Raw genomic sequence first — 55,435 nt, 5'->3', positions numbered from 1 at the left:
GCAACGCCCTGCTCGCGGTCATGCTGATCCTGGTCGTCTCGGCCCTGCTGTCCGGTGTCATCGACAACATCCCGTACGTGGCCACGATGAGCCCGCTGGTGCTGGCGCTCACCAACGACATCCCGGACCCGGCGCACTCCGAGGCGTTGTGGTGGTCACTGGCGATCGGCGCCGACTTCGGCGGCAACATGACCGCCGTCGGCGCCAGCGCCAACGTCGTGATGCTCGGCATCGCGGCGCGGTCGGGCTCACCCATTTCGTTCTGGGAGTTCACCAAGAAGGGCGCGGTCGTCACCGTGATCACGGTGCTGGTGGCTGTGCCCTACCTGTGGCTGCGCTACTTCGTTTTCGCCTGAACTCGGCACCAGGAGGCCACCGATGGACGACCTCGTCACCGCAGTGACCCTGATCGGGGTGTTCTTGGCTGCCGTGCTGGCACTGCGCTGGGCTCGGCAGCGACAGGAACGGTAGCGAGCAGCTCGGAGGCTTCCATCGCTTCCTTGCTTGTGCTCGGCGGGTCGATGGCTTCGCTCTCGACGCGGTTGACCCGCGGCGCCGCCCTCGAGCGGACAGCCGGCCCGCCCCGGTTTCGGGTCGGCGAGGACGGAAGGACGATCGATAGGATGTCCCTGTCGAGGTGTTGCCTCGTGGGGTGCCGGGAAGCCTGGTCGGCGAACCGAGCCGAACGACACCCGGATGAACCCATGACCGCCGTCACCGTGCACGTCTCGGCGTCCCGTGCATAACGGCAAGGCACGTCCCGTCCGGCTGCTGGATCGAGGATCGTGGCCCGAGACCCAGCGCGTCACGGAAATCCTCCGCAAGGAGACCGTTGGCGGAGTCCTGCTCCTCGTCGGCGCCGTCCTGGCCCTCGGGTGGGCCAATCTGCCCTGGTCGGACTCGTACGAGGCTTTGCGCGAGGTCCGGATCGGACCCGCGGCCCTGCACCTGGATCTCACCCTGTCCGCCTGGGCCGAGGACGGATTGCTCGCGGTCTTCTTCTTCGTCGCCGGCCTGGAGGTCAAACGCGAGTTCGTCGCGGGCGATCTGCGCGACCCGCGCCGTGCTGCCGTTCCGGTCGCCGCCGCCGTCGGCGGGGTCGCCGTCCCGGCCCTGGTCTATACCGTGGTCAACCTCGGCGACTCCGCCGCGCTGGGCGGCTGGGCGATCCCGACCGCCACCGACATCGCGTTCGCGCTGGCCGTACTGGCCGTGATCGGCCACCACCTGCCCGCCGCGCTGCGCACGTTCCTGCTCACGCTGGCGGTGGTGGACGACCTGCTCGCCATCGTGATCATCGCTGTGTTCTACACCCGCGAATTGTCGGTCGGCCCGTTGCTGCTCGCGCTGTTGCCGTTGGCGGCGTTCACGCTGCTGGTGCAGCGCCGGGTGCGGTCATGGTGGCTGCTGCTGCCCCTGGCCGCGACGACGTGGGCGCTGGTGCACGCATCCGGGATCCACGCCACCGTGGCGGGAGTCCTGCTCGGCTTTGCGGTGCCGGTGATCCGCAAGCACGGCAACGGACCGGGCCTGGCGGAGCACTTCGAGCACCGGTTCCGGCCGATCTCCGCCGCGGTGGCGGTGCCGGTCTTCGCGTTCTTCGCCGCCGGCGTCACCATCGGCGGCTTCGGTGATCTGGCGACCTCGCTCGCCGATCCCGTCGCGCTGGGCATCGTGCTCGCGCTCGTGCTCGGCAAGACCATCGGCATCTCCGGCGCGACCTACCTCGTCGCCCGGTTCACCCACGCCGAGCTCCACGACGATCTCACCTGGACCGACGTCATCGGGCTGGCCGTGCTGGGAGGCATCGGGTTCACCGTCTCCTTGCTGATCGGCGACCTCGCTTTCGGCTCAGGCACCGAAAGCGACAAGCACGCCAAGATCGCGATTCTGGCGGGCTCTCTGCTCGCCGGGCTGATCGCCACCGCCATCCTCGGTGCCCGCAACCGGGCCCACCGGCGGATCTGTGCCGAAGAGTCGGTCGATTCCGATCAAGACGGTATGCCGGACGTGCACGAGCACGAGGACTGACATCGGCCTGCACGACAGTCACTCTCGCATCACATTGCAGCGGCTCGACACGACAGAGCAGCCTCGGGGGTTACCGCGAGGCACGTCGGGTAGCCGCGCCGGAGTCCGGTTGCGCGATCAATGGGAGTCGAGATGAAGGCAGTGGTGTACCAGGGCCCGCGTCAGGTGGAAGTGCGCGAGGTACCCGATCCGGTGATCGACCAGCCGACGGATGCGATCGTGAAGATCACGACGACGAACATCTGCGGTTCGGATCTGCACATGTACGAGGGCCGGACCGCAGTCGAGGAGGGCAAGATCCTCGGCCACGAGAACATGGGCGTCGTGGTCGAGATCGGTTCCGGCGTCACCCGGGTGAAGGTCGGGGACCGGGTGTCGGTGCCGTTCAACATCGCCTGCGGGACGTGCCGGAACTGCCTGGAGGGCTGGACGTCGTTCTGCCTGCGGGTGAACCCGGCCGAGGGGATGGACGGCGCCGCGTACGGCTACGCGAACATGGGACCGTACGACGGTGGCCAGGCTGAGTACCTGCGGGTGCCCTACGCCGATTTCAACCTGCTCGACCTGCCGGCGGGCACCGAGTACGAGAACGACTTCACGATGTTGTCGGACATCTTCCCGACTGGCTGGCACGGCACGGAGCTGGCCGGGATGCGCCCGGGGGACCGGGTGGTGGTGTTCGGGGCGGGGCCAGTGGGCTTGCTGGCCGCGCACAGTGCGGTGATCCGGGGCGCCGCCGAGGTCTACGTGGTCGACAAGGAACGCGACCGGCTGGCGATGGCCGAGAAGATCGGGGTGCTCCCGATCGACTTCGGCGAGGCGGACCCGGTCGAGCAGATTATGGCCGCCACCGGCGGGCAGGGCGCGGACTGCGGTGTCGAAGCGGTCGGCTACCAGGCGCACGACCACTCCGGTCAGGAGCACCCCGAGCTGGTACTGGACAACCTGGTCAAGTCGGTGCGGTCGACCGGCGGGATCGGTGTGGTCGGGGTCTACGTCCCGCAGGACCCGGGTGCGGCGACCGAAGGCGCCAAGGAAGGCCGGATCGGGTTCGACTACGGGACGCTCTTCATGAAGGGGCAGCGCATGGGCACAGGCCAGTGCCCGGTCAAGCGGTACAACCGGCGGCTGCGCGACCTGATCATCACCGGCCGGGCGAACCCGTCGTTCCTGGTTTCGCACGAGTTGCCGCTGGAGCAGGCGGCCGAGGGCTACGACCGGTTCGACCACCGCGAAGACGGCTGGACGAAGGTGCTGCTCCGGCCGTAGCCACGGAAAGCCGCCTCGCCGGCGACGTGGTGGCCGCGCCGGCGAGGCGATCCGTGCGGTCAGCTGGTCAGTGCGATGGCGGCGTCCGCTTCGACGACCCGGAAGCTGAAGCTCTCCTCAAGGTAGAGCGTGACGGTGCCGGCGTCGTGGTGGCTGTAGCCGACCGCGAGGTCCTGGCCGAGCTCGAGGGAGAAGGCGCCGGCGTCCAAGCTGACGATCAGGGCGCCGTCCAGCCCGGGCGCGCGGACCACGTTGCCACCGCCCAGCACCCGCCGGAGGTGGTCGAAAAGCAGGTGGCCGCCGTGCTCCGTGCTCTCCACGATGCGGGTGTAGCCCTCCGGAGCGATCGCGAGCCCGTACGGTCCCTTGATACCGGCCTGGCGCAGGGTGTCCACCGCGCGGGCGACGACGCCGGGGTAGGCGTCGGGGTCGTCGCCGAGCGACGGTGTGTCGTACGGGCTGCTCTCGGTGATCCCGGTGATGCCGGCCGCGGCCCAGCCGTGGAAGATGGCGCGATTCTCGATCATCGCGATTTGCTTCGCCGCGCGGTCGAGGTCGTCGAACTCGAGGTCGTCGGCGCCGCGCTCGGCGTCGTCCAGCTCCGCGCGCGACACGGTGAACGGCACGCGCACCTCGGTCAGCGGCAGGATCCGCCGTTGCCGGACCGCCGCGCCGGCGCCCAGGTCGGCCAGTGAGTCGGCGGGGAGGGTGGTGGTCCGTCCCAGGTCGGTGGCCGAGTGGCGCCAGCCGTGTGGGCCGGCGACGTCGACGAGGCGGCGGGCCGCGAGGTGCGCCTGCAGGCGCTCCTTGGCCTCGGCGTCGACCTCTTTCCAGCCCGCGTCGGTGATCGGGGCCAGGTCGCGCATCAGGTGGTTCATGTCAGTCCTGTTCCTTGAGGCTGCCGATGCCGAGCGAGGCGTCGGTGGGACGGTGACCGAGCTTGTCCTCGACGTACTCCTGCGGGTCGAGGTCGCTGACGTCGAGGTCGCGGGCGCCTTCGTGCTGCCGCTTGAACTCCACGAACCGGCGGCCGAGTTCTTCGCGCAGCCCAGGATCGGCGTGCCGGCGGAAGTCGGCGAGGCCTTCGTCCTCTTCTTCGGCCATGTGCTCGCTGTTGGCGAAGCGGGCCTTGCTCACCGCGGCGTGCCAGGCGGTGCTGCCGACGGGATGCAGGGCGGCTTCGTGAACGCCGTCACGGATGTCGTTGTGGTCACCGATCGCGTCGAGCGTTTCGTCTTCGGCGTCTTCACCGCGGCGCAGCAGGTGGGGGTAGAAGATCTCCTCCTCGGCGCGGGCGTGCACGTCGAGCAGGTCGGCCAGGGGCTGCCAGACCTCGGCGAGGTCGGACGGGTCGGTGAGGTCGTCGAGCCGGGCGAACTGGCGCCGGAACCAGTCGTGGTCGTCGAGGATGAGGCTGGTGATGTCGGCCATGCCGCATTCCTACCCCGGTGGCGCGTGATCGCAAACCCGAAGCACGCCGGCCGGGACTGGCCCGGAACGCTTGCGAAAGGAGTGGCTGCGCCACCAGCAGCTCGGGGCGTCGAGTGCCGCTCCGCAAGCCGTGGCCAGCGCGTAGCCGAGCTCGTCGCCTTCGGGGATCACGACCGGTACTTCCGGCGAGAGGTGCCTTGGGTGAGCCGCCGGGCCAGAAAGGAGGACATAACCGGCCAGGATGACGACGAAGAGCTTCCGATGGGGCCGCACCCCCGTCCATTAGATGTCAGGTCGGTCGAGAACAGGGCGGGGCAGGCGACGATCCGCACGCCGTGCGGCTGAGCAGGAACGGGTGCGTTGCGGTGAGCGCCGTCGAAGGCCACTGCGACGAAGTTGACGAGCACGAAGTGGGCGGGCAGCGTGACCGAGACGGCGGTGCGGCGTTCACGGTGCCGGAGGGCCGACCGGACCCGATGGCGGACTCAACGGTGGTGAACAGCAGTCCGGCGGGGGCGACGTGCTTCTTCGGGCGGGTGCCGTCGCCGGCGCCCAGATGCGCTGAGCACGTCGCCGCTCGGGACTCGGTGGCCGTCGTGTGGTCTCCTCTTGCCATCGGGACGGCGCGGCGGCGACCTGTATGCAGGCCAGGTATCCGTCCAGCTTGTACTCGTACGTCCAGTTGGCTCTTTGCGGAGACGGCCGCCGTCGGCCTTGACCAGCGTTGATGGGCTCGACCCAGTCCGGCACGCGAGAGGAGCAACGCGCAGCCATGGCCAGCCTCCCAGGGGCCCCGGGTGCGCGGGGAGGACGGTGACGGGCAGACCGTGAATCGGCCGGTTCGCCGCGTCGGAAGACTGGGCACCGCTTGTCTCCATCGGTGCTCATACTCGGAGTTAGAAGCGCTAGTGGTGCCGTACTAGGTACCAACCGCTGCTTTCGGAGATCGAGATGAGATTTTTCATGCTGGCTTCTTCGGTGTGCTGCTCATTGGTTGGCATCATTTGCTGTTCCTGGGTCGTCGCTTCTTTGCCGTTCCGGTCCGGGATTTCGGAGCGGTACTCGGGCTGTCGTCCAGGCGAGATGAGTGGTACGCCTCGACGACCGACTTCGCTATTCGCCCTTGGTCGGCTACCTCGTATCCGTTTTGTTGGGCCCAGGCGCGGATGTCATGAGTCGCCGCGTAGTCCGTGCTCGTCTTCGGTTCTTGCTTTGTGTCGTCAGTCGACTGGCCGACGGCCACTTTGATGCGGCGCCCTCCGGTGCGGCGAGCGACCGTCACGTACGGCTCCATCGCCGCGCGGAACGCGCCGGCGTTCGCGTTGGAAAGGTCAATCTCGTAGGTCACGCCGTCGAGTCCGAAAGGGACAGTCTGGTCGGCGTGGCTGCCGTCCGTGTCGTCGGATATCTCGATAGAGATTCGTTTGGTCATGTCGTCGATCCTTCTTCGGGTCGTTGGTGAATGTACTGGATGCGTCCAATAGTAGCGTCGTGCAATCGCCTGCGATCGCCGGGTACGTCTGTTGACGAGGCTCTTTGTATTTCTTTCGAGAGACCGTTGACTGCTCGTGCCCGTGTCGGCATGGATGGTTGTATGCGACGGCGAACACTTCCCTTGAGTTCGAGTTGATCGGCTATCGAAAGAGGCAAAGGAGAAAGTGATGGAAGCCGAGGCGAGGCTGGAGTACTTCGGTGACGTTGCGGCCGCGATTCAGGAACTCGCTGCGGCGGTTCGTGCTGCCGCGCCCGAACCGCCGGAAGACCCGGATGCGCTGCTCACCGCGGAGCAGGTGGGGGAGTTGCTGCAGCTGTCGCCGAGGACCTTGAAGGACCACGCTGCCACCGGTGCGGTGCCGCATCACCGGTTCGGCAAGCACTACCGGTTCACCCGTGGCGATGTCGCCGAGATCGTGCGGCTGGCCGCTGCGCCGGTGAAACCGCCGCGGCGGCGGGTGTCCGTTGCGGACGTTGCCCAGGACTTCCGCGCCGCGTAAGGCGGGCGGAGTACCAGAGAAGAAGAGGAGTGAAGGATGGCCCACGGCCAGGAAGAGCCCGGCACGGGTGAGTGGCGTGCCCGGTACAAGCGTCCCGACGGGACGTGGGGGAGCAGGTCAGGGTTCCCCGCCAAAAAGGCGGCCGAGGAGTGGGGGCTGGAGCAGGAAGCGCTGATCCGGCGGAACCTGTGGCTGGACCCACGCGACGGAGAAACCCGATTCGACGACTTCGCCGAGGAGTGGCTGGCGGCGGTGGCTCCACGGCTCGAGCTGAACACGGTCGCGAAGTATCGGTCATTCCTCGACACCCAGCTGCTCCCGCAGTGGAAGGCATGGCCACTGGTCGCGATCTTCAACGGGTACGTCGAGATCGAGCGGTGGCTCTCGGAGCTGCACGAGGACTACGCCGAGTCGTCGGTGTCGTCGTACTTCGCGTTGTTCTCGACCATCCTCAACGCCGCTGTCCGGGCGCGGATGATTCCGGCTAACCCGTGCAGCGGTGTCCGGGTGTCGAAGGGTGAGTTCGATGCCGAGCGGCTGGTGGCCACGCCGGCCCAGGCGCTGCGGGCCGCGATGCGGCTCTACGAGCTGGGTCTCGGGATGTCGGGGTTCGTGTTGTGCTTGATGGATTTCTATACCGGCGCCCGATGGGGTGAACTTGTCGGGCAGCAGCGCCATGAGTACGACTCGGAGCGGCGGGGGATCGAGATCCGGATGCCGCTGAAGGAGGTGAGCGGGAAGGTCTACAAAGGAGGCCGGAAGAGTGATGATCATCACTCGGAGGGCTGCAGCCGCCCGCCGACCCGGCGGGGGAACTCTCGCCCCAAGAAGGGCCGCACCAAAACTCCTGCGGGGACGCGGTTCGTGGCACTGCCACCCGGTATCGCCGTGCTGTACGAGGAGCTGATGGACAGCCATCGGGAACCCTTCGTGCTGTGTACGCCGGAGGGGCATCCGTGGAGGCGGTCGAACTTCCGTATCCGCTTCTGGCGGCCGGCGTGGGACGGCGTCGAACTCGACGACCCGGGCGCGGGAGAGCAGCGGCCACCGATCCTACCGACCTTCACCTTCCACGAAGGGCGGCACACGCACAGCACCTGGCTGACCGAGGACGGGATTCCGGAAGTCGCTCGGCGGGCGCGGCTGGGGCAGAAGATGAAGGGCATCGCCCGGGTCTACGACCATGTGACGCCGGCGATGGTGAATCAGATCCTGGACGTCCTGGAGGAACGCTGGCTGCGGTCTCTGGCGTCGTTGTACCCGGGGGAACGGGCGAAGCTGGTGTCGTGGTTCCCGCACCTGCGGTCCCGGCGGGCGATCGGGCCGGGCTCCGGGGCCATCGCCGGATCGTCGCCGACTGACGAGTAGAAGCCCCGCCCCTCCGGGGAGGGGCAGGGCTTCTGACCTGCGAAAACATGTGGTGCGCGATACTGGGATTGAACCAGTGACCTCTTCCGTGTCAGGGAAGCGCTCTCCCGCTGAGCTAATCGCGCGAGGTGGAGACGGGATTCGAACCCGTGTACACGGCTTTGCAGGCCGTTGCCTCGCCTCTCGGCCACTCCACCGTGCCAGGCTCGAGAGCCTACCGAGCGGATGACGGGATTCGAACCCGCGACCCTCACCTTGGCAAGGTGATGCGCTACCAGCTGCGCTACATCCGCACTTCCCGGCTGCGGTTCGGGAGGTCCGGAGCCTCGGCTTCGTCCCTCACCCCGTCGCCGTGGTGTGTCAAAACCATATCGGACCCGAAAACCGGCCCGACACCGGGGTGTCACTGTGCCGTTGCAAGCCGCCGTTGCAAGCCCGTCATCAGGCCAGATCGTGCGGGATGAGGTGGGTGAGCGCGTCGTCGACGTCGACCCACAGGTGCTCGTTGCCCGGCAGCACGACGTCGTAGGTCCGGTCGAGGAAGTCGGCCAGCTCCTGGGCGGACGCCTCGAACATGGCGTGCCCGGAGGGCGAGTTCAGCTCGATGAGGACGGCTTCGGGGTCTTCGACGGAGGGGCGGATGCGGACGTCCCCGTCACCCGCGTCGGCCAGGAGGCCGTCCGCGAGGAGGTCGCGCGCGTAGACCCATTCGACCCAGCCTGCGCGGCCGGTGCGGAAGGCGGCGACGACCGCGTACGGGTCGCGTGTGTCGTAGCGCAGTTCCACCTTCACCGGAACCGCGGGAGTCCGCGGCGCCAGCAGGTCGAAGACCGCCGTCGAGCGGAGCGTCACGTGATCGTTGCGCATCGTCCTACCCTTCGTCTCCCTTCCCGGCCCGGCCCGGCCGAGGGCATCACCACTGGGACGCATCAGGAGGCCGAATCCGTCGCGGGTGCGCCGCAGATCACCCGTCCGGGCTCATCGGCCCCCGTCTTCACCCGTGATCACCCACGGCGCGCAACTGACCGGCACGCCCCGTGGGACCCACGCCTCCATACTGCGCGGTTTAGCCGCCGGGCGATAGCACCGTCGCACGGGTGTCGAACGTGGTGTCGGGCGGCCCCCTGCCGGCACAACCCCGGCTAGCTCGGGGTTGTGCGTTCCGTACTCGCCGGTAAGCGGAGTGTGGTCGCCGAGGACCACCCGTTTGCATGCGCCCTAAAGTCGTAGGCTAGAGTCCTTCACAACACCGCGGGCGGGCGATTAGCTCAGCGGGAGAGCGCTTCGTTCACACCGAAGAGGTCACTGGTTCGATCCCAGTATCGCCCACTCCAGTCGTGAAGAGAGCCTTGCTTGCCGAGACGCAGGCAGGGCTCTTTTGCTGTGTCCGGTCGCGAGGCTTGCCTCCGCGCCCGCAGGCCGAGGCACATTTCGGCGCCGGACCTCCTCGTGCGGGCGTCGCCGCCCCAAAACGGAGTGAACGATCCGTTCGGATCATCCGTATGAGCTGGAGAGAGCAGTTCGCGCCTCCGCCGCCGGGCCCGCCGGAACTGCTTTCGAATCCTGCCGCTGCGGCAGTTTTCTGTCGAACGCCACCCTGCGGGAGGTCCGCTGTGATCCTCGGCACGTCACGTCCGCCCGAGCACGCGAGGACACGTGTGACAAAACCGCTGCGCGTGACGGTGTGGCGACGAATGTCACCGTCGGTCGCCACGAGCGGCCACGCGGGTCCGCGCGCCGGCTGACGCGGCCCCCTCTGGTCCATTATGGACGATTGCGGCCGTGCAATGTCCACAGTAGATTCCAGGCGGCCCGCTCGGCCGTTCGGCCCTGCTTGGTCCACCCGGGTGCGGGCATGGCCCTGTTGGTCACGGAAAGTAATTTTGACGGGGATACGCCCTACTACGCATCGTCATCACCTCGTTATCTTCCGGCGATTTTCTGGCGGGGAAGTCGCACAGCATGTGGCTGGAAATCCTTGTAACACTGCCGAGAGAGTCGCCGATAACCTGCCGTGTGAAGTCTCCGCGGGCTCTGCGCGACTACTGAGATGTAGTGACTCTCCGAAATCGTTTTCGGTGACGCTGCGTGCCCGCGGATCAACTCGGTCCAATTCCTGGGAGGTCAGATGGAAGAGTCGGTGCGGCCTTCGTACACGGTGAGCCAGCCACCGCCGCACATCGACCTCCAGGCCATCCCGCGTCCCGTCCGGCGGGACGGCCTCCGCGACGACGCCGGTGGCCCGTCGGCCAAGGCGTGGCCCGCGGCCTGGGAAGCGCGGTACAGAGCCTGGGTCATCGGCAGCGATGTGTTCATCACGCTGCTGGTGATCGCGATCAGCGCGTTCGTCATCGATCGCGTTGCCCCGCACGACATGCACGCCTTCGGCACGATGCTCGCGGTGTTCGTCTCGCTGCCCGCCAGCCGCGCCTGGAGTCCGCGAGTGCTCGGCGAAGGCGCGGAGGAGTACCGCACCCTCGGCCGTGGCTTCCTCACCGCCGCCGTCCTGGTCGCACTGGGCGGCCTGCTGTTCGGCGCGCTCGAGGTCCAGGTCTGGGTGTTCATCGTGGTCCCGGCCATCGCGCTCGTGGCCTTCCCGCAGCGGTACCTGCTGCGCCAGGTGCTGCACCGCAAGCGCGCCAAGGGACTCTGCCTGCTGCCGGTGATGGCGGCGGGCAGCCCGGAGACGGTAGCCGACCTGATCGCCCGCACCCGCTCGGAGGTGCACGTCGGCTGGCGTGTCGAGGCCGCCTGCACGTTCTCCGGCCACGGTGAGGACCGCGACAGCGGCGAGATCGACGGCGTCCCGGTGGTCGGGCGGCTGGAGGAGCTGTCCCGGCACGTCCGGCGCGGCGGCTACCGGGTCGTGGCGATCACCGCCGACCAGTACTGGACGCCGAAGCGGCTGCAGCGGCTGGCCTGGGACATGGAGGGCACCGGCGCGGAGATGGTCGTGGCGCCGGTGCTGATGGAGGTCGCCGGGCCCCGGCTCAACGTCACCGGCGTGCTCGGCATGCCGCTGCTGCGGGTCACCGCGCCGATGTTCACCGGGGGCCGCCGGGTGGTGAAGGAGATCGCCGACCGCTGCGGTTCGGCGCTGCTGCTGACGCTGCTGTCCCCGCTGCTGCTGGTGATCGCCGTCGCGATCAAGCTGAACGACCGCGGCCCGGTGATCTACCGGCAACGCCGCGTGGGCCGTGACGGCGCGACGTTCACCATGCTCAAGTTCCGGACGATGGTCACCAACGCCGACGCGATCAAGCAGACCCTGGCGGAGGACAACGAGGGCGCCGGCCCGCTGTTCAAGATGAAGCGCGACCCGCGTATCACCCGGGTGGGTGGTTTCCTGCGCCGGTACTCGCTCGACGAGGTGCCCCAGCTGTTCAACGTCGTGTCCGGGAAGATGTCGCTCGTCGGACCGCGGCCGCCCCTGCCCGAGGAGACCGCGCAGTACGCGCCCGACGCCCGGCGCCGGCTGCTCGTCAAGCCGGGCCTGACCGGGCTCTGGCAGGTCAGCGGGCGCAGCGACCTCACGTGGGCGGAGAGCATCCGGCTCGACCTGCGCTACGTCGAGGACTGGTCCCTCGCCCTGGACCTGGTGATCCTCTGGAAGACGTTCCGCGCGGTGATGGGCGGTCAGGGCGCCTACTGACCGCTTTCCGCCGCGCCCCACGGCCGCCGGCTCCCCGGCGGACACGGCCGCCGCGGGGAGCCGGCGGCCGTGACCTGCTTCACCGGGGCCAAACGGCCGAGCGCGAAATAGTTCAACGCTCAACTTGGTTGTGCTGGGTACCGACCCATGGAAGGAACCCCAGCCCCATGACCACCTTTGCCGAGCAGACCGAGGCCCTCCAGCTTCCCGCGGACGTGCAGAACCTGCTGTTCCGCGAGGCGCGGACGGCCAACAGTTTCAGCTCCGAGCCGGTGACCGAGGAACAGGTCCGCGCGATCTACGACCTCGTCAAGTGGGCCCCGACGTCGATGAACACCCAGCCGCTGCGCGCGCTGGTGCTCCGGACCGCCGAGGCGAAGGCCCGCCTGCTCCCGCACCTGTCCCCGGGCAACCGGGACAAGACCGAAGCCGCCCCGCTGACCGTGGTGCTCGCCGCCGACGTCGACTTCCACGAAAACATCCCCCAGGTGTTCCCGCACAAACCGGGGGTCAAGGACAACTTCGCCGACGAGCAGGGCCGCGTCGAGTTCTCGAAGCTGAACGCGCTGCTGCAGGTCGGCTACTTCATCATCGGCGTCCGCGCCGCCGGGCTGGCCGCCGGCCCGATGACCGGCTTCGACGCCCAGGGCGTCGACGACGAGTTCTTCGCGGGCAAGAAGTGGCGCTCGCTGGTCGTCGTCAACGTCGGCAAGCCGGGCGAGAACCCGTGGTTCGACCGCCTGCCGCGGCTGGACTTCGACCAGGTCGTCGAAACTCTCTGACCTCGATCGGACGGGCCGCTTCCGGGCACGGAGGCGGCCCGTCCGGCGTTCGCGGACGCGCGTGAGGCCCGCGCGGGCCGACGACTAGCATCGACGGCGTCGTCTTTGTCGCTGAAGTTCGAGGAGCCATCGTGTCCCAGTCGCCCCCCGTTTCCCCCGTGGCCGCCTTCCGTGTGGTGGTACCGGCGGGCACTACGGCGGGCGCGGCGGTCCGCGAGGCCGGCCTGCCGACCAAGGGCGAAGACACGATCGTCGTAGTCCGCGACGCCGACGGGAAGCTGCGCGACCTCGCCTGGGCTCCCGAAGCCGACGCCGAGGTCGAACCCGTCGCCGCCAACACCGAGGACGGGCGCAGCGTCATCCGCCATTCGGCGGCGCACGTGCTCGCCCAGGCCGTGCAACAGCAGTTCCCGGCCGCCAAGCTGGGCATCGGCCCGCCGGTCAAGGACGGCTTCTACTACGACTTCGCCGTCGACACTCCGTTCACCCCGGAGGACCTGCAGGCGCTCGAAAAGCGCATGAAGCAGATCGTGAAGGGCGCCCAGCAGTTCTCCCGCCGCGTTTTCGACTCCGTCGACGAGGCCAAGAAGGAACTGGCGGACGAGCCGTTCAAGCTCGAGCTCGTCGACCTCAAGTCCGAAGTGGACACTTCCGAGGTGATGGAGGTCGGCGAGGGCGAACTCACCATCTACGACAATCTCGACCCGCGCACGAAGGAACGTGTCTGGAGTGACCTCTGCCGCGGTCCGCACGTGCCGACCACGAAGTTCATCCCGGCGTTCAAGCTGACCCGCGTCGCCGCCGCGTACTGGCGGGGTAGCGAAAAGAACCCGCAGCTGCAGCGGATCTACGGCACGGCGTGGGAATCCACCGAGGCGCAGGACGCCTACCTCGAGCGCATCGCCGAGGCCGAGCGCCGCGACCACCGCAAGCTCGGCGCCGAGCTCGACCTCTTTTCCTTCCCCGAGGAGATCGGTTCCGGCCTGCCGGTGTTCCACCCGAAGGGCGGCATCATCCGCCGCGAGCTGGAGAACTACTCGCGCCGCCGCCACGAGGAGGCCGGCTACGAGTTCGTGAACACCCCGCACATCAGCAAGGGCGAGCTGTTCCACACCTCCGGCCACCTGCCCTACTACGCGGACACGATGTTCCCGCCGGTGCAGTTCGACGAGGAGAACTACTACCTCAAGGCCATGAACTGCCCGATGCACAACCTGATCTTCCGCTCGCGCGGGCGGTCCTACCGCGAGCTGCCGCTGCGGCTGTTCGAGTTCGGCACGGTGTACCGCTACGAGAAGTCGGGTGTGGTGCACGGCCTCACCCGCGTGCGCGGGCTGACGATGGACGACTCGCACATCTACTGCACCAAGGAGCAGATGCCGGGCGAGCTGCGGTCGCTGCTCAAGTTCGTCCTCGACCTGCTCGCCGACTACGGCCTCTCCGACTTCTACCTCGAGCTGTCCACCCGGGGGGACTCCGACAAGTTCATCGGCGAGGACTGGGAGTGGGAGGAGGCCACCGAAACGCTGCGGCAGGCCGCCGTCGACTCCGGCCTCGAGCTGGTCCCGGACCCGGGCGGCGCGGCGTTCTACGGCCCGAAGATCTCGGTGCAGGCCAAGGACGCGATCGGCCGCACCTGGCAGATGTCGACCATCCAGCTGGACTTCAACCAGAACAAGCGGTTCGAACTCGAGTACACGGCACCGGACGGCACCCGCCAGCGGCCGGTGATGATCCACCGCGCGCTGTTCGGCTCGATCGAGCGCTTCTTCGGCGTGCTGACCGAGCACTACGCGGGCGCGTTCCCGGCGTGGCTCGCGCCGGTGCAGGTGGTCGGCATCCCGATCACCGCCGACCAGGTCGAGCACCTGCAGGGCATCGAGAAGGCGTTGCGCGCCAAGGGTATCCGCGCCGAGGTCGACGCGAGCGACGACCGGATGCAGAAGAAGATCCGCACGCACACGACGCAGAAGGTGCCGTTCATGCTGCTGGCAGGCGCCAAGGACGTCGAGGCGGGCGCGGTGTCGTTCCGCTTCCGCGACGGCGGCCAGATCAACGGCGTGCCGGTGGACGCGGCGGTGAACGCGATCGCCGCGTGGATCGAGCGCCGCGAAAACGCTTCGCCGTCGGCGGAGGCGCTGGAGACGGTCGTTCAGTGAGTGACGGTCCCGAGCTCGTCGAGCAGCAGGGAGTCGGGGTCCAGGACGCGTTCCAGCGGCTCTGGACCCCGCACCGGATGGCCTACATCAAGGGCCAGGACAAGCCGGACGGCGACGAGGAGCCCGGCTGCCCGTTCTGCCGGATCCCGTCGCTCGACGACAAAACCGGCTTGATCGTCGCCCGCGGCGACGCCGTGTTCGCGGTCCTGAACCTGTACCCGTACAACCCGGGGCACCTGATGGTGGTGCCGTACCGGCACGTCGCGGACTACACCGAGCTGACGGTGGAAGAGACGCGCGAGGTCGCCGAGTTCACGCAGCACGCGATGAAGGTCGTCCGCGCGGTGTCCGGTGCGCACGGGTTCAACATCGGCCTGAACCAGGGCCACATCGCGGGCGCGGGCATCGCGGCGCACCTGCACCAGCACCTGGTGCCGCGGTGGGGTGGCGACGCGAACTTCATGCCGATCATCGGCCAGACGAAGGTGCTCCCGCAGCTGCTGGGGGAGACGCGGGACCTGCTGGCCGACGCCTGGTGAAGCACGGCCGCGGTCGTCTGGACCACCCGGCGAAAACTCCTGATTGAGGGTTCAACCGGGAGTATGCTGGAGTTATGTCCGGAACCCGATGGCTCAGCGACGACGAACAGCGCGTCTGGCGTGAGTTCAACCTGGCCACCCGCATGCTCAGCGCGCACCTCGAGGGCCAGCTGCAGCACGACTCGGGCATGCCGCACACCTACTACGAGGTTCTCGTCGCCCTGTCGGAAGCACCCGGTCGCCGCCTGCGGATGAGCGAGCTCGCCGACGCCCGGCAGGCGTCCCGCAGCCGCCTTTCCCACGCCGTCGCGCGGCTGGAGGCGAACGGGTGGGTGCGCCGCGAGGCGTGCCCGACCGACAAGCGCGGCGCCTGGGCGGTGCTGACCGATGCCGGCTTCGCCGCGCTCGAAGCGGCCGCGCCCGGGCACGTCGAAGCTGTCCGGGAGAGCCTGTTCGATCCGTTGACGCCGGAGCAGGTGACAGCGCTGGGGGAGATCAGCGCGGCCATCCGCCGTCAGCTGTCGCCGAAGTGCGCCGCCGCGGTGGCCGCCGAAGAGGCGAGGGAGCGCGAAGCCGACGTCGTCCGGCTCACGAAATCGGGCTGACCCGGGACGGCGCGTCGGGGGCGCGCACGTGGGTCGATAGGCTGCCAGTGCCCACCCGACCCTCGTAGCCAGGTGCCTCGACGAACCGATGCTCAATATCTTCGCGCGTGCCTCCGTTTCCCGCGTCACCGATCCGATCGGCCAGGCGCTGGTCCGCGCCGGGCTGACCCCCAACGTCATGACCGTGTTCGGCACCGCCGGCGCGGTGGTCTGCGCACTGGTCTTCTTCCCGACCGACCACCTCCTGTGGGGCACCTTCACGGTGTGGGGCTTCGCCATGCTCGACATCCTCGACGGCGCCATGGCCCGCGCCCGCGGCTACGGCACCCCGTTCGGGGCGGTGCTCGACGCGACCTGCGACAGGCTGGTGGACGGCGCCCTGTTCGCCGCCATCGCCTGGTGGTGCTTCGTCGTCGACGACAACCACCCGGCTGCCGCCGCGGCCCTGCTGTGCCTGGTGCTCGCCCAGGTGATCTCCTACGTCAAGGCCCGTGCCGACGCCTCCGGCCTGCCGGTCGACGGCGGGCTCGTCGAACGCGCCGAGCGGCTGATCATCGCTCTGGTCGGCACCGGCCTGCACGGCTTCGGCATCCCGTACACCGTGGACGTGACGCTCTGGCTGCTCGCCGCCGGATCGGTCGTCACCCTGATCCAGCGCTTCGCCGCCGTGGCGAAGGCGGCCCGGGAAGCCGCCGCCGGGGAGCAACCGGCATGACCAGGCTGAGCGAGCGGCTGAGCGCCTTCGGCTACGCGGCGGGCTGGCGGCTGGCCGGCTGGCTGCCCCCCGGGTTCGGCGGCACGGTCTTCTCGCTCGGCGCGGACCTCGCCGTCAGGCGGGACGGCGGGGGAGTGCGGCAGCTGCGCGCGAACCTCGCCCGCGTGGTCCCGCAGGCCGACCCGGTCGAGCTGGACGAGCTGACGCGGCGGGCGATGCGCTCGTACGCCCGCTACTGGCACGAGACGTTCCGGCTCCCGTCGATGGACCAGAAGGAGGTCAGCGCCAAGGTCGCGGCGTCGATCACCGGCGTGGAAAACCTCGACGCGGCGCTGGCCGAGGGCAACGGCGCGGTGATGGCGCTGCCGCACAGCGGGAACTGGGACGTCGCCGGCGTGTGGCTGGCCGACTACCTCGGCGGGTTCACGACCGTGGCGGAACGGCTCAAGCCCGAGTCGCTCTACCGCCGGTTCGTCGAGTACCGGGAGTCGCTCGGTTTCGAAATCGTCCCCCTCACGGGTGACAGCTCGGCGATGCGCGTGCTGCTGAAGCGGCTGCGCGAGAACAAGGCGGTCTGCCTGGTGGGCGACCGCGACCTCACCACCAGCGGCATCCCGGTGAAGTTCTTCGGCGAGCCGGCCCGGCTGCCCGGCGGCCCCGCGCGGCTGGCGGCGACGACCGGCGCCGCGCTGATCCCGGCGGGCTGCTGGTTCACCGAGGACGGCTGGCAGATCCGGCTGCACCCGCGCATCCGGGTCACCGCGCGGGCGGAGGTCCCGGCCGCGACCCAGGCACTGGCCGACATCTTCGCCGGCGACATCGCCGCGCACCCGGCCGACTGGCACATGGTGCAGAAGTTCTGGCCCGCCGACCTCGAGGCCGCCGAGCGGGTCAGCCTCGAAGAAGCGAGCTGAGCGGTGGCCGCGCGGCCGATGCGGGTCGGGATCGTCTGCCCCTACTCCTTCGACGTGCCCGGCGGGGTCCAGGGGCACGTGATCGACCTGACGAAGGCCCTGCTCGCGCGCGGGCACCACGTGTCCGTGCTGGCGCCCGCGGACGAGGACGCCGAGCTGCCGGAGTTCGTGCACCCGGCGGGCAAGGCGCTCGCGATCCGGTACAACGGCTCGGTCGCGCGGCTGCAGTTCGGCCCGGTCTCCTACGCGCGGGTGCGGCGCTGGATCCGCGAGGGCGACTTCGACGTCCTGCACCTGCACGAACCGGCCGCGCCCAGCCTTTCGCTGCTGGCGCTGCTCATCGCGGACGGCCCGATCGTGGCGACGTTCCACACCGCGACGACGCGGTCGCGCACGCTGTCGGCGTTCCAGCCGGTGCTCCGGCCGCTGCTGGAGAAGATCACGGCGCGGATCGCCGTCTCCGCGCTGGCCCGCCGCGTCCAGGTGGAGCACGCGGGTGGCGACGCCGTGGAGATCCCCAACGGCGTCGACGTCGAGTTCTTTTCCTCGGCGAAGCCGCTGCCCGGCTATCCGCGGGCCGGGGGCACGGTCGGGTTCGTCGGCCGGTTCGGGGAGCCCCGCAAGGGCATGGGTGTGCTGCTGGAGGCGCTGCGGCGGATCCTGCCGGAGTTCGAGGACCTGCGGCTGGTCGTGGTCGGCCGCGGCGATGAGGACCAGCTGCGCCGCGACGCCGGGCCGGAGCTGGCCCCGCACCTGGAACTGCTGGGCCAAGCCGACGACGGTGTGAAGGCCCAGGCGCTGCGCAGCGTCGACGTCTACTGCGCGCCGAACACCGGCGGCGAGAGCTTCGGGATGATCCTCACCGAGGCGATGGCGGCCGGAACGCCGGTGCTGGCCAGCGGGCTCGACTCGTTCCGGCGGGTGCTCGACGACGGGCACGCCGGGCAGCTCGTCGAAACCGGTGATCCGGCGGCGCTTGCGGACGGCCTGCGCGAGCTGCTCGGCGACCCGGCGCGCCGGGCGTCGCTGGCCGCGGCGGCGGGGGAGCGCGTCACGATGTACGACTGGTCGGTGGTGGCCACGCAGGTGCTGCGCGTCTACGAGACGGCCGTCGCCGCCGACCCGCGGCGGGTCGCGGCGCCGGAGCGGGAGTTCGCCCGGTGAGCGTGTTCGGCTGGCTGCTGCCGTCGCTCGCGCTGGTCGTCGTGCTGGGCGGGCTGTTCCTGGTGGCGACGGCGAACCGGCTCGACCGGCTGCACGTCCGGACGGACGCCGGCTGGGCCGCACTCGACGCGGCACTGGCGCGGCGCGCGGTGGTGGCGCGCGCGATCGCCCTGGTGTCGGGCGACACGGGCCTGCGGAAGTCGGCCGAGCGCGCCGAAGCGGCGTCGCGGGCGGACCGCGAACCCGCGGAGAACGAGCTGACGTGGCAGCTGAACCGCGTCGACCGCACGGGCCTGCCTGCCGAGCTGGCCGAGGAGCTGACCGACGCCGAGCACCGGGTGGTGATCGCCCGCCGCGTCCACAACGACGCCGTCCGCGACACGCTGCGGCTGCGGCGGCGGCGGAAGGTGCGGTACTTCCGCCTCGCGGGCACCGCGCCGCTGCCGGAGTACTTCGAGTTCGCGGAGCCGGAGGTCTGACATGTGGTGGGTGGTCGTCGAGGAGCAGCGCGGCTCGGAGCGGAACTGGTCGCTGTCGGAGACGTTCTCCTTCGCCGATCAGGAGACCGCCGAGACCGAGGCCCTGCGGCTGGCGCGGGAGTACCAGCCGGCCTACCCGTGGTCGCCGAAGTCGCGGAAGGTGCTGCGGGGCCCGGGTGGGTACCTGGTGATCGTCGAGGGCCGGACGACGACGTTCCACTTCCGGCTGAGCGTGCTCGAAGAGGTCTGAGGCTGCCAGACTGGGCGGCATGAGTGAGACCTGCGACGTCGCCCACGGCACGGCCCCGGCCGACCCGGGACTGCGGACGCTGGTGGCCGTGTTCGCGTCACCGGTGTCGCGGTCCCTGCTGAAGTTCGCGCGGGAGCTCGGCTACCACGTGGCGCTGTACGAACCGGACGCCGCGCGCGCGACGGACGTTCCGGCGGGCTTCGAGGCGGAGACGACGCTGCCGCCGCTCGACGCGTCGGCGGACGTGGTGGTGACCGACCACCACCGGCCCGAGCTGGGCGCGGTGCTGAAAGCGGCGCTCGAGGGGAAGCCGCGCTGGGTCGGCGTGCTCGGCAACCCGCGTCACCCGGGCCCGCACGTGGCCGCGCTGCGGGCGCTGGGCGTGCCGGACACCGAGATCGCGCGGGTGCACCGCCCGGTGGGGTTGAACATCGGTTCCCGCACCCCGCCGGAGATCGCCCTGGCCACGCTGGCGGGCCTGCTGGCCGACCGCAACGGCCGCCCCGGCGGCTTCGACTTCTGACCGGAGATTCCCGTAACCCGCGTGATCAAAGCCGTATCTCGCGTGATCAAGCCCGTAACTCGCGTGATTGAAGCCGGAACTCGCGTGATTGAAGCCGGACCGGCTCTGATCACGCGAGATCCGGCTCTGATCACGCGGGTTACGGTTCTGATCACGCGGGATCCGGTTAGTGGACCGCCACTCCCTCCGGCATCGGCTCGAAGCGGGCGTGGCGGCGGGTGAACGTCGCCGTGCCCGACGTCATCGAGCGCAGGTCGATCAGGTAGCGCAGCAGTTCAGTCGCCGGGACCTCCGCCCTGATCACCGTCCGGCCGCCGTCGCCCGCCTCGGTGCCCAGCACCCGGCCCCGGCGGGACGAGAGGTCGCCGAGCACGGTGCCCAGGTGCTCGTCCGGCAGCCGGACGGCCACCTCCTCCAGCGGCTCGAGCATCGTGATGTGCCCGTTCGCCGCGGCCTCGCGCAGGGCCAGCGCGCCCGCCATCTGGAACGCCGCGTCCGACGAGTCCACGCTGTGGGCCTTGCCGTCGACCAGCGTGACCTTGACGTCGACCACCGGGTGCCCGTCGGACAGCCCGCGCTGCAACTGGGCGCGCACGCCCTTCTCCACGCTCGGGATGAACTGGTGCGGGACCGAGCCGCCGACGACCCGGTCCACGAACTGGAACCCGCTGCCCCGCGGCAGCGGCTCGACCTCGATGTCGCACACGGCGAACTGGCCGTGCCCGCCGGACTGCTTCACGTGCCGCCCGTGGCCCTTGGCGGGCTTGGCGAACGTCGCCCGCAGGCTGATCTTCACCGGTTCCGTGTCGACGTCCGCGCCGCCCGCCCGCAGCCGCGACAGCACGACGTCCGCGTGCGCTTCGCCCATGCACCACAGCACCAGCTGGCCGGTCTCGGCGTTGCGGTCCAGCCGCAACGTCGGGTCGCCCGCGACCAGGCGGGAGAGGTTGCGGGCCAGGGTGTCCTCGTCGCTGCGGGTCTTCGCGACCACCGCCACCGGCAGCAGCGGTTCCGGCATCGCCCACGGCTCCATGAGCAGCGGATCGTCGGGGGAGGAGACGGTGTCGCCGGTCTCCGCCGAACCGACCTTCGTCAGCGCGCAGAGGTCGCCGGCGACGCAGTAGGGCACTTCGCGCAGGGCCGAGCCGAGCGGGGAGTAGAGGTGGGCGACCCGCTCGTCGGCGTCGTGGTCCTCGTGGCCGCGCTCGGTGAGGCCGTGCCCGGACACGTGCACCGGCCGCTCGGGCCGCAGCGTCCCGGAGAACACCCGGACGAGCGACACCCGGCCGACGTAGGAGTCCACGGCCGTCCGGACGACCTCCGCGGCGAGGGGCCCGGCGGGGTCGGCGGTGAGCGCGGCGTGCTCGCCGCCGTCCGGCGTGGTGACGTCGGGTGGCCGGTGCTCCAGCGGGGAGGGGAACGCGCGGACGATGCCGTCGAGCACCTCGGCCAGGCCGACCCCGCTGGTCGAGCACACCGGGATGACGGGGTGGAAGGACCCGCGCGCGACCGCGGTTTCGAGGTCGGCGATCAGGGTCGCCTCGGCGATCTCCTCGCCGGCGAGGTAGCGGTCCATCAGGGACTCGTCCTCGCTCTCCGCGATGACTCCCTCGATCAGGGCGTTCCGGGCCTCGGCCAGCCGTTCGAGATCGGCCGGGTCGGGCTCGCCGGCCTTCGGCGGGTGCCCGCCGGAGTAGTCGAAGTACCGCTGGGTGATCAGCCCGACCAGGCCGTCGCCCGCGGGCAGGTACAGCGGCAGCACGCCGGCGCCGAACGCGGCCTGGCAGGCGGCGATCTCGGCCGTCGCGTCGGCCCGGTGGTGGTCGAGGCGGGAGACGACGACCGCGCGCGGCATCCCGACCGCGGCGCACTCCTCCCACACCGCGACCGTCGCCGCGTCGACGCCTTCGGCGGCGCTGACGACGAACAGCGCCGCGTCGGCCGCGCGCAACCCGGCCCGCAGTTCCCCGACGAAGTCCGCGTATCCGGGCGTGTCGATCAGGTTGATCTTGTGGCCCTGGTGCAGCACCGGCGCGACCGAGAGGCCGACCGAGCGCTGCTGACGGACCGCCGCCGGGTCGTGGTCGCACACCGTCGTGCCCTCGACCACCGAACCCGCCCGCGGCACCGTGCCGGAGGCGGCGAGCAGGGCTTCGGCGAGGGTGGTCTTCCCGGAACCGGCCGGGCCGACGAGCACGACGTTGCGGACCTTGGCGGGGTCGTTTACAGCGACGGCGGCCCCGGTGTCGGCGTTCTTGGCTTGTTTGTCTGCCATGACGACTCCTCGGCGAACGGCTGGTGTACGGGGTGTGTCCTCGATCACACACCCGCTACCCTGGTCACGGCAAGGCAGGGCTCCCGGGACCAGCCGAATGCCCCGGGCGGGGACGGGAGGGGCATGGACAGGCGGACTTTCCTGCGGATTTCCGGGGCGGTGCCGGTGGCGGGGCTGGCCGGCCGGCCGCCGTCGGGCGACTGGGAACGGCTGCGCCGGAAGCTCGCGGGGCCGCTGTTCCGGCCCGGCGACCCGGGCTACCTCGAGGCCAAGCAGGGCTTCTTCACGATGTACGACGCCCGGATGCCGGCCGCGGTCGTCGGCGCGGCCCGCGTCGAGGACGTCCAGGCGGCCGTCGGCTTCGCCGCCCGGCACCGGCTGCCGATCGCGGCGCGCAGCGGCGGCCACAGCTACCCCGGCTATTCCACAGTGGACGGCGGGATCGTCGTGGATCTCAGCCGCTTCTCGGGTGTCGAAGCGCGTCCGGACGGCCGTGCGGTGATCGGGGCCGGCGCCCGGCTGGGGCCGATCGCCACGACGCTCGCCGCGGCCGGCCGGGTGCTCCCGGCGGGCAGCTGCGACACCGTCGGCATCGCCGGGCTCGCCCTCGGCGGCGGTGTCGGCGTCCTCGACCGGAAGTACGGGCTCACCTGTGACCACCTGGAGGCGGCCCGGATCGTCACGGCCGACGGCCGGGCGCGCACGGTCTCGGCCGAGGCGGAACCGGACCTGTTCTGGGCGCTGCGCGGTGGGGGCGGCGGCAACTTCGGGATCGTCACCGGCTTCACGTTCCGGACCGTGCCGCGCACCGACGTGGCCACCTTCGACCTGAAGTTCCCGGTCGGTACGCAGGCCGCGTTGTTCGCCGCCTGGCAGGACTGGCAGCCCGCGATGCCGGACGAGCTGTGGTCCGGGATGGGCCTGGGTGCCGGCCACGCGAACCTCGGCGGCACGTTCCTCGGGTCGGAAGCGCGGATGAACGCCCTGCTCGACGACCTGATCCGCCGGGTCGGCACGCCACCGGCCGAGCAGCGGCGGCGGGTCCAGGACCACCTGAGCGCGATGCGGTCGTTCGACGACCGGGAGTCGCGGCCGGGCCTGGCCTTCGACCGGGCGGCCTACGTCGGGACCTCACGGATGCTGATGCGGCGCGCGCCCGACCCGGCCGCCGTCGTCGAGGTGCTGCTCGGGAGCCCCGGCGTCGACACGATCATCGACGCCGGTGGCGGCGCGATCGCGCGCGTCGGTGTCCGCGAAACGGCGTTCCCGCACCGGAGGGCGCTGGCCAGCTTCCAGTTCCTGCGCGGTGCGGAACCGGAACGCGGTGGCGAAGCGGCGGCCCGGCGCGCGGTGGCCGCCGTGCGCGACGGGCTGGGGCCGGAGTTCGGTACCACCGGGTACGTCAACTACCTCGACCCGGAGCTGCCGGACTGGGCGGAGGCGTACTACGGGGTGAACCTGCCGCGGTTGCGCGCTCTCGCCCGGAAGTATGACCCGCGAGGAATTTTCGCTTTCCCGCAAGGGCTTTCGGCGTCCCACTGGACCGTCCACAAGGGAGAGTCTTAGACTGCGCCGGATGCTCCCCGGCAGGAGGCAGTGCGTGCTCGATCTGGCATTCTCCACAGAGGACCTGGCGCACACCCGGTTCGCGTTCTCCCCGGCGTGGGAGATCGTCGCGAGCGTCCGCGTCCTCAACCAGCCGGGCCAGCACGCCCTGCACTTGCCGTGGATCAAGCGCGCCACCGCGGCCCTCGGCGAGGCCGGCCTCGACATCGGGCTGCTCCGCGACCTCGTCCCGCTGCGGCACCTGCCCGGCTTCCTGGCCGGGACGCCGGCGACGCCGTTGCCCGAGCTGGCCGACGAGCTCGCCGACCTGCGGGACGTGCCCGCCCGCCTGGTGCGGCGCGAACTGGACGCGATGGCCGGACCGCGCTCGCCCGCGCTGAGCCGCCTGCACCGCGACCCCGAGGCGGGCCTCGAACGGCTCGCGACGCTGATGGAGCGGTACTGGCACCTCGTGCTGGCTCCCGACTGGCCCCGGATCCGCGCGCTGCTCGAGGCCGACGTGCTGTACCGGTCCCGGCTGCTCGCCCAGGACGGGGCGGCCGAGCTGTTCAACGACCTCACGCCGCTGGTGCGCTGGCAGGCCGGCACGCTCACGGTGGCGCACCGGCACCTGCACGCCGCCGTACCGCTCGACGGGCGCGGTCTCGTGCTGGTGCCTTCGGCGTTCGTCTGGCCGCGGGTGTTCTCCAAGACCGACGCGCGCTGGCAGCCGGTGCTGCGCTACCCGCCCCGCGGGATCGCGACGTTGTGGGAGACCGGCACGGCCACCGCGCCCGGCGCGCTGGCCGCCGTGGTGGGCCGCGGCCGGGCGATGGTGCTGACCGAACTGGCCGCGCCCGCGTCCACCGCCGAACTGGCCCGCCGGACCGGGCTCAGCGCCGGGGCGGTGTCGCAGCACCTCGGTCTCCTCAAGGCTGCGGGCCTGGTCAGCGGGCACCGTGCCGGACGTCACGTGCTCTACGTGCGCACTCCGCTCGCGGAGGCCCTGGTCGCGGGCCCCGGCGAAGTGGACTGCTGAGATACTCGCGTACTGGCCTGCCTGAAGGGTCCACCGCCGACCTACGCTCGGACTCGTCCACCCCCCGAACCGTGTCGAAAGGCCTCGTCGTGTCCGAGCAGCAGCCCACCCCCTCCCGTGGCACCGTCCAGTCCGTCACCGGCACCGCCAAGGTGAAGCGCGGCATGGCCGAGATGCTCAAGGGCGGCGTGATCATGGACGTGGTCACCGCCGAGCAGGCCAAGATCGCCGAAGACGCCGGCGCGGTCGCGGTGATGGCGCTGGAGCGCGTGCCCGCCGACATCCGCGCCCAGGGTGGCGTCGCGCGGATGAGCGACCCCGACCTGATCGACGGCATCATCGAGACCGTCTCGATCCCGGTGATGGCGAAGGCCCGCATCGGCCACTTCGTCGAGGCGCAGGTCCTGCAGTCCCTCGGCGTGGACTACGTCGACGAGTCCGAGGTGCTGACCCCGGCCGACTACGCCAACCACATCGACAAGTGGGCGTTCACCGTGCCCTTCGTCTGCGGCGCGACCAACCTCGGCGAGGCGCTGCGGCGCATCACCGAAGGCGCGGCGATGATCCGCTCCAAGGGCGAGGCGGGCACCGGCGACGTCTCCAACGCCACCATGCACATGCGGAAGATCCGCCAGGAGATCCGCCGGCTGCAGTCGCTGCCGGAGGACGAGCTGTTCGTCGCGGCGAAGGAGCTGCAGGCGCCGTACGAGCTGGTCCGCGAGGTGGCCGAGGCGGGCAAGCTGCCGGTGGTGCTGTTCACCGCGGGCGGCATCGCCACCCCGGCCGACGCGGCGATGATGATGCAGCTCGGCGCCGAGGGCGTGTTCGTCGGCTCGGGCATCTTCAAGTCCGGCAACCCGGCCCAGCGCGCGGAGGCGATCGTCAAGGCGACGACCTTCTACGACGACCCGGACGTCCTGGCCAAGGTCTCCCGCGGCCTCGGCGAGGCCATGGTCGGCATCAACGTCGAGGAGCTCCCGGAGCCGCACCGGCTCGCGGAGCGCGGCTGGTGACGTCCTAGACGTACTCCGAAATCTCGACGCCGTACGTCCCCGGTTCGAGGGCTTCGAAGATGTGGGGGACGTCGCCGGGGTAGGAGATGTAGTCGCCCGGGAGCAGTTCCTCCGGCGCCTCCTGCACGCCGATCCTGGCGCGTCCCGCGCACAGCACGATGTGCTCCATCACGCCGGTCATGTGCGGGTCGGAGCGCCGCGGCGCGCCCGGCTCGCCGCGGACGACGTAGATGTCGCGGCGGGCGCCGGTGGGGCAGGCCGACAGCAGCGTGCACGCGTAGTCGGCGTGTTCGGCGAACACCGTCGGCCCCTTGCCCGCGCGGATGACGCGGACCTTCGGCCGGTCCGGTTCGACCAGCCGGGAGAACGGCACGTCGAGGGCGACGCCGAGGGCCCACAGCGTCTCGACGCTCGGGTTGCCGGTCCCCGACTCGAGCTGGGACAGCGTCGACTTGGCCAGGCCGGCGCGGCGCGCGACCTCGGTCAGGGACAGCCCCGCGCGGGTGCGCTCGCGGCGCAGGGAAGCCGCGATGATCGCCAGCGGCGCCCCGGTGGCATCCTCGGTCATGCTGTTCGCTCCATCGGTCTGTTTGTTCGCCTTGACGAACGAGGCGCCGGGTGTTCACTGTAGAACACATGCGTTCGATATGGCGAACACTCGATCGGGGCCTCGCCCGTGACATCGGCTTGGTCTGCCTCGCCGATTGTCTCGTGGGGGTTTCCTACGGCGCCATCGCGGTGAGCTCCGGCTTCCCGCTGTGGCTGCCGATGCTGATGTCCCTGCTGGTCTTCGCCGGTGCGTCGCAGTTCATGTTCGTCGGGATCGTGGCCGCGGGCGGCAACCCGTTCGCCGCCGTGCTGGCCGGGCTGCTCGCCAACGCGCGGCACCTGCCGTTCGGCTTCGCGATCGGAGACGTCCTCGGCAAGCGGTGGCCCGCCCGGCTGCTGGGCAGCCACCTGATGAGCGACGAGACGGTGGCGTTCGCGATGGCCCAGGACGAAGCCCCGCGCCGTCGCGCGGCCTACTGGGCCTGCGGGCTGGGGATCTTCGTCTTCTGGAACGCCGGGGTGCTGGCCGGCGCGTACGCCGGGACGGCGATCACCGACACCGACGTGTTCGGCCTCGACGCCGCGTTCCCGGCGGTCCTGCTGGCGCTGGTGCTGCCCTCGCTGCGCGACAAGGCGGCCCGGTGGCCGGTGCTGGCGGGGGTGCTGGTCGCGCTGGCCGCGACGCCGTTCCTGCCGGCCGGGCTGCCGGTGCTGCTCGCGCTGGCCGGGGTGCTGGTGGGCGTCGCCGCGAAGGAACCCGAACCGCAGGAGGCGCGCTGATGGACGGGCTGGAACTGCTGATCGCCACGGCCGTGCTGGCCGGGGGCACGTACGCCTTCCGGTTCGCCGGGCCGGTGCTGCGCAGCCGGGTGAAGCTGTCGCCGAAGGCGAAGCGCCTGATGGCGCTGGCCGCGATCGTGCTGCTGGCGGCACTGGTCGCGGTCAGTGCACTGACCGAGGGGCACGGGTTCGCGGGGATCGCCCGGCCGGCGGGCGTGCTGGTCGCCGGGGTGCTGGCGTGGCGGAAGGCGCCGTTCGCGCTGGTGGTCGTGGCGGCCGCGGCGACGGCGGCCCTGCTGCGGCTGGCCGGCGTCCCCTGACCGGCCGGTCCGCGGCACCCGCTGGTGCCCGGGAGCGGGTCTGACCTGCCGGTAAGCCGTGGAGCCGGTGCGTCTAGGCTGGTAGGAAGGTCTTTCGGGAGGTCGGGTGTCGTCGGAGCCGGTGATCGGTGTGCTCGCCCTGCAGGGCGCCGTGCGGGAGCACGTCGCGATGCTGGGGGAAGCGGGCGCGCGGGCCGTGCCCGTGCGCCGCGCCGCCGAGCTGTCCGAAGTAGACGGTCTGGTGCTGCCCGGTGGCGAGTCGACCACGATGTCGCGGCTACTGGAGAGCTTCGGGCTCCTCGAGCCGCTGCGCGCGCGGATCGCCGAAGGGCTGCCCGCGTTCGGCTCGTGCGCCGGGATGATCCTGCTGGCGCGGCAGACCCTCGACGGACGGCCGGACCAGCAGCAGCTCGGCGGGCTCGACGTCGTCGTCCGGCGCAACGCGTTCGGCAGGCAGGTCGACTCGTTCGAGGCGGACCTGGACTTCGCCGGTGTCGAGGGCGGCGGCGTGCGCGCGGTCTTCATCCGGGCCCCGTGGGTCGAGAAGGCCGGTGACGGCGTCGAGGTGCTGGCCACGGTCAGCGGCGTGCCCGGCGTGGACGAGGAGACCGCTAGGATCGTCGCGGTCCGGCAGGGGGCGGTGCTGGCGACGGCGTTCCACCCGGAACTGACGCCCGATGTGCGGGTGCACCGGCTGTTCGTCGACCTCGTGCGAAAGGCTGCCTGAGACGCGGTGCCCGGCCGGGGTACGCAACAGATGGAGGAGAGATGAGCGGCCACTCCAAGTGGGCCACCACGAAGCACAAGAAGGCCAACCTCGACGCGAAGCGCGGCAAGCTCTTCGCGCGGTTGATCAAGAACATCGAGGTGGCCGCCCGGACCGGCACCGGTGGTGGCGACCCGGATGGCAACCCCACTCTCTACGACGCCATCCAGAAGGCGAAGAAGAACTCGGTCCCGCAGGACAACATCGAGCGCGCCCGCAAGCGCGGCGCCGGCGAAGAGGCCGGCGGCGCCGACTGGCAGGACATCACGTACGAGGGCTACGGCCCCAACGGCGTGGCCGTGCTGATCGAGTGCCTCACCGACAACAAGAACCGCGCCGCGATGGAGGTCCGCACCGCGCTCACGCGCAACAACGGCTCCCTCGCCGACCCGGGGTCGGTCGCCTACATGTTCAACCGCAAGGGCGTCGTGATCATGCCGAAGGGCGACACCACCGAGGACGACGTCCTCATGGCGGTGCTCGACGCCGGGGCCGAAGAGGTCAACGACCTCGACGAGAGCTTCGAAATCGTCTGCGAGGGCGGCGACCTGGTGCCGGTGCGCAAGGCGCTCCAGGAGGCCGGGTTCGAGTACGAGTCGGCGGAGCTCACGTTCCTCCCGACGGTGAACGTCCCGCTCGACGCGGACGGCGCGAAGAAGGTCTTCAAGCTGATCGACGCCCTCGAAGACTGCGACGACGTCCAGAACGTCTACGCGAACTTCGACGTATCGGACGAGGTGCTGGCCGAAGTCGGCTGACGGGGTTCGGGACGTCTACGCACTGCGTAGCATTCCACGTATCGGACGAGGTGCTCGCCGAAGTCGGCTGAGTTTTCCTTGTTGCACAAGCCTTTCCCGCCCGGGCCGGAAACTTTCCCGGCCCGGGTACTGGGCGGCGGCGGGCTCGTCGGGCACAATGTGCCCCGTGACCTCGACGACCCCCGCCGCTGCCGCCGACATCACCGCCGAACTGTCCGCGGACGAACTGCGCCTCATCGAATGGATCGAGGGGCAGGCGAAGGAGCGCGGCAACGCCGTCATCACGGTCGCCGGTGACGACGAAGGTGCCGGCTACTGCTTCACCGCCTGTGCGTGGGCGCTGCACCACGTGCCCGAAGCCGTCGTGGTCGGGCTGCCCGACCAGATGGGCCAGGTGCTGCTCGACGCCTACGTCGACCGCGCCGCCAACGGGGAGATCTTCGAGGTCGGCCGGCGCTACGACGACTTCTTCGACGGCGTTCCGGTGGTCCTCGAGCGGGTCGCCAAGGGGCACTACCCCGAGTACTTCGGCACCGCGTTCCTCATCTACCCCGACGGCGACTTCCCGGCGCTGCAGCTGATCGTCGCGACGCCGGAGGGCAAGTTCCCCTGGCACCCGGACGCGCCCGAGGGCTTCGCGCGGTGGCAGCTGGTGCTCACCGAAAGCGGCGACCCCGAAAGCTGGACCCCCGGCGTCGACGGTCCCTAGAACTTCCGCAGGTCGGCGGCCGCTTCCGGATACCGCGACGCCAGGTCTTCCGCCGCGGCGAACTCCACGCAGCCGTCCGTGTACGGCGGTACGACGACGGTCCCGAGCAGGCTCCACGCGCCGCGCGTGACGGTGGCTTGCCACGTCCCGGCGGGCACGACGACCTGCGGGCGTTCCCCGGCCGCGACGTCGGTCCCCAGCACCGGTCGCTCGACCGAGCCGTCCGGGTGCAGCAGCAGCACGGCCGCGGCCGCGCCGGCGTGGTGGGCGTAGACCTCGACCCGGTCGAGGCGGTGCGGCGCGGAGAACTCCGGCGCGACGAGCAGGTAGTAGATCGCCGAGCCGGTTTCGGAGCGCCAGCTCTGCGCCCACCGCCCCCCTTCGACGGGCAGCGGCTGAAGTCCCAGGTGGGTGACGAAATCCGACGGCTCCGGCATGTCACCCATCCTGCCGCAGAGGCGCCCAGTAGCCTGCAAGCTCGAACTGATGTTCGCGGCGGGAGGAATGCGGGTGCGGGTGCTCGGGGTCGACCCCGGTCTGACCAGGTGCGGCCTGGGGGTGGTCGACGGCGGCAAGGGCCGGGCCGTCCGCTGCGTCGCCGTCGACGTCGTGCGGACGCCGGCGGACGCCGATCTGGCGCACCGCCTGCTCGGCATCTCCGACGAGGTCGAGCGGTGGATGGACAAGTACAAGCCGGCCGCGGTGGCGGTCGAGCGCGTCTTCGCCCAGCACAACGTCCGCACCGCGATGGGGACCGCGCAGGCCGGTGGCGTGGTCGCGCTCGCCGCCGCGCGGCGGGGGCTGCCCGTCGTGTTCCACACCCCGAGCGAGGTCAAGGCCGCCGTCAGCGGGTCGGGCCGGGCGGACAAGGCGCAGGTCACCGCCATGGTGATGCGCCTGCTCAACCTCGAAGTCGCGCCGCACCCCGCCGACGCCGCCGACGCGCTCGCGCTCGCCATCTGCCACCTCTGGCGGGAGCCGATGCGGGCCCGGCTCGCCGAGGCCGAAGCCCGCGCGGCCGAGATGGCCCGCACGCACAAGGCCCGCCTCGCCGCCGCGGCGAAACAAGCCAAGAACCCTGGAGCAGCACGATGATCTCGTCGGTACGCGGAGAAGTCCTGTCGGTCGGCCTCGACCACGTCGTGGTCGAGGTCGGCGGGGTCGGCTTCGCCGTGCAGGCCACCCCGGCGACGCTGGCCACCCTGCGCCGCGGCGAAGAAGCCCGGCTGCACACCGCGCTGATCGTGCGCGAGGATTCGCTGACGTTGTTCGGCTTCGCCGACGCCGACGCGCGGGAGCTGTTCGGGCTGCTGCAGACGGTGTCGGGGATCGGACCACGCCTGGCGCTGGCCACCCTCGCCGTGCTCGATCCCGGCAAGCTGCGGGCCGCGCTGGTGGAAGGCAACATCACCGTGCTCACCTCGGTGCCGGGCATCGGCCGCAAGGGCGCCGAACGGCTCACCCTCGAACTGCGCGACAAGGTCACCGCGCTCGGCGGCCCGGGTGACGCGCCCGCCGTCACCGCCCCCGGCGCCCTGCGCGCGGAGGTCGTCGAGGCGCTGGCCGGGCTCGGGTTCCCGGCCAAGCAGGCCGAACAGGCCGTGGACAAGGTCCTCGCCGACGGCGACGGGCACACCACCTCCGGCGTGCTGCGCGCCGCACTGGCCGCCCTCGGCCGGAAGCGGTAGGCGCGGGCATGGAGTACGAAGCCGTGAGCGACGAAGAGGACGACGCCCTCTCGGCGTGGGCCCAGACCGGCGAGGAGAACGTCGAAGGCACCCTGCGGCCCCGCAAGCTCGACGAGTTCGTCGGCCAGCCGCGCGTGCGTGAACAGCTGGAGCTGGTGCTGGAGAGCGCGCGCCGCCGCGGCGTGCCGCCCGACCACGTCCTGCTGTCCGGCCCGCCCGGGCTGGGCAAGACGTCGATGGCGATGATCGTCGCGGCCGAGCTGGGCGCTGCACTCCGGATCACCTCCGGACCGGCCCTGGAACGCGCCGGCGACCTCGCCGCGATGCTGTCCAACCTCGCGCCCGGCGACGTCCTGTTCATCGACGAGATCCACCGGATCGCCCGCCCCGCCGAGGAGATGCTCTACCTGGCGATGGAGGACTTCCGGGTCGACGTCGTGGTCGGCAAGGGCCCGGGCGCCACCAGCATCCCGCTGGAGATCGCGCCGTTCACGCTGGTCGGGGCCACCACCCGGTCCGGTTCGCTGACCGGCCCGCTGCGCGACCGGTTCGGCTTCACCGGCCAGATGGAGTTCTACACCGACGCCGAGCTGGAGCTGATCGTCCGGCGGGCCGCGACGATCCTCGACATCCCGATCGACCGCGACGGTTGCGCCGAGATCGCCGGCCGGTCGCGGGGCACGCCCCGGATCGCGAACCGGCTGCTGCGGCGCGTCCGCGACTACGCCGAAGTCCGCGCCGACGGCACCGTGACCCGCGACATCGCCCGCGCCGCGCTGGCCGTCTACGACGTCGACGAGCTCGGCCTCGACCGGCTCGACCGGGCCGTGCTCACCGCGCTGACCAGGTCCTTCGGTGGCGGGCCGGTGGGCATCTCGACACTGGCGGTGGCCGTGGGGGAGGAGGCGACCACCGTGGAAGAGGTGTGCGAGCCCTACCTCGTGCGCGCCGGTATGCTCGCCCGCACGCCCCGTGGCCGCGTCGCGACCGCGACCGCGTGGGAACACCTCGGCATGGTGCCGCCCGCGGACCTCCCGGGGCGCCCGGACCTGGGCGGGCCGTCACCGTTCGAGCAGGACTGACCGGCCCGTACCGGCGGGTGGGTGCTGGCGTCCGCGCTGGTACCTGGCACACTTGACCGGAGCACATACCCAAGAACCGGACATTTCGGCTGGGCCAGGTGTCCGTTGAACGGAGAATCATGCAAAGTCTATTGCTGCCCCTGCTGCTGGTGCTCGTCCTCGCCGTGCCGCTGGTGATGAGCACCCGTAAGCAGAAGAAGCAGCAGGCGGCGCAGCAGGACCTGCAGAGCAGCCTGGCGCCCGGTGACCGCGTGATGACCACGTCGGGTCTCTACGGCACCGTCGCCGACACCTCGGGTGACAACACGATCGACATCGAGATCGCGCCCGGCGTCGTCACCACCTGGCTGCGGCTGGCGGTCCGCGAGAAGGTCGAGCCGGTCGTCGAGACCGAGGAGGACTCCGTCGACGAGGTGGAGACCTCCACCGAGGAGCCGGCGATCATCGAGTCGACCTCCGGCATCAAGACCGACGAGCCGCCGACCACCGCGCAGGTCGCGCCGCCGCTGGAGCACGGCAAGAAGTAGCCCTCCGCGGCACTCCTGGGCGGGCCGGGAATCCCGACGAAAGTCGGTACGGCCTCGCACGCCGGGCTCACGCAGCACCGAGTAGTGTCTCGGTGCTGCGTGCGTGTCCGCCGTCATACCCGTGCCCGGGAGTGAATTGCACACGGTCGGTGAATGCACACAGTCCCTCCCGGTAACCCTCCGGGCGGGCACCGCAACGTTGGGGTCCACCCCGTCCGAGGAGACCGAAGCACCGTGGCAGCTTCAGCCGGGCATCTCCGCCCGGGACGCTATCTCGCCCTGTTCGCCCTGATCGTGATCGTCTTGTACGCGCTGGTGTTCCTCACCGGCAACCACAAGCCGACCCCGAAACTGGGCATCGACCTGCAGGGCGGTACCCGGGTCACGCTCACCGCCCGCACCCCCGACGGCGGCCAGCCGACCCGTGAGTCCCTGAACCAGGCGCGCCAGATCATCGAACGGCGCGTCAACGGGATCGGCGTCGGCGGCACCGAGGTCCTCCTCGACGGCAACAACGTTGTCATCACCGTCCCCGGTGAGCAGGGTGACCAGGCGAAGAGCCTGGGCAAGACCGCGAAGCTGGGCTTCCGGAAGGTCGTCTCGAGCGCGACGCAGCCGGTCGTGCCGCCGCAGACCCCGCCGCCGGCCACCGGGACGCCGACCCCCGGCGCGCCCAGCTCGGGTGCCCCGGCGCCGTCGGCCTCGGTCGCGCCGCCGTCGGGTGCCCCGTCCTCGGGCGCTCCGACGAGCAAGGCGGCCGGTGGCGGTGCGCCGGGCGCCGCGCCCGCGCAGCAGCAGAGCACCACGCCGGCCCCGCCGAGCAGCAGCACCCCGCCGCCGCCCGCGTCCACCCCCGCGCCGGCCCCCGCCGACGGCTCGGTCGACGCGCAGACCGCGAAGGACATCCAGGCAGCCAAGGCGGTCCGGCAGAACCCGCAGCTGATCGGGGCCGATGGCCAGCCGAACCAGGAGCTCGTCGGCCAGGCGATGGCGGCGCTCTCCTGCGCGCCGAACGCCAAGGACCCCCTCGAGGGCAACGACGACCCGAGGCTGCCGCTGGTGGCCTGCGGTGACCACGACACGTACAAGTACCTGCTGGAGCCGGAGTTCCTGCCGGGCACCGAGATCGCGGACGCGAACTCGACCTACAACTCGCAGAACGGCCAGTGGGTGGTGAACCTCAGCTTCAAGGGCGAGGGCACCAAGATCTGGGGTGACTTCACGTCGAAGAACGTCGGCCAGCAGGCCGCGTTCGTGCTCGACACGCAGGTCGTGTCCGCGCCGAACATCCAGAACGCCATCCTCGACGGCAACACCCAGGTCACCGGCAAGTTCACCCAGGCCGAGGCGAAGGACCTGTCGGACATCCTCAAGTACGGCTCGCTGCCGCTGTCGTTCGCGTCCTCGGACGCGACCACGGTGTCGGCGACCCTCGGCCTGGCGTCCCTGCAGGCCGGCCTGATCGCCGGCGGCATCGGCCTGCTGGTGGTCTTCGTCTACTGCCTGTTCTACTACCGGCTGCTCGGCGTGCTCACCATCCTGTCGCTGGTCCTGTCCGGCGCGCTGATCTTCGCCGTGCTGGTGCTGCTCGGCCGCTGGATCGGCTACACGCTGGACCTCGCGGGCATCGCCGGCTTGATCATCGCCATCGGTATCACGGCGGACTCGTTCGTCATCTACTTCGAACGGCTCAAAGACGAGATCCGGGAGGGCCGGTCGTTCCGGTCCGCGGTGCCGCGCGGCTGGGTCCGCGCCCGGCGCACCATCCTGGCCTCCGACGGCGTGAGCTTCCTGGCCGCGGCCATCCTCTACGTCATCGCGGTCGGCGACGTGCAGGGCTTCGCGTTCACCCTCGGCATGTCCACGGTGCTCGACCTGGTCGTCGTGTACCTGGTGACGCACCCGCTGGTGGCCATCGTGTCCACGTCGAAGTCGTCGTTCCTGTCCAATCCGAGGCACCTGGGCCTCGGCGCCGTGCAGCAACTGGGTTCGCAGCGGAAGAAGACGGCTTCGGTCGGCCGCGCGAACGTGAAGGAGGCCTGACGTGGGGGTCGAAGAACTGGGCAGGGATGCCGAGGGCAACACCAAGGCGGACGCGAAGCCCGGCAAGCGGGAAAGCGTCTTCCACCGGCTCTACGTGGGCACGGGCGCGTTCGACGTCGTCGGCAAGCGCCGGCGCTGGTACATCTTCTTCTCGGCGCTGGTGCTGGTGTGCCTCGCCTCGATGATCTTCCGCGGCTTCAACATCGGCATCGAGTTCGAGGGCGGCACGCAGATCCAGATGCCCGCCAACGGCATCCACGGCGTGATCACCGAGCAGCAGGCGAAGGATTCGTTCCAGAAGGCGCTCGGCCGGCCGGCCGCGGAGGCGCAGAAGGTCGGCACGGGCGACGCGTCGACCATCCAGATCCGCACCGACACGCTGAACGCCGCCGACGTCGCGAAGGTCAAGCAGGGCCTGTTCCAGGACCTCGGCCCGATCGGCAGCAACAAGCAGCCGAGCGTGCAGGCGATCAGCGACAGCGCGGTGAGCGCGTCCTGGGGCGGTGAGATCTCGCAGAAGGCGCTGATCGCGCTCGCGGTGTTCCTCGTCGCGGTGGTCATCTTCCTGGCGATCTACTTCGACCTGCGGATGGCCACGGCCGCGCTGGTCTCGCTGCTGCACGACATCCTGGTCACCGCGGGCGTGTACTCGCTGATCGGCTTCGAGGTCACCCCGGCGACGGTGATCGGTCTGCTGACCATCCTCGGGTTCTCGCTCTACGACACGGTGGTGGTGTTCGACAAGGTCCGCGAGAACACGCGCGGCCTGCTCGGGCTGACCCGCCGCACGTACGCCGAGGCCGCGAACCTCGCGCTGAACCAGACCCTGATGCGGTCGTTCAACACGGCGTTCATCGCGCTGCTGCCGATCCTCGGCCTGCTGGTCGTCGGGTACGTGCTGCTCGGTTCGGGCACGCTGCAGGACCTGGCGCTGGTGCAGCTGACCGGCACCCTGGTCGGCGTGCTGTCGTCGGTCGCGCTGGCCACGCCGCTGCTGGTCGACTTCAAGATGCGCGACCCGAAGTACCGGCAGCAGGCCGAGCGGGTCCAGCAGCGCCGGGCCAGCCAGGAGCGCAAGGCGGCGGCGGGCGAGGACTTCGACGCCTCGGACGACGACGCCCTGGCGAAGGAGCTGCGCAAGGAGAAGGCGTACGCGGCCGCGGCCAGCGTCCCCGCCCGGATCCAGAAGCAGCAGCGCCCGGCCGGCAAGCGGAAGCGCTGACGTGCAGCTCGACGATGCCCTCGCCCTGATCGGCGAGGTGCCGGACTTCCCCGAGCCCGGCGTGCTGTTCCGCGACCTGAGCCCGCTCTTCGCGGACGCGGGTGCGTTCAAAGCGGTGACCGACGCGCTGGCAGGCACCCTCGACGACGACGTCGAGGCGCTTGCCGGCGTGGAGGCCCGCGGGTTCCTCCTTGCCGCGGCCGTCGGGTACGCCCGCGGCCTCGGCGTGGTGCTCATCCGCAAGCCCGGCAAGCTGCCGCAGGTGGCGGGCCGGGTGGACTACGCACTGGAGTACGGCACGGCGACGGTGGAGCTGCCCGCCGGCGTGGTGAAGCCGGGCCAGCGGATCGCGATCCTCGACGACGTCCTGGCCACGGGCGGCACGGTGGCGGCCACCGGCAAGCTCCTGGAGGACGCGGGCGCGGTGGTCGACAGCGTGTCGGTGGTCCTGGAACTGGCCGCCCTGGGCGGCCGCCAGGTGCTGGGCGACCGAAAGGTCCACACCCTGCAGGTCTGCTGATCCCCGCAACCGACGTGCTCAGAGCCGTAACTCACGTGATCGAAGCCGTAACTCACGTGATCAGAGCCGGATCTGACGTGATTGAGGCCGGAACTCGCGAGTTCCGGCCTCAATCACGCGAGTGACGGGCCGGATCACGTGGGTGACGGGTTCCCGCACATCGGGGGGCGGTGAACCTGCTGGTTGCGGCCTCGCCAAGCGCCTGAACGGGCGCACCCGACGGGGCTGCGAGGCGCAACGGCTACCCTGGTGGTCCGAAGGCCGCACGAGCAGCAGGAGGTGCGGGTGAGCCAGGAGCTCGACGCCGCGGTGCCCCCGAAACAGGGCGCCCAGCAGAACGGGCAGGCGGCGGCACAGCCCGCGCCGCCGAAGCCGAACGGCGCGGCGCCGAACCCGTCCGCCACCCGGCGGGTCCGGGCGCGGCTCGCCCGGCGGATCACCGCGCAGCGCGCCGCCCCGGTCAAGCAGGTCCTCGAACCCCTGGCCGTCATCCACCGCGAGCTCCACCCGAACGGCGACCTCGGGCTGCTCCAGCGCGCCTATGACGTCGCCGAGGAGCTGCACCGCAACCAGCGGCGCAAGTCCGGCGACCCGTACATCACCCACCCGCTCGCCGTCGCCACCATCCTCGCCGAGCTGGGCATGGACACCACGACCCTCGTCGCGGCGCTGCTGCACGACACGGTCGAGGACACCGGCTACGCCGTCGAGAGCCTGAAAGCCGACTTCGGAGACAAGGTTGCCGAGCTGGTCGACGGCGTCACGAAGCTGGACAAGGTGCAGCTCGGCTCGTCCGCCGAGGCCGAGACCATCCGCAAGATGGTCATCGCGATGGCCAAGGACCCCCGGGTGCTGGTCATCAAGCTCGCCGACCGGCTGCACAACATGCGCACCATGCGGTTCCTCCCGCCGGAGAAGCAGGCCCGCAAGGCCCGCGAGACCCTCGAGGTGCTCGCGCCGCTGGCCCACCGGCTCGGCATGGCCACGGTCAAGTGGGAGCTGGAAGACCTCGCGTTCGCGATCCTGCAGCCCAAGAAGTACGACGAGATCGTGCGCCTGGTCGCCGACCGCGCCCCTTCGCGCGACATCTACCTGCGGTCGGTGATCACCGACCTGACCAGCAACCTCGTCTCGTCGCGGATCACCGCGAAGGTCGAGGGCCGCCCGAAGCACTATTACTCGATCCACCAGAAGATGATCGTCCGCGGCCGCGACCTGGACGACATCCACGACCTGGTCGGCGTGCGGATCCTGGTCGAGGACGTCCGCGACTGCTACGCGGCGATGGGTGTGGTCCACGCGCTGTGGCAGCCGGTGCCCGGCCGGTTCAAGGACTACATCGCGCAGCCGCGGTTCGGCGTCTACCAGTCACTGCACACCACGGTGATCGGCCCCGACGGCAAGCCGCTCGAGGTGCAGATCCGCACCTACGAGATGCACCGCACCGCCGAGTACGGCATCGCCGCGCACTGGCGGTACAAGGAAACCAAGGGCACCCACACCGGCAACGCGGTGGACGTCGACGAGATGGCGTGGATGCGCCAGCTGCTCGACTGGCAGCGGGAAGCGGCGGACCCGGGTGACTTCCTCGAGTCGCTGCGCTACGAGCTGGCTTCGCGGGAGATCTTCGTGTTCACCCCGAAGGGTGACGTGATCACGCTGCCGGTGGAGTCGACGCCGGTCGACTTCGCCTACGCCGTGCACACCGAGGTCGGGCACCGCTGCATCGGCGCCCGCGTCAACGGCCGCCTGGTCGCGCTGGAACGCAAGCTGGAAAACGGCGAAGTCGTCGAGATCTTCACCTCGAAGGCGGAAACCGCGGGCCCCAGCCGCGACTGGCTGCAGTTCGCCGGTTCGCCGAAGGCCCGCGCCAAGATCCGGCAGTGGTTCGCCAAGGAACGCCGCGACGAGGCGATCGAAGGCGGCAAGGAAGCCATCACCAAGGAGATCCGCAAGGTCGGCCTGCCGATCCAGCGGCTGGTCTCCGCGGAATCGATGGGCGCGGTGGCCACCGAGCTGCGCCACGCCGACATCTCGTCGCTGTACGCGGCGGTCGGGGAGGGCCACACCAGCGCGAAGCACGTCGTGCAGCGGCTGGTGGCGCTGATCGGCGGGGTCGACGCGGCGGAGGAGGAGCTCGCCGAGCGGGCCACCCCGTCGACGGTGACCCGGCGCCGCGGCTCCAACGACGTCGGTGTCGTGGTCAAGGGCGCCGGCGACATCTGGGCCAAGCTCGCCCGTTGCTGCACCCCGGTGCCGGGCGACGAGATCCTCGGCTTCGTCACCCGCGGCGGCGGTGTTTCGGTGCACCGCACCGACTGCACGAACGCCGGTGACCTGCAGTCCCAGCCCGAGCGGCTGGTCGAGGTCGAGTGGGCGCCCTCGGCGTCGTCGGTGTTCCTCGTGGCCATCCAGGTCGAGGCGCTCGACCGGCATCGCCTGCTGTCGGACGTCACCAAGGTGCTGGCCGACGAGAAGGTCAACATCCTGTCGGCATCGGTGACCACGTCCCGCGACCGGGTCGCGGTCAGCCGGTTCTCGTTCGAAATGGGCGACACGAAACACCTCGGCCACGTCCTGAAGGTGGTCCGTGGCGTGGAAGGCGTCTACGACGTCTACCGCGTGACGTCGGCTTCCTGAGGCCGCCACGACCCGTCGACGGCGACCCCCGCGGCCGCGGCGATCCGGTCGCGGGACTCGAGCAGCCGCGCGCGCAGGTCCGGGAGGTCCACGCCGAGCAGGATCCCGTGGCGCTTGACCGCCTTCCCGGCGACGAAGACGCTGTCGACCAGACCGGGGTGACCGGCGCTGACGATGGTCCCGGCCGGATCGCCGACGGGGAAGACCGACGGGTCCTCGGCGTCGAGCAGCACGAGGTCCGCGTCCTTGCCGACGCTGATGCTGCCCGTCCGGGCGCCGCGCCTGCAGGCCGTGGCACCGTCCACAGTGGCGAATGCGAGGACGTCCCGGGTCGTGAGGGCGCCGCGTTCGGCCGCCAGGGCCGTGCGCATGGCGGAGAACATGTCGCCGCCGGCGGACGGGCAGTCGTCGATCGACAGCGACGGCCGGATCCCGGCCGCCAGCGCCCGGCCGGTGATCGGTGGCTCGAAGCCCATCTTCAGCTCGACGTCCGGGCTGACCGACACCGAGCCGCCCACGTCGGCCAGCATGGTCAGCTGGTCGTCGGAGAGGCCGTTGCCGTGCACGACGGTCGTGCGGTCGTCGAGCAGGCCGCGTTCGTGCATTTCCGCGATCGGCCGGTCACCTCGCGGCCAGCCACCGGTGCCGTGGACGTGCACGCTCACCGGCAGCCCCAGTTCCCGGGCCAGCGCGACGTCCGCGGCGGTTTCGTCCATTGTGGACATCACGGGGCCGCGCAGGCCCAATGCCATGTCTTCGTCCGCCAGCTTGGCACGGACCCGCCGGATCTCCGGCCCGATGTCCGGGCCCGCGGCGCCGTAGCAGAAGATCGAGTGGCCGGGCGCGTCACGCAGTGCTTCGATCGCGGCGTCGGCGTTCTCCGGGCGGTCGGCGCGGTGGAACCAGTCGAGCAGGGTCGTGACACCCGAGTTCAGCGCTTCGATCCGGCCGAACAGGTTACCGAGGTACACGTCTTCCGGGAGGTAGTGCGGTCCGAGCGTGCCGTGCGCGGCGACGCGGTACTGGCCGAACGTCCAGTCCGCGCCGAGACCGCGGAACGCCGTCTGCCAGGTGTGCCGGTGGGTGTCCACGAAGCCGGGCATGACGATCTTGCCCGACGCGTCGACGATCTCGGCCCCGGCCGCGTCGATCCCGGGGCCGACCGCGGCGATCCGGCCGTTCTCGATGAGCACGTCACCGCGGAGGAGATCCCCGACCGCCGGATCCGCGCTGACCACCATGCCGCCGCTGATGAGCGTGTTCATGAAGCCCCTTCCCCAAGAGTTGACGTGTCAACTCTACCTTAGACTGTCCGTCATGGCGGACATGAGCCCCGAGGACTGGGCGTTCTGGGACACCTGGATGTGCGCGCAGCGCCTGCTCGTCCGCGAGCTCGACCGGGGCCTGCAACGCGACTGCGGCATCTCGAAGGCCGAGTACAGCGTGCTGGTGACGGTACGGCGCCCGATGCGCGTCGGCGAGCTCGCCGACGCGCTCGGCTGGGAGAAGAGCCGCGTCTCGCACCTGTTGACACGCATGGAGAAGCGCGGGCTCGTGGCACGGACCGAGGACGGCGCGGGTGGGCGGCGCACGAGCATCGAGCTGACCGCGGAAGGTCGCCGCCTCGCCGCCGGCGCGACCCGGGCGCACGCCGGCAACGTCCGCCGGCTGGTCCTCGACGCACTGACACCGGCGCAGGCCGAGGCCATCCGGTCCTGGAGCGAGGAGCTGGTCGAGCGCATCGAGCCGTCCTAGACCAGGGCGGCCGGCGGCGGCACTGCCTGGCCGAGCGCGCCTCGGGTGCCGACTGTCCACAACGGACATCGCGGCCCGGCAGGACGGTGCCGGTATTGCTGCCGGAAATGCGGTGCCGGTTTCCGTGGCTGCATGATACGGTCCGCAAATTGCGGGGGAGGGAGCTGTCCGGCGATCCGGGCCCCCGATCCGAAAGGGGGCAGCATGGCCGACGACACCACGCGCTACCTGTGCGCTGCGTCCTACCTCGATCCCGCCTACAGCAAACGGGCGATCACCGAGTTCCTCGTCGAGCCCACCCGGCCGGTCCCGCCGTCGCCGGGGCTCGACGCGGGCCGCGTGCTCACCGAGGCCGTGCGGGCGCGGGCGCGCCGGAAGAACTACGACGGGCTGCTGGTGGTGCTCATGTCCGTCGTTATCGGGCTGTTGTGGGACAACCCGCTGCTGTACGGCTGGATCGTGCTGTCGCTGGTGCTCGTCGTCGCGCGGGCGGGGAAGGTCGCCTACGGGCCGGGGAAGTCGCTCAACCCGAAGACGCTGATCCTGCTCGCCGTCGCGGTGGTCGTCGCCTGGCTGGTGCTGTCCTATTCGGACGAAATCTTCGACTCGGGGAGCCGGTACTCCTCCCGCTACGCCTACTCCGTCGACTTCGACGACGACGAGTCGTCGGGCGGCGACACCGCCCGGGTGGTCATCGGCATCGTGCTCGCGGTGGTCGTGCTCGTGGTCGTGACGATCGAACGCTGGTCCCTCTGGAACCTGCTGACGACGCGCTTCAAGCGCTTCGCCCGGCAGACCGACAGCGGCGGCAGCCTCACCGGGCTGTTCACCGAAGACTTCCGCGATCAGCTCGCCCGCTACCGGCAGGAGGACGAGTCCGCCGGCGCGCCCGGCGCGCCCCTGGTGGTGTACCGCGGCTACAACCCGTTCGTGGGCGCCGGGTTCCGGCGCGACGCCTGGTCCATGGCGATCCCGCTGGAACGGCTCGAAGACGCCGAAAGCCGGCTGGAGCTCACCACCGAGGCGCTGTACGACGGGGTCCGCGCCGCGATCGCGGACCTCCGCAACGCGAGCGCGCTCTCGCCGGACCACCGGCTCGGCGGGCTGACCGTGACCGACGCGGTGTTCACCCCGGCCGCCGAGCTCGTCGACCACCTGGGGGAGCCGGAAGCCGCCACCTACCTGCCGGACATCGAGTACCCGCCGCACACCCGGCTGACCGCGGCCGACGTCGCCCGGCTCCGGAGCGAGCCGAAGGAATGGGCGCGCTACTACCTGTCCTTCCAGGTGGAGACCTGGGACCGTGACCTCGTGCTCACGACGTTCCTGCACGTCGCCGTGGACGACACGACGTTGTACGTCGAGTGGACGCCGTTCATGCTGCCGCCGATCCGGGCCGGGTACCGCGTGGTCGACAAGATGCGGCCGGACTCGCTGCGCCCGCTCGGGCAGGGACTGCTGGCCTGGCTGGAGATGCCGGCGAGCCTGCCGGGCCGGATCGCGAACCTGGCGTCGTGGATCCGGCAACCGAAGCGGGAGCCCGGTGTCCTCGACCCGGACCGCTACGGCGCCGCGAGCACCCTGCGCGAACTCGCGTCGGTGAACCTGTTCAGCGACTACTTCCAGCTCGTGGACATCGAACGGTACGAAAAGATCATCGAAAGCCGGCTCCTGCCGTCGATCGGCAAGCTCCTCGGCGACGCCGGGTTCTCGACGGCGAAGTTCGAAGAGCAGGCGGCGGTCGTGATCAACAACGACATCACCATCGGCGGCGACAACCGCGCCCCGATCACCCAGACCGGGCTGCGCGGCCCGCGCCCGCGTCGCCCGGGCGCCTGAACAGGACGGAAGCCTGATGGGACACCGCATCACGAACAAGGTCGGCATCGGCCGGGACAACTCCGGCCGGATCACCCAGACCGGCATCGAAGCCGGCGGCGCCGAAACCGCCGTGTCGTCGCTGCTCGAGCTGGTCGAGCGGCTGACCACCGAGGTGCGCGGCCAGGACCTCGCCAAGCAGGAGGTGTTGGAGGACACGCTGACCGACCTGTCGGCCGACCTGCGCGCGGGTGACGAGGCTGAGCCGGCGGTGGTGCGCAGCCGCTGGGAGAAGGTCAAGGGCCTGCTGGGCGGGGTGGCGCAGTTCTCCGAACTGGTCGCCAAGATCTCCGACCAGGTGCAGAAGATCTTCAGCTGAGCTGCGCCGTAGCTCCGACGCCGTGATCACCTGCGCTTAAGCGGTCGCTCCTTAAGTGGCAACCACTTAGTAATAGCCCTTCGTGCCGTCGAGCAGTTCCCGGACGATGTCCGCGTGCCCTGCGTGCCGCCCCGTCTCCTCGATGAGGTGGATCAGCATCCAGCGGAGGTTGGCGCTACCGGCGCGGAAGCCGGGGTGCCGGCCGACGTCGTCCAGGGAGGCCGACGCGACGATCGCGTCGCTGCGGGCGCACTGGGCTTCGTACTCCGCGATGAGCTCGGCGAGAGGGCGGCTTTCGGTGTGCCAATCGGCATCCTCAGCCGACTCGTCGAATGACGGGTTCTGCTTCTCGTCGCCGCCGACGAACAAGACCTCCAGCCAAGTGTGCTCGGTCCAGCGCATGTGCGAGATGAGACCGGCCATCGTCATGGCCGCCGAGGTCGGGATGACCGAGCGGTGAGCGTCGTCGTCGGTCAGCCCCTCGCACTTCCAGCGAAGGATTTGCCGCTGCAGGTCCAACCAGCCGATGAGCGCGGTGCGTTCGTCCGCTTGGAGCGGGGGGCGCGCCAGTTTCGATGCCATGTCGACGCACGCTACCCGGGGCGGTGCAGAGGGGCACCCGGATTTACGGGACAGCCCTCAAAGGAACTTCCGCAGCAGGGCGATCACCGCGTCCGGCCGTTCCATCGACGGCAGGTGCCCGGTGCCGCCGAGTTCGACGAGTTCGGCCCGTGGCAAGGATTCCGCCAGGTGGGCCGACAGCTCGACCAGCCCCGGCGCGTCCGCCGTTCCGATCACCACCAGTGCGGGTGTGGTGATGTCGGCGGGCCGGTGGCGGGTGTCCGGGATCCGCTCCGTCCATTGTGGAGCGGTCCAGTCGTGCCGGTACACCTGCTCGCACATTTCCCGGACCAGCGCGACCATCCCGGCCGGCAGCACGGAGACCTCGCGCCCCGGACCCGCCACCAGGTACCGGATGTTGGCCTCCGCCATGGCCCGCACATCCGCCGGGTCGACGTCGCCTTCCCGGGCGCGGTAGCGGGCGAGCCGGTCGGCGGGCACGGCCGCGGCGCCCAGCTCCGCCAGCATGTGATCGGGCCACGTGTGCCCGGTGAGGCCGGAGCCGAGCAGCACCAGCCGGGTGATCCGCTCCGGCGCGGCGAGCGCGGCGTCCAGTGCGCACGCCCCGCCCATCGACGCCCCGACCAGCGCGGCCTGCTCGATCCCCCGGGCATCGAGCAGGGCCAGCAGGTCCTCGTAGTGGGCGTGTTCGCCGGATTCGCCGCCGGTTTCGCCGAAACCGCGGCGATCGTAGCGGATCACCCGGTGGCCGGCGGCGAGCTCGGTGAACTGCGCGTCCCACATCCGGCGGTCACCGATCGCGGCGTGCAGCAGGACGACCGCGGGCCCCTCGCCCGCCTCGTCGTACCCGAACGCGGTCCCGTTCACTTCGAACGTCGCCATGGCCCCAAGCTAGCGACCCGACCGCGTCACACCGCCGGTTTCGCTGAGGGCGAGAACTCCGCCTTCCTCCCCACCACCGCCCTCAACGGAGGCGCTTCGCGCCGCTGTTACATTCCCGGTTCATGACCGACGGATTCGACCTGACCCGCGACGGCGAGGTGGCGCGCCTGACGCTGACCCGGCCAGAGAAGATGAACGCCATCACCTACGGCATGTGGTCGGCGATCCCGGACGTCGTGGCCGAGGTGGAGGCCGATCCGGCGCTGAAGGTGCTGGTGATCGCCGGTGCCGGCCGGAACTTCTCCGCGGGCGCCGACATCAGCGAGTTCGGGGAGCTGCGCACCACGGCGGAAGGCGCGGCGAGCTACGACAAGGCCGTCGAGGGCGCGGTCGCCGCCCTCACCGCGCTGCGGAAGCCGTCGGTGGCGATGATCCAGGGCAACTGCATCGGCGGCGGCTGCCAGATCTCGGTCGCCTGCGACTTCCGGTTCGCCGCCGAGGACGCGCGGTTCGGCATCACCCCCGCGAAGCTCGGCATCGTCTACCACTTCGACTCGACGCGCCAGCTCGTGTCGCTCGTCGGCCCCGCCCACGCCAAGTACTTCCTCTTGTCCGGCGAGCTGATCACCGCCGGTCGCGCCCGCGAGATCGGCCTGCTCAACGACGTCTTCCCGGCCGGAGACCTCGAATCCGCGACGCTGGCGTTCGTCGCGACGCTGTGCGCGCGCTCCCAGGCGTCGATCCGCGGGATGAACCGGATCATCGAGAAGATCGTCGCCGGGCAGGAAACCCCGGACGCCGAGGTGGCGGAGATCCGCTCCGAAGCGCTGCACGGTGAGGACTACGCCGAGGGCGTCGCCGCGTTCCTGGAGCGGCGCCCGCCGCGCTTCACCTTCCGCTGACCGGCCCTCAGGCGTCGAGGTATGTGCGGAAGTGCTCGGCGACGACGTCGGTGACCCCGGCGGGATCGAGCTTGCCGTCGATCTCGATGACGCGGATGCCCAGGTCCCGTGCCGCCCGGACGGCGTGCGTGGCGAGCATCCGGTCACGCGTCAGCCGGGTGCGCTGCACGGGGATCGCGGGTTCGTCCGGCCGGTGCCGGAGCTGGTGCTGGCGGAACAGCTCGGTCGGCACCAGCACCACCATCCGGCCGGGTGAGTCCACGAGCGGGGCGACGAGCTCCGGCCGCAGCCCCCGGCCTTCGGCGACGATGGGGCGCGGCGAGGTCAGCGCGCGCAGCTCCTCGAGGGCGCTGCGGAAGCGGTGCCCGAACTCGGCCATCATCGCGGTCAGCTGGTCGCCTGCCGGGAGGTCGTCCGGCAGCGGGGTGCCGGGCCGGGCCCGGTCGTCGTGGTGGTAGGTCGTCAGGCCGTGCCGCTCGGCCAGCAGCCGCGCGACGGTGGACTTCCCGGTCCAGGGGGCGCCGCCGATCCACAGCGTCTTCTGGAGGGTGCCGAACGGATCCCAGGTCATGAGACGACTATTGCGGGACCGGTGGCCCGATGGCCAGTGTTCCGGCGCCGGTTGATCCGTTCAGCGCAGGGTGATCCCGCGCGCACGCCGCGAGGTCACGACCCCGCACCGCTTTCGTCGACTACGAGCACGGTGGAGCTGTCCGCGAAATCCGGTTCCCGGCCGATCCGGAACCGCACCTGCGAGCCCGGCCGGACCGCGGCGATCACCTGGGTTTCGGCGGTGTCGAGGACGATGATCGCGTGCTCGGCCGTGATCGGCTCCGGGCGCAGCACGACGTCCGGACGCGGTTCGGGAACCACGATCGGGAGCGGCAGAGTGCCGCTGACCGAGCCGGAGCCGTCGTCGTCCTCCTCGCGCGCGGGCGGTGGTTCGAACGGCGGCGGGGGAAGCAGCTGCGGGCGGCGGCGCCACCAGAGCCCGGCGAGCAGGCCGGTCAGCAGGCCGCCCGAGCCGCTGACGGCCGAAGCCAGGCCGACGCCGAGACCGGACGTCTCTTCGGCGGCAGCCGCCTTGGCCGCGGGCGGTGGCGCGGCCGCGGGCGTGGGCGCAGGCGGTGGCGCCGCCGGCAGCGGGCCGAACTGCACGGCCGGGTCCTGGGTGGCGTCCTCGGGCAGCTGGAGCACCTGACCGGGCTCGATCGCCGTGGGGTCGGTGAACGGCGTGCCGTCCGGCCGCAGCCTGCCCTGGTTGAGCTGGAAGATCTCGGGGAAACGCCGTCCGTCCCCGAGCGCGCGTTCGGCGATCTTGAACAGCGTGATGTCGGCCGGGTTGTCGGCGTGCGGCACGATGAAGTACTTGACCGGCGGCGGCGGGCCGGCCTGCGCGATCGCCGGGCCGCCGGCGAGCACGGCGAAGAGGACACCGGCGCAGCCGGCCTGACCGGCTCGCCCGAGGACGCGGCGCACCGCGGCAGTCCGGTTCTCGACCATCGTCGGCACCTCTCCCCGGCGACCCCGGCGGGTCTGGCGGTGTTGCCCCTTACACGGGGCCGGCGCGGACGCGGTTCAGATCTTGTTCCCCGGGCGCACGAAACCGCCCTCCCCGGATGTCACGATGATGTCCGGGAAGGGCGGTTGCGAGCCGTGCTACTGGACGGTGACGCCCGTGAACTTCACCTGCTTGGTCGGCGCTCCGGTGCCGTCCTGCGGGTTCGGGTTGGCGATGCCCGCCTTCGCGACCGCGTCGAGCACCTTCAGGCCGTCGTCGCTGATGCTGCCGAACACCGAGTAGTCCGCCGGGAGGCCGTCTGCGCTGCCGTAGACCATGAAGAACTGGCTGCCGCCGGAGTTCGGGGCCTGCGTCTTCGCCATGGCGAGGATGCCGCGGCCGTACTTGATCTCCGGGAACGCCTCGTCCGGCATCGTGTAGCCGGGGCCGCCCTGACCGTCGGCCGTCGGGTCGCCGGTCGCCGACGGGTCACCGCACTGCAGCATCTGCAGGCCCTCGGTGCCGAGCCGGTGGCACATGGTGCCGTCGTAGAAGTTCTGCTTGGCGAGGCTGATGAAGCTCTGCACCGCGCAGGGCGCGAGCGCCCGGTCGAGAGTCAGCGGGATGTCGCCCGCGGTGCTCTTGAGCGTCACGTTCACCGTGCCGGTCGACGGGACGTTCTTGCCGTCGGGCACGTTCACCTTCTTCGGCGCCTTGCCCGTCGCGTCGGCCTTGAAGTCGCACGTCGTCGGGTTCGGCAGCGGCTTCGCCCGCTTCGGCAGCGCGGTGCGCTGCGTCGGGATCTGCAGGTCGGTCGGCGGCGGGGCGGCCGAGGACGACGAGGCCGCGGCGTTGGTGGTGTCGCCGCTGTTGGCGCTCACGATCCACACCACGATGCCGGCGGCGACGAGGACGGCGACACCGACCACGCCGGCCCCGATCATCCGGCCTCGCTTCTGCTGCTCCAATCGGCGCTCGAGCTGCCTCTCGAGCTTGCGCTTCGCAGCTTCGCGGCGCTGCTGGTTGGTCGCCACCCCGTACCCTCCAGGTTTCCGCTCGTGTCACACGTCTGAGGTAGCGGCAGTGTATGGGCACAGCCTGTGAGGACCATGTACAGGGCCCGCTAGTCTCAACCCGATCGTGATCGGCGCCATCCGGCGCGGAAGTCCGGGGAGGCGTTCGGTGCTGGTCGTCGGGTTCGGCAGCGGCCCGCTGCAGGCCAACTGCTACCTGCTGGCGCAGGTCGCGGGCGGGCCGTGCGTGGTCGTCGATCCGGGGGAGGAAGTGGCTTCGCCGCTGGCCGCCGCGCTGGCGGAGCACCGCCTGGTCCCGGCCGCGCTGCTGGCCACCCACGGGCACCCGGACCACGTCGCTTCGGCGGCCTCGCTGTCGGCCGAACACGGCGTCCCGGTGCACCTGCACCCCGCCGACGCGGCGCTGTTCGACGGCGACAGCGTGCCGCTCGAGCCGGGCACCTACGCCGGTCTGGACGTCGACGTCCGGCACGTGCCCGGCCACACCCCGGGATCGGTGGTCCTCGCCTTGCGGACGGCCGAGGGCGGCCGGCTCGCGCTGACCGGCGACACGCTGTTCGCCGGGTCCGTCGGCCGCGGCGACGTCGCGGAAGCGGTGCGGGGCCTGCTGGCGGAGTTTCCGGACGACACGGTGGTGCTGCCGGGCCACGGCCCGGCGACGACGATCGGCCGGGAACGCGCGGGCAACCCGTTCCTCGCCGGGACGGGGGCGTGAGCATGGCGCAGGAGCCGACCGAGCGGCTGGCACTGTTCGAAGAAGACCCCCGCGGCCGCCGCCGCCGCGGGATCTCGGGCCTGATCGGCGTGGTGATCGTGGCCGCGGCGTTCGGCGGGATCGCCGGCCTGATCGGCGGCACGGTGGCCGGCCTGGTCGTCGCGCTGGTGATCGCCCTGCCGCTGCTGTATGTGATGGCGGTCAGCATCCGGCGCCGCGTGTGGCTGGAGGGCTCGACGCTGCTCGTGCGCACGTGGGGGCTGCGCCGCGTCGACCTGGCGACCGCGACCCGCCTCGACCTCGTCGTCGGTGACGTCCGAGGCAGCCGCACGGTGAGCCTGCTGGTCAACGCCGGGCAGCGGGGGAAGGTGGCGAAGGTCGACCTCGCGGTGTTCTCCGGCACCGGCGGGCGCGAGCTCGGCATCATGCAGCTGCGGAAGCTCGCGAACGCGTTGATGAACAACACCGAGGCGAACGGCCTGGTGTTCGGCGAGCTGCTGGTCGCCGAGCTGAAGGCGGAGGCGCGGGGCTCCGGCGTCGCGGAACGCCCGCTCTACCGGCTGGCGTCGGTGGCGCCGTCGGGCAAGTACGTGCAGCGCTTCGCGATGGAGGCCGTCAGCCGGTTCGTGGCGACGCTGGACTGAGTCAGGCCGTGACGGCTTTCCCGGCTTTCGCGGGGCTGAGGTGCCCGGCCGGCTCGCGGGAGGCGATCAGGGCGGCCAGGACGGTGGTCACCGGGACGGCCGCGACGATGCCGACGCTGCCGGCGAGCGTGCGGATGATCTCCTGCGCGATGTCCTCGCTGCCGAGCAGCGCGCCGAGCCCGACCCCGGAGATCGACGAGTACAGCAGCACCGGCAGCGCGGCTCCGGCGTAGGCCATCACGAGGGTGTTGACCGCCGAACCGACGTGGTCGCGGCCGATCCGCAGCCCCGAGCTGTACAGCTCGCGCCAGGTCAGGTCCGGGTTGGCGCGGCGGAGCTCCCAGACCGCGCTGGTCTGGGTGACGGTGACGTCGTCGAGCACGCCGAGGGCACCGATCACGACGCCGGCGAGCAGCAGCCCGCGCGCGTCGATGCCGTGGCCGAGCGAGCCGATCAGCGTCGACGTGCTGTCGTCGAGCCCGGTCAGCGAGGCCGCGGCGGAGAAGATCGCGGACAGGACGCCGATGAGGGCGAGGCTGACGAGCGTGCCGAGCACGGCCGCGGACGTTCTCGCGGACAGCCCGTGGGTCAGGTACAACGCGATGAACATGATCGCGCCCGCGCCCGCGATGGCCACGACCAGCGGGTTTTCTCCGGCGAGGATGGCCGGGAGGATGAACAGCGCGATGACGACGAAGGACAGTCCGAGCGCGACGAGCGCGGCGATGCCCTGCCAGCGCCCGAGCACGAGCACCGCGACGGCGAAGAGCGCGGCCAGCACCAGCAGCGGGGTGCCGCGCTGGAAGTCGACCAGCTGGAAGCTCGCCGGATCGGCGGCGTTCCCGCCGTTGTAGGCCATGACGACGGCGTCACCGGCGGCGAAGCGCGGGGTGCTGGGCTCGATCGGCACGGTCAGCCGCAGCGGTTTCCCGCCGGCGGGGCCGTCGGTCATGGTGAGCTGGACGGTCAGGCACGGCTTCGCGTTCGGATCCGTCTGGTCGCCGACCTGCACCTGCCCCTGCGCGAGGCACGGCCCGGTGGTGGTGGCGTCGACGGCGGCGTGCACCGGCGTGCCCTGCGGAACGACGCTCGTCGGCGCCGGCTTTCCCCAGGGGTACAGCACGATCATCCCGGCGACGGTGGCGACCGCGAGGGGGGCGAGCAGCCAGATCAGCAGCAGCCGCACGCGGCGTGACGCCGGGGCGGCGGGTCCGTGCCCGTGGCCGTGGCCATGTCCGTGTCCGGTGGGCGCGGCCTCGGCCTTGGGGGATCCCGCCTTGGGGGCTTCCGCGGTGGCCGGGCGTCGCGGCCGGGCGCCGGGCTCGGGAACCCGCTGCGGCCCGGTGTCGCCCCGGCGAGCGGCGCGCTGGGTTCCGGTGTCCGCCCGGTCGGCCGCCGTGACCCGCTGGGCGCCGGTGTCGGTCCGGCGGCGGGCGGGGTCGGCCGGCGTCCGGCGGACGGGTTTCCGGGACGTACCCGGCGTTCCGGACGTCCCGTGGCCCGGCGAAAGGGACACCTCGTCCGTGATCCGGCGGATCGGGCCGGTTTCGTCATCGTCGAGGTCAGGGCGGTCCACCCGCACATCCTGACAGCGGGATTCCGCACTCCGCGCGAGGGGCCGCCGACGGCCCGGTTCGTCCCGATGCGCCGGGTCGTCCAGCCAGGTTCGCGGACCTGGACAAACGACACGGGTCAGCCGTAGGCCTGGCGGACGTGGACGCGGCGGTAGGCCGACGGCGGGGTGTCGAAGTGGTCGAGGAAGGCCTGGCGGAGCGTCTCCGTCGAGCCGAAGCCGCAGTGGCGGGCGATCGTGGCCAGCGGGAGGTCGGTGCCGGACAGCAGCCGGGCCGCGTGCTCGGTGCGGATCGTGCGGACGTAGCGGCCGGGGGTCGTGCCGAGGTGGGCGTCGAACAGGCGGGTCAGCTGGCGGGTGCTGATGCCCGCGCGGGCCGCGAGCGCCGGGGTGCCGAGGTCGGCGTCGAGGTGCTCGGTGATGTACGCGGTGAGGTCGCGGACCTCGCGGTGCTCCGGTGGCGGGCCGGCGAGGAAGAGGCTCACCTGGGCCTGGTTCCCCGGCCGCTGCAGGTAGGTGACGAGCGCGCGGGCGGCCTCGCGCGCCAGTGACGGGCCGTGGTCGGCCTCCACCAGCGACAGCGTCAGGTCGAGTCCGCTCGTCACGCCCGCCGCCGTGTAGACGTTGCCGTGCCGGATGTACAGCGGGACCGGGTCCACCGTCACCGACGGGTAGTCCCTGGCCAGCCGCGCGGCGTACCGCCAGTGCGTCGTCGCGCGGCGGCCGTTGAGGAGCCCGGCCGCCGCGAGGACCTCCGCGCCCGTGCACACCGACGCGACCCGGCGGCTGGTCCGCGCGAGCCGCCGGACGTGGGCCAGGACGCGCTCGTCGGCCGCCGCGGCCGTGCTGCCCCAGCCGCCGGCGACGACCAGCGTGTCGAGCTCGCCGGCGACCTGGTCGAGCCGCAGGTGCGGCTGCATCGTCAGCCCGGAGCTCGTGCGGATGGCGTGACCGTCGACCGAAGCGAGCCGGAGTTCGTACGGCGGCCGCGCGCCGAGCCGGTTCGCGGCATCGAACACATCGGCGGGACAGGCGATGTCCAGCAGCTCGGCGTCGGCGTAACCGACGATCGTTACCCGTCTGGGTGAGCCTGGCATGATCGGACGCTAGCAGCCGGACCGGCGCTGGGACGTGGTTCGCAGGAATCCGGCCATCCGCGCCACCCGGGGTACGGCCGTCCCGCCACGGTGGACGGCATGACCGTTGAGCAGAAGACCGACGAGCGGAAAACCATCGCCTTCGTCGTGTACCCCGGCCTCACACCCCTCGACCTGGTCGGCCCGCTGCAGGTGCTGAGCGCCTTGGCGCAGCTGGATCCGAGCTACCGGACCGTCGTGGTCGGGGCCACGAAGGACACCGTCGGCACCGACACGCCGCTGCGGATCGCGCCGAGCCACACGTTCGGCGAGGTGCCGTCCCCCTTCGCGGTGCTGGTGCCCGGCGGCACGGTGCCGACGCTGCACGCCATGGCGGACGAGCAGCTCCTCGGCTGGCTGCGCACCGCGGCCGAGGGCGCCGAGCTGGTCACGTCGGTCTGCACCGGCTCGCTCATCCTCGGCGCGGCCGGGCTGCTCGAAGGCAGGCAGGCGACGACGCACTGGATGTTCCGCGACCTCCTGACCGGCCTCGGAGCGACGCCGGTCGCGCGGCGGTGGGTCGAAGACGGCCCGGTGATCACCGCGGCGGGCGTCTCGGCGGGCATCGACCTGGCCCTGCACCTGGTGGAACGGCTGGCCGGACGGCAGCTGGCGACGAACATCCAGTTCGCCGTCGAATACGACCCGGAGCCCCCGCAGGGCAGGCTGGACTGGGCGAATCCGCCGCACGGCGACCTGAAGCCGCTGCGCGAGCGCACGTTGCGCGCGGGGCTGGCGGGGAACCCGGCGCTGCTGGCGAAGCTGCTCGCGCACGCCTGAGCGAACGACGTCGGCCATCCGGGTGAGCGGGCTTCCCCCGGCGCGTAGGACGGTTAGATTCAGCTCACTCGATCAGGTGATCTCGCGGGTGGGGTGTTGTAGCCGTGCGGTTCCAGGTCCTCGGCCCGTTGACGGCCACCGTCGCGCTGCCGTCCGCGGCCCAGCCGCGCCGGCTGCTCGCCGTCCTCCTCGCGCGCTCCGGCCGGTTCGTCGGCCGCGACACCCTGATCGACGAGCTGTGGCCGGACGGCGCGCCGTCGAGTGCCGCGGCGATCGTGCAGGTGACCGTGTCGAAACTGCGCAAGACGCTCTCGCCCGGCCTCGGGGCCGCCGAGGCCGGGCAGCGGCTGCGGTCCGGGCCACGGGGCTACGCGCTGGCCGTCGAGCCGGGGGAGCTGGACGCGGACGACTTCCTGGCGCTGCTGGCGGCGGGCGCCGACGACCGGGCGCAGCGCCGCCGCGCCCTCGAGCGGGCCCTGGCGTGCTGGCGGGGCGACGCCTTCGCCGACGTCGCGGGCGGCCCGCTGCTGGAGGCGCACAAGCTGTGGCTGGAGGACCGGCGGTCGGCGGCGCTGCTGCAGCTGGTCGAGCTGGAGCTCGCCGACGGCGACGGCCGGTCCGTGGTCGAGCGGCTCGATCCGGTGGTCGCGGCACGCCCCGCCGACGAGCGGTTCGCCGCCCGGCTCGCCGCCGCGCTCGGTGCCGTCGGCCGCCGGGATTCGGCCTTGGAGGTGCTCCGCCGGACCCGGCGGGCACTGTGGGACGAGGCGGGCGTGCGGCCGGGGGCCGACCTCGTCGCCGTGTACCGCCGGATCGCCGGCACGGAGTGGACGACGCCGGGGCCGCCAGCCCAGCTCCCACCCGCGGTGCCCGACTTCACCGGGCGCGCGGCCGAGCTCGCCGACGTCGCCCGGGCGCTGCGGGGCCCGGCGCCGGTCGTGCTCCACGGCGCCGCGGGGGCGGGCAAGTCCGCGCTGGCGGTCCAGGCCGCCTGGCGGGCCCGTCGCCGGTTCCCCGACGGCCAGCTGACCGCTTCGCTGCGCGCCCCGGACGGGACACCGGCCGAGCCGGCGACCGTGCTGACCGGGTTCCTGCGCCGGCTCGGCGCGACGCCCGCGGAGCTGGCCGACCGCGCCGGGCTGACCGGGCTGTGGCACGGCTACACCGCCGATCGGCGGCTGCTGGTGCTGCTCGAAGACGCCGCGTCCGAAGCCCAGGTGCGTGCCCTGCTGCCGAGCGGGCCCGGCTGCGCCACGCTGGTCACCGCGCGCCGGGAGCTGCCGGGACTGTGCGGGGCACGGCCGATCCCGGTGCCCGCACTGTCCACCGAGGACGCTTGGGCGTTGCTGGCGGCCATCGCGGGGGAGGGGCGGCTGCGGGAGGAACCCGAAGCGGCGCAACGGCTTCTCGTGCACTGCGCCGGTCTCGCGCTCGCCGTCCGGATCGCCGGCGTGAAGCTCGCGACGCGGCCGAACCAGCGCGTCGACGGACTCGCCGCCCGGCTCGCCGACGACCGCCGCCGGCTGGACGAGCTGACCGCCGGCGACCTCGGCGTCCGCGCCGCCGTGACCTCGGCGCTGCGGGAGCGGTCCGCCGCCGAGGTGTCCCTGCTGCGGCTGCTCGCCGCCTTCGGCGTCCCGGTCCCGGACTGGTGCGCCGCGGCGCTGCTCGACCGGCCACCGGCCGAGGCCCGCGACCGGCTCGACGCGCTGGCCGCCGCCCACCTGCTGGACCAGACCGGGTCGCGGTGGTCGGTGCCGCCGTTCGTGCGGCTGGTGCTGGCCGAGGACCCGGCGCCCGCCGATCGGGCCGCGCTGCGCCGGGCCTGCGAAGCGACGCTGGCCCTCGCCGAACACGCCCGGGGCCGGCCTGCCCCCGGGCCGCCCCACCCGGATCCGGTGCTCGTTCGGCGGATCGCGGCCGACCCGGCGGCCTGGACGGCCGAGGAGACCGGCCACCTGGCCGCCGCCGTGCAGCTGGCGAGCGCGCACGGCTGGCACGAGCTGACCGAACGGCTCGCGGACGCCTGCACCGCGCTGGCGGGCACCCCGTGGCTCGGCCACACCGCCCGCGCCGTCTCGGTGCTCGGGCTGGCCGCGGCCCGCCGCCGCCGGGATCCGCGCGCGGAGGCCGAGAAGCTCCACCAACTCGGTGCGGTGCACTGGCAGAACGGCCACTGGCGCCGGGCGCGGAACTACTTCGTCATGGCCGAGCACCGTTACCGCGCGCTGGACGACCCGCAGGGCACCGGCGCGGTGCTGGCCGCGCTCGCCGACGTCCACCTCGACAGCGGTGATCCGCGGGCGGCCGAAGCGGAGCTGCGGGAAGCGCTCGGTCTGCTGCGCGACTGCGGGGACCGCCGCGGGCAGGCGGCCGCGGCGGC

At 71.4% G+C, this 55,435-nt stretch carries 56 protein-coding genes and 4 tRNA genes (2 of these 60 running past the window's edge); 41 read left to right on the top strand and 19 right to left on the bottom strand.

Translation table 11 applies throughout. From position 1 onward, the window contains the following. The 3 genes from AB0F15_RS13450 to AB0F15_RS13440 all read left to right on the top strand — a co-directional run. Positions 1-356: the 3' end of an ArsB/NhaD family transporter gene (locus tag AB0F15_RS13450; protein ID WP_360269640.1), read on the top strand. 937 nt of this gene lie to the left of the window's left edge; only the last 356 of its 1,293 coding nucleotides appear in the window; its start codon lies off the left edge, out of view; its stop codon occupies positions 354-356. Between the two features lie 382 nt (positions 357-738). Beyond that, positions 739-2,031, top strand: coding sequence for a Na+/H+ antiporter NhaA (gene nhaA / locus AB0F15_RS13445; protein ID WP_360269639.1), 1,293 nt, complete (start codon positions 739-741; stop codon positions 2,029-2,031). Between the two features lie 132 nt (positions 2,032-2,163). Continuing rightward, entirely contained in the window at positions 2,164-3,300 is a 1,137-nt protein-coding gene (locus AB0F15_RS13440; RefSeq protein ID WP_360269637.1) for a glutathione-independent formaldehyde dehydrogenase, read from the top strand. A gap of 59 nt (positions 3,301-3,359) precedes the next feature. Here the strand turns inward: AB0F15_RS13440 and AB0F15_RS13435 are convergent, their stop codons facing one another. The 4 genes from AB0F15_RS13435 to AB0F15_RS13420 form a co-directional block, all read right to left on the bottom strand. After that, on the bottom strand, positions 3,360-4,178 hold the full coding sequence (locus AB0F15_RS13435; RefSeq protein WP_360269635.1) for a family 1 encapsulin nanocompartment shell protein: 819 nt from the start codon (positions 4,176-4,178) through the stop codon (positions 3,360-3,362). A gap of 1 nt (position 4,179) precedes the next feature. Then, the gene (locus AB0F15_RS13430) at positions 4,180-4,731 is read right to left on the bottom strand and encodes a hemerythrin domain-containing protein (RefSeq protein WP_360269634.1); all 552 of its coding nucleotides are present in this window, start codon (positions 4,729-4,731) and stop codon (positions 4,180-4,182) included. 9 nt (positions 4,732-4,740) lie between these two features. Next, entirely contained in the window at positions 4,741-5,004 is a 264-nt protein-coding gene (locus AB0F15_RS13425; RefSeq protein WP_360269632.1) for a hypothetical protein, read from the bottom strand. A gap of 727 nt (positions 5,005-5,731) precedes the next feature. Further along, on the bottom strand, positions 5,732-6,163 hold the full coding sequence (locus tag AB0F15_RS13420) for an Lsr2 family protein (protein ID WP_360269630.1): 432 nt from the start codon (positions 6,161-6,163) through the stop codon (positions 5,732-5,734). A 229-nt stretch (positions 6,164-6,392) separates the two neighbouring features. On the opposite strand from AB0F15_RS13420, the gene AB0F15_RS13415 reads away from it, so the two are divergent. Next, complete coding sequence (locus AB0F15_RS13415) at positions 6,393-6,725, top strand: helix-turn-helix domain-containing protein (protein ID WP_360269628.1); 333 nt, start codon at positions 6,393-6,395, stop codon at positions 6,723-6,725. Positions 6,726-6,881: 156 nt separating this feature from the next. Then, complete coding sequence (locus tag AB0F15_RS13410) at positions 6,882-8,093, top strand: integrase (RefSeq protein WP_360269765.1); 1,212 nt, start codon at positions 6,882-6,884, stop codon at positions 8,091-8,093. Positions 8,094-8,143: 50 nt separating this feature from the next. Here AB0F15_RS13410 and AB0F15_RS13405 read toward each other — a convergent pair. The 4 genes from AB0F15_RS13405 to AB0F15_RS13390 form a co-directional block, all read right to left on the bottom strand. Further along, a tRNA-Val gene (locus tag AB0F15_RS13405) sits at positions 8,144-8,218 on the bottom strand. 1 nt (position 8,219) lies between these two features. After that, a tRNA-Cys gene (locus AB0F15_RS13400) sits at positions 8,220-8,290 on the bottom strand. A 23-nt stretch (positions 8,291-8,313) separates the two neighbouring features. Next, positions 8,314-8,386: transfer RNA gene (locus AB0F15_RS13395), tRNA-Gly, on the bottom strand. Between the two features lie 148 nt (positions 8,387-8,534). After that, positions 8,535-8,960, bottom strand: coding sequence for an SsgA family sporulation/cell division regulator (locus AB0F15_RS13390; RefSeq protein WP_013227152.1), 426 nt, complete (start codon positions 8,958-8,960; stop codon positions 8,535-8,537). Between the two features lie 390 nt (positions 8,961-9,350). On the opposite strand from AB0F15_RS13390, the gene AB0F15_RS13385 reads away from it, so the two are divergent. From AB0F15_RS13385 to AB0F15_RS13330, 12 genes are all read left to right on the top strand, one after another. Next, positions 9,351-9,422 (top strand) — tRNA-Val (locus AB0F15_RS13385). Positions 9,423-10,221: 799 nt separating this feature from the next. Beyond that, positions 10,222-11,745 (top strand): sugar transferase, encoded by a 1,524-nt coding sequence (locus tag AB0F15_RS13380; protein ID WP_360269626.1) that lies wholly within the window; start codon positions 10,222-10,224, stop codon positions 11,743-11,745. 167 nt (positions 11,746-11,912) lie between these two features. Further along, positions 11,913-12,527 carry a malonic semialdehyde reductase gene (locus AB0F15_RS13375; RefSeq protein WP_360269625.1) on the top strand — a complete coding sequence of 205 codons (615 nt, stop codon included), beginning with the start codon at positions 11,913-11,915 and terminating at the stop codon, positions 12,525-12,527. A gap of 131 nt (positions 12,528-12,658) precedes the next feature. Then, on the top strand, positions 12,659-14,686 hold the full coding sequence (gene thrS / locus AB0F15_RS13370) for a threonine--tRNA ligase (protein WP_360269623.1): 2,028 nt from the start codon (positions 12,659-12,661) through the stop codon (positions 14,684-14,686). Next, entirely contained in the window at positions 14,683-15,225 is a 543-nt protein-coding gene (locus AB0F15_RS13365; protein WP_360269622.1) for an HIT domain-containing protein, read from the top strand. The genes thrS and AB0F15_RS13365 overlap by 4 nt, the downstream gene beginning before the upstream one ends. 74 nt (positions 15,226-15,299) lie before the next feature. Then, positions 15,300-15,830, top strand: a complete 531-nt coding sequence (locus AB0F15_RS13360) for a MarR family transcriptional regulator (RefSeq protein WP_360269620.1) — start codon at positions 15,300-15,302, stop codon at positions 15,828-15,830. Between the two features lie 88 nt (positions 15,831-15,918). After that, the gene (pgsA, locus tag AB0F15_RS13355; RefSeq protein WP_360269618.1) at positions 15,919-16,545 is read left to right on the top strand and encodes a phosphatidylinositol phosphate synthase; all 627 of its coding nucleotides are present in this window, start codon (positions 15,919-15,921) and stop codon (positions 16,543-16,545) included. Continuing rightward, complete coding sequence (locus tag AB0F15_RS13350) at positions 16,542-17,459, top strand: phosphatidylinositol mannoside acyltransferase (protein WP_360269616.1); 918 nt, start codon at positions 16,542-16,544, stop codon at positions 17,457-17,459. The genes pgsA and AB0F15_RS13350 overlap by 4 nt, the downstream gene beginning before the upstream one ends. A gap of 18 nt (positions 17,460-17,477) precedes the next feature. Further along, entirely contained in the window at positions 17,478-18,623 is a 1,146-nt protein-coding gene (locus AB0F15_RS13345; protein WP_360269763.1) for a glycosyltransferase family 4 protein, read from the top strand. After that, positions 18,620-19,102 carry an NUDIX hydrolase gene (locus tag AB0F15_RS13340; protein ID WP_360269614.1) on the top strand — a complete coding sequence of 161 codons (483 nt, stop codon included), beginning with the start codon at positions 18,620-18,622 and terminating at the stop codon, positions 19,100-19,102. Before AB0F15_RS13345 ends, AB0F15_RS13340 begins: the two co-directional genes overlap by 4 nt. 1 nt (position 19,103) lies before the next feature. Further along, entirely contained in the window at positions 19,104-19,352 is a 249-nt protein-coding gene (locus tag AB0F15_RS13335) for a hypothetical protein (RefSeq protein WP_360269613.1), read from the top strand. 19 nt (positions 19,353-19,371) lie between these two features. Next, positions 19,372-19,875, top strand: coding sequence for an XdhC family protein (locus tag AB0F15_RS13330; RefSeq protein WP_360269611.1), 504 nt, complete (start codon positions 19,372-19,374; stop codon positions 19,873-19,875). Positions 19,876-20,041: 166 nt separating this feature from the next. Here AB0F15_RS13330 and AB0F15_RS13325 read toward each other — a convergent pair whose 3' ends face one another. Beyond that, positions 20,042-22,150 carry an elongation factor G-like protein EF-G2 gene (locus AB0F15_RS13325; protein ID WP_360269609.1) on the bottom strand — a complete coding sequence of 703 codons (2,109 nt, stop codon included), beginning with the start codon at positions 22,148-22,150 and terminating at the stop codon, positions 20,042-20,044. A gap of 123 nt (positions 22,151-22,273) precedes the next feature. On the opposite strand from AB0F15_RS13325, the gene AB0F15_RS13320 reads away from it, so the two are divergent. The 3 genes from AB0F15_RS13320 (at position 22,274) to pdxS (ending at position 25,747) form a co-directional block, all read left to right on the top strand. Beyond that, positions 22,274-23,716: an FAD-binding oxidoreductase gene (locus AB0F15_RS13320; protein WP_360269608.1), complete on the top strand. Its 1,443-nt coding sequence runs from the start codon at positions 22,274-22,276 to the stop codon at positions 23,714-23,716. A 34-nt stretch (positions 23,717-23,750) separates the two neighbouring features. After that, complete coding sequence (locus AB0F15_RS13315) at positions 23,751-24,734, top strand: DUF5937 family protein (protein WP_360269606.1); 984 nt, start codon at positions 23,751-23,753, stop codon at positions 24,732-24,734. Between the two features lie 89 nt (positions 24,735-24,823). Next, entirely contained in the window at positions 24,824-25,747 is a 924-nt protein-coding gene (pdxS, locus tag AB0F15_RS13310) for a pyridoxal 5'-phosphate synthase lyase subunit PdxS (RefSeq protein WP_360269761.1), read from the top strand. Positions 25,748-25,751: 4 nt separating this feature from the next. Here the strand turns inward: pdxS and AB0F15_RS13305 are convergent, their stop codons facing one another. Beyond that, entirely contained in the window at positions 25,752-26,315 is a 564-nt protein-coding gene (locus AB0F15_RS13305) for an XRE family transcriptional regulator (RefSeq protein ID WP_360269604.1), read from the bottom strand. Positions 26,316-26,383: 68 nt separating this feature from the next. On the opposite strand from AB0F15_RS13305, the gene AB0F15_RS13300 reads away from it, so the two are divergent. The 5 genes from AB0F15_RS13300 (at position 26,384) to AB0F15_RS13280 (ending at position 29,629) form a co-directional block, all read left to right on the top strand. Next, a complete protein-coding gene (locus AB0F15_RS13300) occupies positions 26,384-27,076 on the top strand; it encodes an AzlC family ABC transporter permease (protein ID WP_360269602.1) in 693 nt (230 codons plus the stop codon). Continuing rightward, positions 27,076-27,396, top strand: a complete 321-nt coding sequence (locus AB0F15_RS13295; RefSeq protein WP_360269600.1) for an AzlD domain-containing protein — start codon at positions 27,076-27,078, stop codon at positions 27,394-27,396. The genes AB0F15_RS13300 and AB0F15_RS13295 overlap by 1 nt, the downstream gene beginning before the upstream one ends. 106 nt (positions 27,397-27,502) lie before the next feature. Next, positions 27,503-28,123 carry a pyridoxal 5'-phosphate synthase glutaminase subunit PdxT gene (gene pdxT, locus AB0F15_RS13290; RefSeq protein ID WP_360269598.1) on the top strand — a complete coding sequence of 207 codons (621 nt, stop codon included), beginning with the start codon at positions 27,503-27,505 and terminating at the stop codon, positions 28,121-28,123. 41 nt (positions 28,124-28,164) lie between these two features. Then, positions 28,165-28,920, top strand: coding sequence for a YebC/PmpR family DNA-binding transcriptional regulator (locus AB0F15_RS13285; protein ID WP_360269596.1), 756 nt, complete (start codon positions 28,165-28,167; stop codon positions 28,918-28,920). Positions 28,921-29,077: 157 nt separating this feature from the next. Beyond that, the gene (locus tag AB0F15_RS13280; RefSeq protein ID WP_360269594.1) at positions 29,078-29,629 is read left to right on the top strand and encodes a DUF4262 domain-containing protein; all 552 of its coding nucleotides are present in this window, start codon (positions 29,078-29,080) and stop codon (positions 29,627-29,629) included. Here the strand turns inward: AB0F15_RS13280 and AB0F15_RS13275 are convergent. Further along, on the bottom strand, positions 29,626-30,066 hold the full coding sequence (locus AB0F15_RS13275) for a cupin domain-containing protein (RefSeq protein ID WP_360269592.1): 441 nt from the start codon (positions 30,064-30,066) through the stop codon (positions 29,626-29,628). The two genes, AB0F15_RS13280 and AB0F15_RS13275, sit on opposite strands and share 4 nt — an antisense overlap. A 73-nt stretch (positions 30,067-30,139) precedes the next feature. Between AB0F15_RS13275 and ruvC the strand changes: the two genes are divergently transcribed. From ruvC to AB0F15_RS13235, 8 genes are all read left to right on the top strand, one after another. Next, on the top strand, positions 30,140-30,724 hold the full coding sequence (ruvC, locus tag AB0F15_RS13270; RefSeq protein WP_360269759.1) for a crossover junction endodeoxyribonuclease RuvC: 585 nt from the start codon (positions 30,140-30,142) through the stop codon (positions 30,722-30,724). After that, a complete protein-coding gene (ruvA, locus tag AB0F15_RS13265; protein ID WP_360269590.1) occupies positions 30,721-31,317 on the top strand; it encodes a Holliday junction branch migration protein RuvA in 597 nt (198 codons plus the stop codon). Before ruvC ends, ruvA begins: the two co-directional genes overlap by 4 nt. An 8-nt stretch (positions 31,318-31,325) precedes the next feature. Further along, positions 31,326-32,399 carry a Holliday junction branch migration DNA helicase RuvB gene (gene ruvB / locus AB0F15_RS13260; protein WP_360269588.1) on the top strand — a complete coding sequence of 358 codons (1,074 nt, stop codon included), beginning with the start codon at positions 31,326-31,328 and terminating at the stop codon, positions 32,397-32,399. A 119-nt stretch (positions 32,400-32,518) separates the two neighbouring features. After that, the gene (gene yajC / locus AB0F15_RS13255; RefSeq protein ID WP_360269586.1) at positions 32,519-32,926 is read left to right on the top strand and encodes a preprotein translocase subunit YajC; all 408 of its coding nucleotides are present in this window, start codon (positions 32,519-32,521) and stop codon (positions 32,924-32,926) included. A 234-nt stretch (positions 32,927-33,160) separates the two neighbouring features. Next, a complete protein-coding gene (gene secD / locus AB0F15_RS13250) occupies positions 33,161-34,969 on the top strand; it encodes a protein translocase subunit SecD (RefSeq protein WP_360269585.1) in 1,809 nt (602 codons plus the stop codon). A gap of 1 nt (position 34,970) precedes the next feature. Further along, on the top strand, positions 34,971-36,191 hold the full coding sequence (secF, locus tag AB0F15_RS13245) for a protein translocase subunit SecF (protein WP_360269583.1): 1,221 nt from the start codon (positions 34,971-34,973) through the stop codon (positions 36,189-36,191). Between the two features lies 1 nt (position 36,192). Continuing rightward, entirely contained in the window at positions 36,193-36,711 is a 519-nt protein-coding gene (locus tag AB0F15_RS13240; protein WP_360269581.1) for an adenine phosphoribosyltransferase, read from the top strand. A 285-nt stretch (positions 36,712-36,996) separates the two neighbouring features. Next, positions 36,997-39,351, top strand: a complete 2,355-nt coding sequence (locus AB0F15_RS13235; protein ID WP_360269580.1) for a bifunctional (p)ppGpp synthetase/guanosine-3',5'-bis(diphosphate) 3'-pyrophosphohydrolase — start codon at positions 36,997-36,999, stop codon at positions 39,349-39,351. On the opposite strand, the gene AB0F15_RS13230 is transcribed toward AB0F15_RS13235, so the two are convergent. Next, positions 39,327-40,616, bottom strand: coding sequence for an amidohydrolase family protein (locus tag AB0F15_RS13230; RefSeq protein WP_360269579.1), 1,290 nt, complete (start codon positions 40,614-40,616; stop codon positions 39,327-39,329). The two genes, AB0F15_RS13235 and AB0F15_RS13230, sit on opposite strands and share 25 nt — an antisense overlap. A 52-nt stretch (positions 40,617-40,668) precedes the next feature. Between AB0F15_RS13230 and AB0F15_RS13225 the strand changes: the two genes are divergently transcribed. From AB0F15_RS13225 to AB0F15_RS13215, 3 genes are all read left to right on the top strand, one after another. Next, a complete protein-coding gene (locus tag AB0F15_RS13225) occupies positions 40,669-41,106 on the top strand; it encodes a MarR family transcriptional regulator (protein WP_360269577.1) in 438 nt (145 codons plus the stop codon). 204 nt (positions 41,107-41,310) lie between these two features. Continuing rightward, positions 41,311-42,945, top strand: a complete 1,635-nt coding sequence (locus tag AB0F15_RS13220) for a hypothetical protein (RefSeq protein ID WP_360269576.1) — start codon at positions 41,311-41,313, stop codon at positions 42,943-42,945. Positions 42,946-42,961: 16 nt separating this feature from the next. Further along, positions 42,962-43,303 (top strand): hypothetical protein, encoded by a 342-nt coding sequence (locus tag AB0F15_RS13215; RefSeq protein WP_360269574.1) that lies wholly within the window; start codon positions 42,962-42,964, stop codon positions 43,301-43,303. Between the two features lie 66 nt (positions 43,304-43,369). On the opposite strand, the gene AB0F15_RS13210 is transcribed toward AB0F15_RS13215, so the two are convergent. After that, positions 43,370-43,885, bottom strand: coding sequence for a DinB family protein (locus AB0F15_RS13210; protein WP_360269573.1), 516 nt, complete (start codon positions 43,883-43,885; stop codon positions 43,370-43,372). A gap of 57 nt (positions 43,886-43,942) precedes the next feature. Further along, a complete protein-coding gene (locus AB0F15_RS13205) occupies positions 43,943-44,767 on the bottom strand; it encodes an alpha/beta hydrolase (protein ID WP_360269571.1) in 825 nt (274 codons plus the stop codon). A gap of 122 nt (positions 44,768-44,889) precedes the next feature. Between AB0F15_RS13205 and AB0F15_RS13200 the strand changes: the two genes are divergently transcribed. Then, complete coding sequence (locus AB0F15_RS13200; RefSeq protein ID WP_360269569.1) at positions 44,890-45,669, top strand: enoyl-CoA hydratase-related protein; 780 nt, start codon at positions 44,890-44,892, stop codon at positions 45,667-45,669. A gap of 7 nt (positions 45,670-45,676) precedes the next feature. Here the strand turns inward: AB0F15_RS13200 and AB0F15_RS13195 are convergent, their stop codons facing one another. The 3 genes from AB0F15_RS13195 to AB0F15_RS13185 form a co-directional block, all read right to left on the bottom strand. After that, complete coding sequence (locus tag AB0F15_RS13195) at positions 45,677-46,240, bottom strand: AAA family ATPase (RefSeq protein WP_360269567.1); 564 nt, start codon at positions 46,238-46,240, stop codon at positions 45,677-45,679. 95 nt (positions 46,241-46,335) lie between these two features. Continuing rightward, positions 46,336-47,172 carry a hypothetical protein gene (locus tag AB0F15_RS13190; protein ID WP_360269565.1) on the bottom strand — a complete coding sequence of 279 codons (837 nt, stop codon included), beginning with the start codon at positions 47,170-47,172 and terminating at the stop codon, positions 46,336-46,338. Between the two features lie 156 nt (positions 47,173-47,328). Beyond that, positions 47,329-48,204, bottom strand: coding sequence for a peptidylprolyl isomerase (locus tag AB0F15_RS13185; protein ID WP_360269564.1), 876 nt, complete (start codon positions 48,202-48,204; stop codon positions 47,329-47,331). Positions 48,205-48,352: 148 nt separating this feature from the next. On the opposite strand from AB0F15_RS13185, the gene AB0F15_RS13180 reads away from it, so the two are divergent. Beyond that, positions 48,353-48,919: an MBL fold metallo-hydrolase gene (locus tag AB0F15_RS13180; RefSeq protein ID WP_360269562.1), complete on the top strand. Its 567-nt coding sequence runs from the start codon at positions 48,353-48,355 to the stop codon at positions 48,917-48,919. Between the two features lie 2 nt (positions 48,920-48,921). Beyond that, the gene (locus AB0F15_RS13175; protein ID WP_360269757.1) at positions 48,922-49,563 is read left to right on the top strand and encodes a hypothetical protein; all 642 of its coding nucleotides are present in this window, start codon (positions 48,922-48,924) and stop codon (positions 49,561-49,563) included. A 1-nt stretch (position 49,564) separates the two neighbouring features. Here the strand turns inward: AB0F15_RS13175 and AB0F15_RS13170 are convergent, their stop codons facing one another. Next, positions 49,565-51,139, bottom strand: coding sequence for a YibE/F family protein (locus tag AB0F15_RS13170; protein ID WP_360269560.1), 1,575 nt, complete (start codon positions 51,137-51,139; stop codon positions 49,565-49,567). Positions 51,140-51,255: 116 nt separating this feature from the next. Then, on the bottom strand, positions 51,256-52,233 hold the full coding sequence (locus AB0F15_RS13165) for a GlxA family transcriptional regulator (RefSeq protein WP_360269558.1): 978 nt from the start codon (positions 52,231-52,233) through the stop codon (positions 51,256-51,258). A 99-nt stretch (positions 52,234-52,332) separates the two neighbouring features. Between AB0F15_RS13165 and AB0F15_RS13160 the strand changes: the two genes are divergently transcribed. After that, positions 52,333-53,052 carry a DJ-1/PfpI family protein gene (locus tag AB0F15_RS13160; protein ID WP_360269556.1) on the top strand — a complete coding sequence of 240 codons (720 nt, stop codon included), beginning with the start codon at positions 52,333-52,335 and terminating at the stop codon, positions 53,050-53,052. 104 nt (positions 53,053-53,156) lie between these two features. Further along, positions 53,157-55,435: the 5' portion of a BTAD domain-containing putative transcriptional regulator gene (locus AB0F15_RS13155; protein ID WP_360269554.1), read on the top strand. The gene runs 676 nt beyond the window's last position; only the first 2,279 of its 2,955 coding nucleotides appear in the window; its start codon is at positions 53,157-53,159; its stop codon lies off the right edge, out of view.

Origin of the sequence: Amycolatopsis sp. NPDC026612, assembly GCF_040638285.1 — a bacterium.
GTDB lineage: Bacteria > Actinomycetota > Actinomycetes > Mycobacteriales > Pseudonocardiaceae > Amycolatopsis.
This window is presented reverse-complemented; position numbering and strand designations above follow the sequence as displayed.

Excerpts from the sequence above, each read along its gene's own strand:
- AB0F15_RS13440 (WP_360269637.1), top strand. The coding sequence starts at position 2,164 with ATGAAGGCAGTGGTGTACCAGGGCCCGCGTCAGGTGGAAGTGCGCGAG.
- AB0F15_RS13435 (WP_360269635.1), bottom strand. The coding sequence starts at position 4,178 with ATGAACCACCTGATGCGCGACCTGGCCCCGATCACCGACGCGGGCTGG.
- AB0F15_RS13430 (WP_360269634.1), bottom strand. The coding sequence starts at position 4,731 with ATGGCCGACATCACCAGCCTCATCCTCGACGACCACGACTGGTTCCGG.
- AB0F15_RS13420 (WP_360269630.1), bottom strand. The coding sequence starts at position 6,163 with ATGACCAAACGAATCTCTATCGAGATATCCGACGACACGGACGGCAGC.
- AB0F15_RS13415 (WP_360269628.1), top strand. The coding sequence starts at position 6,393 with ATGGAAGCCGAGGCGAGGCTGGAGTACTTCGGTGACGTTGCGGCCGCG.
- AB0F15_RS13390 (WP_013227152.1), bottom strand. The coding sequence starts at position 8,960 with ATGCGCAACGATCACGTGACGCTCCGCTCGACGGCGGTCTTCGACCTG.
- AB0F15_RS13380 (WP_360269626.1), top strand. The coding sequence starts at position 10,222 with ATGGAAGAGTCGGTGCGGCCTTCGTACACGGTGAGCCAGCCACCGCCG.
- AB0F15_RS13375 (WP_360269625.1), top strand. The coding sequence starts at position 11,913 with ATGACCACCTTTGCCGAGCAGACCGAGGCCCTCCAGCTTCCCGCGGAC.
- AB0F15_RS13360 (WP_360269620.1), top strand. The coding sequence starts at position 15,300 with ATGTCCGGAACCCGATGGCTCAGCGACGACGAACAGCGCGTCTGGCGT.
- pgsA (WP_360269618.1), top strand. The coding sequence starts at position 15,919 with ATGCTCAATATCTTCGCGCGTGCCTCCGTTTCCCGCGTCACCGATCCG.
- AB0F15_RS13350 (WP_360269616.1), top strand. The coding sequence starts at position 16,542 with ATGACCAGGCTGAGCGAGCGGCTGAGCGCCTTCGGCTACGCGGCGGGC.
- AB0F15_RS13345 (WP_360269763.1), top strand. The coding sequence starts at position 17,478 with ATGCGGGTCGGGATCGTCTGCCCCTACTCCTTCGACGTGCCCGGCGGG.
- AB0F15_RS13335 (WP_360269613.1), top strand. The coding sequence starts at position 19,104 with ATGTGGTGGGTGGTCGTCGAGGAGCAGCGCGGCTCGGAGCGGAACTGG.
- AB0F15_RS13330 (WP_360269611.1), top strand. The coding sequence starts at position 19,372 with ATGAGTGAGACCTGCGACGTCGCCCACGGCACGGCCCCGGCCGACCCG.
- AB0F15_RS13325 (WP_360269609.1), bottom strand. The coding sequence starts at position 22,150 with ATGGCAGACAAACAAGCCAAGAACGCCGACACCGGGGCCGCCGTCGCT.
- AB0F15_RS13320 (WP_360269608.1), top strand. The coding sequence starts at position 22,274 with ATGGACAGGCGGACTTTCCTGCGGATTTCCGGGGCGGTGCCGGTGGCG.
- AB0F15_RS13305 (WP_360269604.1), bottom strand. The coding sequence starts at position 26,315 with ATGACCGAGGATGCCACCGGGGCGCCGCTGGCGATCATCGCGGCTTCC.
- AB0F15_RS13300 (WP_360269602.1), top strand. The coding sequence starts at position 26,384 with ATGCGTTCGATATGGCGAACACTCGATCGGGGCCTCGCCCGTGACATC.
- AB0F15_RS13295 (WP_360269600.1), top strand. The coding sequence starts at position 27,076 with ATGGACGGGCTGGAACTGCTGATCGCCACGGCCGTGCTGGCCGGGGGC.
- AB0F15_RS13285 (WP_360269596.1), top strand. The coding sequence starts at position 28,165 with ATGAGCGGCCACTCCAAGTGGGCCACCACGAAGCACAAGAAGGCCAAC.
- AB0F15_RS13280 (WP_360269594.1), top strand. The coding sequence starts at position 29,078 with ATGTGCCCCGTGACCTCGACGACCCCCGCCGCTGCCGCCGACATCACC.
- AB0F15_RS13275 (WP_360269592.1), bottom strand. The coding sequence starts at position 30,066 with ATGCCGGAGCCGTCGGATTTCGTCACCCACCTGGGACTTCAGCCGCTG.
- ruvA (WP_360269590.1), top strand. The coding sequence starts at position 30,721 with ATGATCTCGTCGGTACGCGGAGAAGTCCTGTCGGTCGGCCTCGACCAC.
- ruvB (WP_360269588.1), top strand. The coding sequence starts at position 31,326 with ATGGAGTACGAAGCCGTGAGCGACGAAGAGGACGACGCCCTCTCGGCG.
- yajC (WP_360269586.1), top strand. The coding sequence starts at position 32,519 with ATGCAAAGTCTATTGCTGCCCCTGCTGCTGGTGCTCGTCCTCGCCGTG.
- AB0F15_RS13230 (WP_360269579.1), bottom strand. The coding sequence starts at position 40,616 with ATGAACACGCTCATCAGCGGCGGCATGGTGGTCAGCGCGGATCCGGCG.
- AB0F15_RS13225 (WP_360269577.1), top strand. The coding sequence starts at position 40,669 with ATGGCGGACATGAGCCCCGAGGACTGGGCGTTCTGGGACACCTGGATG.
- AB0F15_RS13220 (WP_360269576.1), top strand. The coding sequence starts at position 41,311 with ATGGCCGACGACACCACGCGCTACCTGTGCGCTGCGTCCTACCTCGAT.
- AB0F15_RS13215 (WP_360269574.1), top strand. The coding sequence starts at position 42,962 with ATGGGACACCGCATCACGAACAAGGTCGGCATCGGCCGGGACAACTCC.
- AB0F15_RS13210 (WP_360269573.1), bottom strand. The coding sequence starts at position 43,885 with ATGGCATCGAAACTGGCGCGCCCCCCGCTCCAAGCGGACGAACGCACC.
- AB0F15_RS13205 (WP_360269571.1), bottom strand. The coding sequence starts at position 44,767 with ATGGCGACGTTCGAAGTGAACGGGACCGCGTTCGGGTACGACGAGGCG.
- AB0F15_RS13200 (WP_360269569.1), top strand. The coding sequence starts at position 44,890 with ATGACCGACGGATTCGACCTGACCCGCGACGGCGAGGTGGCGCGCCTG.
- AB0F15_RS13195 (WP_360269567.1), bottom strand. The coding sequence starts at position 46,240 with ATGACCTGGGATCCGTTCGGCACCCTCCAGAAGACGCTGTGGATCGGC.
- AB0F15_RS13190 (WP_360269565.1), bottom strand. The coding sequence starts at position 47,172 with ATGGTCGAGAACCGGACTGCCGCGGTGCGCCGCGTCCTCGGGCGAGCC.
- AB0F15_RS13175 (WP_360269757.1), top strand. The coding sequence starts at position 48,922 with ATGGCGCAGGAGCCGACCGAGCGGCTGGCACTGTTCGAAGAAGACCCC.
- AB0F15_RS13165 (WP_360269558.1), bottom strand. The coding sequence starts at position 52,233 with ATGCCAGGCTCACCCAGACGGGTAACGATCGTCGGTTACGCCGACGCC.
- AB0F15_RS13160 (WP_360269556.1), top strand. The coding sequence starts at position 52,333 with ATGACCGTTGAGCAGAAGACCGACGAGCGGAAAACCATCGCCTTCGTC.